This is a genomic window from Clostridium sp. LBM24168 (assembly GCF_052953915.1).
The window spans coordinates 2,018,501-2,076,171 of the sequence record NZ_CP196861.1 but is presented as its reverse complement, the minus strand read 5'-3'; the positions used below and the strand labels follow the sequence as shown (position 1 = coordinate 2,076,171).

The following is a 57,671-nucleotide window of genomic DNA, read 5'->3' as shown; positions in this document are numbered from 1 at the left end:
ATAAATTTGTGAATTGACCAGATTCTACAGTAATTTTTAGTGTTTTTAGTTTGTATTATATTGGTTTCCTTTTTATCGTTATTGTAAGTAAAAGTGTGCTCGTTATCCCATACTTTAATTTCCATTATAATTCTCCTCTCAATATTTAATATTATTATATATATATTATTGCATAATAAATTACATGTAAAGTTTATATGCATATAAAAATTTTATAAAATATTATATTTGTATTATAGCAGGTAGCTGATAATATTTACAGATATATTATAATATATCTGTAAATATTATGTTGGTTAAAATGCATGATTTGAGTGAAAATATGTTACTATAATAGTAACAATTTTTATATAGTATTATTAATACATCTATTTAAAAAATAAGTTATTTATTGTACAATATTGAGAGATATAATTGTAGAAAGGAAAATTTACGTATGAGGAGAAAAAAATCATCAATTAAAGTCAAAAAGCCTATATGGAAAACTATTTTAGTGTTTTTTGTCTTTGAATTCGTATTCACTGCAATTACAGCTCCATTTCTTGTATTCCATGGACCTTTTAAAAATGTTACAAGGACAGTAGTTGGTGCAGCTATGACTACATTGAGCCATCAATATATTGCAAGATTGTTTTTATCTGATGCGGAAATAAAGCAGATACTGGGTGGAAATGAAATAGATAGTACAAAACAGCAAAATATAGGTCTTTCTAAATTTACTAATAATCATGATAGCAGTATAGAAAGGGAAGATATAAGTGATGGTAAAAAATTCAAGGGATATATCCTTATAATTCATGATCCTACGAGAGTTAAGGTTGGATATAGTAAAAAGTTAGGTATATCAGGAGAGTTAACAAGTAATATCGGGAAGGATAAGAATGCTGTAGCAGCAATAAATGGTGGAGGATTTACAGACAGTTCGTCGGAAAACAGCGAATGGACAGGCACTGGGGGGAAGCCGATTGGGTTACTTATGAGTGGAGGAAAAATTATATATAATGATATAAGCAATTCTGATTCGAAACATGAAATCATGGGAATCACTGAAGAAGGACAACTTATAGTTGGATATCATAGTATGAATGATATTAAGAAGCTTAAAGTAATGGAGGCTATATCTTTTGGTCCGGCATTAGTTATAAATGGGAATGGGACGATAAAATCTGGTGATGGTAACTGGGGAATAGCTCCAAGAACTGCAATAGGACAAAGAAAAGATGGATCAATACTTCTTCTTGTTGTAGATGGGAGACAGAGTAAAAGTATAGGAGCTTCTCTTAAAGATATTCAGAATATAATGCTGCAATATGGTGCCATAAATGCTACGAACCTGGATGGGGGCTCTTCTTCTACTATGTATTATGAAGGTGAGGTCATTAATAATCCTTGTGATCCATTAGGGGAAAGATCAGTGCCTTCTGCTGTTTATGTGGAGCAATAGACAGTGGTATGAATAATTAAAGGGGAGTGTTAGATGAAAACTTTTAGAAGAATTATAATATGGGCTATTATATCGCTAACGATACAATTTGCAGGATTATTCTATATAGATAATTATTTTTTATCTTCCAAGACAGATATTAAAACAAAGAAAATCATAAGAAGTGAACCCAAAAAATCAGATATTTTAATAAACATACCTGATAATGCCCAAGACATAAGCTCGTCTTTTGATGGTAGATATATAGCTTATTATGATGGAAATATACTTGACATTGTAGATACAGGAACAGGTGATAAAAAACAGGTAAAATTTAAAGATGGAGTTAAAGTTTCGTTTTATAAATGGCTTCCAGATAGAAATAGGATGCTTATAGTGGAAAAAGAAAACTCTTATAATGGTACCAGTTTTAAATTAGAATATTTTGAGGTAGATAAAAATATAAAAGAAAATATTAAAACCTTGGAAGGATTCAATTCAAATACTGAAATTAACGATATAAAGGAGTCTCCGCTTACCAATGTAATATATATGAAGATACAAGGTGCTGGTAAAAGAACTAATATATATAGAGTTAATATAATGAGTGAGATGCAGAAAATTAAAACAAATTCTTATATGATAGGTGATATTAGAATATTATCGTTAAAGGACAAACTTGTATATGAAGACAGCATATATCATAAAATTTACATAACAGGAGAGGATGCACCTCTTGATATAGAAGGAGTTGAAAATCCTGTATTGGTTGGAGTGGATGCTAGTGACAGAATATATATAGGCAATTTGGAAAATGATAAGCTGTTAAATCTATATTATGGGAATGTAAATGAAGATTCAAGTAGCTATAAGAACATAAATTTAGGAACAGCTGTTGATAAAAAAGATATATACATATCAACTTCCGGAAATATATATGTCAATGATAATTTAAAAGGGGTAGTAAAAGACATTGTAAGTGGGAAAGAATATACATATCATGGAAAATTTATACAGATGTATGATAAAGGTATTATGTCTATAAGTGATGGAAAATTATTCAAAACTCTGATAGACTAGATAGTAGAAAAATATTTAAAAGAAAGAAGTGAATTATTTGAATACATACATACTAAACAAAATACTAATCATACCAGGAATATTAATAGGACTTACATTTCATGAATATGCCCATGCGCTTGTTGCAGATAGATTGGGTGATAAGACACCAAAATTTCAAGGAAGGCTAACCTTAAACCCCTTTGTGCATATAGATTTACTGGGTTTTATAATGATATTATTAGTAGGATTTGGATGGGCAAAGCCTGTTGAAATTAATCCAAATGCATATAAAAATAGAACTAGGGATGATTTAAAAGTTTCAGTGGCAGGACCTCTGGCAAATTTATTAGTGGCATTTATATTTGCAATATTCTATGTAATATTTTATAGATTTGCTTTTACAAATAGTTTGATGTCAACTTCAATGGCAAATATAATAGCAAAAATACTTTTACAGGCTGTCAGTATAAACTGTATGCTTTTTGTATTCAATTTGATACCAATACCAGGATTAGACGGATTTCACATATTGAGGGACTTGTTTCCTTCATTATATTATAAAGTATCAGATAAAATCTACAGATATCAGATCATAATACTTATTGCATTTGTTGCAACTCCAATAGCTAACTATGTTGTTGGTATTCCATCTTTACTTTTATATTATAAATTTATGAAAATAGCTTCTTCACTATTTGGCTAGTAAAGAAACTATTTTTCAAGTTCTTTAAATATACTTCTAACTCCATAACCCCAATTTTTGTCTTCTGCATATCGTTTCCCAATCCATAGAAAGGGATCTGCATTTTTAGGCATATCTTTGGAGAGGTTTATTATAGTCCTGGCTGCTATTTTGGAAGAATCATTTATATTTGTATTGTATTCCTGCCAGCTGTGAAATACATTAAATGGATTATTGGCAATTTTGTATGCATATTTTTCACTTTGAGGCACAAAATTTTGTTCCTGGCCTGTTATGGCGAAAAGCAAAAGAGGATTCAAATTGTATTCCCTGGCTGTATTCAATATAGTTGAAAAGTAAGGTTCCTTTATTAAGATAGAATTGCGGTCTATTAAAAATGCCTTTAATTTACTTGTCCTTATTGGTCTATATTTTATGTAATAGGGTAAATTTGAGTTTGGATATTTATTACTTGAATATTTTGATTGATATAGATCATTTAAATATATTCCGACTTTTTCAGCATAATATATTGGAGAGTCCGAGTTTTCGGCAGAATTGTTCTTTGGTAAAATTTGTCCGCTTGTATATGTGGTATATATAACAATAGAAAATACTAAAGCAGCTACTGCAACTGCTTTTCTTTTTTTACTAGTATAAGATTTTATGTCTCCGTCATTACGAGTATCTTCAGATGATGGTATAGTTTTGCTTAAGTTACGTGTAGCTTCAGGAAAATAATTATCAGATGGAATTAGTTCTTTGCTTTTTTTACTGCTTTTTATATATTCTTGTAAATGACTTTGTTGAACTTTATTCTTTACATTTGAATTTAACCAATTAAGAAGTTCTTCAATAAAATTTTGTTTGAAGCTTCCAAGTGAAATACATGAGGTAAAAATATCGTACATAAAGATTGAATCTTTATTTTTGAAAAGCGTGTTTTTCAAGGTATAAAACTTTATTCTACTTCTTTCTGACTCATTAAATTGACCAAGATTACTATCTAGAATGTGGTGTATTGTCTTAGAAAGCATGTCCGCTCTGTTTACTGGAGTATAATCTGGATATTTTTTGTCTATGTAATTTTTAAGTACTATTATATCATTTCTGTTGAGTATTTTCTTATCTTTTAATTCATTTATAAAATAACACATAATTCACAACCTATATTAAATATTCTAACATAACCTTATATTTATCGTTATTTTAATGGAAAACTTTAGTATGATTTGTCGATTGAAATATTATAAATCGAAATATGGGGAGCTGGACTAAATTTAGGGTATATGATAAAGTTATAAAGTGTTTTTATTATTTGTTATAGAGATAGAGGAGAAATCAACATGAGGCTGAGAAAAAAATGGTGGGCTAGACCAGAGATGGAGGCCAGTAATCTGGCCATAATAAATCCTGAGTATTATAAAGGGAATTGGCTCGAACAATTTAAAAATAAAAATCCAATATATCTTGAGCTTGGATGTGGAAAGGGCAAATTTTTGTGTACACAAGCTGAAAATAATGTTGGTATAAATTATATAGGAATTGATCTTAAGGATGAAGTTCTTGTATATGCACTTAGAAAAATTCAACAAAAAGAATTAAAAAATGTAAGAATAATATCTATGAATATAACTGGAATTGAATATATTTTTGGAGAAAATGAAATAAGTAGAATATACATAAATTTTTGTAACCCCTGGCCTAAAAAAAGACATAATAAGAGGAGGCTGACTCATACTAGATTTTTGACGATCTATAAAAAATTTTTGAGAAAGGGAAGTGAAATATGGTTTAAAACCGACGATATTGATCTTTTCAATGAATCACAGGTGTATTTTAGAGAAAATGGATTTACTATAGAGTATTTAACCTATGATCTACATAATAGCAACTTTTATGGAAATATAACTACAGAATACGAGGAAAAATTTACTTCACTTGGAATGGAAACTATGTTTTTAATATCAAAGCTGCTTTAAAATTATTGGTAAAATGTCTGCTATTTTATATAAACGTGTAAATCCTTATATTTGATTTTTTATATACAATTTCTCATGGATTATTTTTAAGAGTATTATATATATAATTATTATGCTCAATGTTAAAATGGCAGAATGATAGAAAAATTTTTGAGGTAGTATACTTATAACAGGATCAATTTTAGGATTAAATATCCAATAATCATTTCTAAAAAATACTTTGTGAAATAGGATAAAGGAATTATTAAAATTTACAATAAATGATGCTAAAAGAATTGCTATAAATATAGAAAGTACATAGTAAGTGTGTTTTATAAATGTAAAATTTCTGAACTTTGTGTTGCTACCTATACATATAGAGCTAACAATACCAGTAATAATCATGAGAATATCGACATAATTGAATATATTTTTTACCTCTTGGAAGTGAATTTGTCCGTATGTCGAATAGGATATTGAAGGAAGTTCAAATTCCTGCTGTTCTGGATTTACCATATAGTCAATTATATAATCGTAGTTTTCTATTATTTTATTCTTACTAAAACCTGATTGTTGTTCAATATCTAAGTTTTCAATTTCAAAATAGTATAAAGGCTTGAATGTTAAGGTTAATTTTATAGATGTGCAAATGATAAATAAGGCGAAAATTATAGAGGACAGTATTTGAATTGAACTGCAATTTTGCATATGCATTTGTTATACACCACCCATTATAAGAGTTTGTAATTACTTATTATTATAATATATATTCATAATATGTATTGTTAATATTTTGATAATTATATAAACTGAAAGGTATAAGTAGTTTGCTATAAGGGCTGCTTATGCCTTTGTGTAAAATAACGTGTATTTATGATAAAATGTATTGTATGATGGAATTATTTTATAATAAGTGTAATTGTGGGGAGAGAGGTATTGATGAAGAGATTGACACTTCAGGATTTAGAATCAAAACTTTGGTCCTGTGCTGATGTTTTAAGAGGAGAATTGTCTGCATCACAATATATGGATTATATATTTGGCATGTTGTTTTTAAAGAGGTTGAATGATGAATTTAATGCAGAAAAAGTTATGAGAAGAAATGAATTTAAAAGCCAAGGCATGACTGGAGAGGAAATAGAAGAACTTCTTGAAGATTCTTCTATATATGAAACTTTCTATGTCCCTAAAGATGCAAGATGGGATAAGCTAAAGAATTATAGCTTAAATATCGGATCGGAATTGGACAAAGCTTTAAAATCAATTGAAAATGAGCCAAAAAATATTGAGCTTACAGGTGTATTGACTACGGTAAATTATAATGACAAGGAAAGAGTCCCAGATAAAAAATTAAGTCAGTTAATGCTTATATTTAATAGTATGAATTTGTCAGATGACTGCCTTGAATCAGATGATGTACTTGGAGATGCTTATCAATACCTTATAGAAAAATTTGCTGACGAAGGTGGTAAAAAAGGTGGTGAATTCTATACTCCAGCAGAGGTAGTGAAGATGATGGTAAATTTGTTGAAGCCAGAAGAAGGCGATAGCATATATGATCCTACCTGTGGTTCGGGAGGAATGCTTATTCAAAGCATCAAATATATAAAAGGTCAGAATGAAAATTATAAAAATATATCCTTGTTTGGACAGGAGATAAATCTTTCTACCTGGGCTATATGTAAGATGAATATGCTCCTGCATGGTGTAAAGGGTGCAGATATTAAAAAAGGAGATACAATAAGAAATCCAGAACATATAGAGGGGGGGGCATTGAAGATTTACGATAAAGTACTTGCCAATCCTCCTTTCTCACTAAAAAATTGGGGGAGAGAAGAGGCTATTCAAGATAAATTCCATAGATTTTCATATGGGATACCGCCTAAATCCTATGGAGATCTAGCCTTTGTGTGCCATATGATAGCGAGTTTGAATAAAACAGGCAGAATGGCTTCTGTGGTACCACATGGTGTACTTTTCAGGGGCGGAACCGAAAAATCTATAAGAACAGGACTTTTAAAAGATGATTTAATAGAATCCGTAATAGGACTTCCACAAAATATATTTTATGGGACGAGCATTCCGGCAGCTATAATAGTAATAAATAAGAGTAAGTCTAAAGATAGAAAAAACAGAATTCTATTTATAGATAGTAGCAGTGGATTTATAAAAGATGGAAATAAAAATAGACTTAGGGATAAAGATATAAACAGGATAGTTGAAGTATTTGACAGGTACGAAAATGTTCAAAAATATTCTAGTGTAGTTGAAATGAAGACTATAGAGAAAAATGATTATAATCTGAATATAAGCAGGTATGTTGATACTACGGAATTAGAACCCGAAATAGATATTGATGCAGTTGTTGATGAAATAAGGGATCTGAAGATGGACATGGCTAATATGGAGAATAAACTAAATAGTTATCTGAAAGAGATGGGTTTTGGCACTATTTAGAATAAGCAGGTGATTGCAGTGGAGATGTCTAAAAGAGAGTATGAAGTGACACAACTGAAGGGAATACCTGAAAATTGGAACATATATAGACTGAAGGATTTGGGGAAGACATATCCGGGCCTTTCGGGAAAAAATAAAGATGATTTTGGAAAGGGTAAGCCGTATATACCATATAAAAATATATTTAATAACAGCAAAATAGATACAAACTACTTGGAATATGTAACTATTTCAGATAATGAAAAGCAATATTCAGCCAAATATGGCGATATTTTTTTCACAATATCTTCAGAGATTCCAGGTGAAGTTGGAATGAGTTCTGTACTTTTAGAGGATATAAAAAGAGAATTGTATTTGAATAGTTTTTGTTTTGGATACAGGTTAAATAATTTTAAAATACTTTGTCCGGAATATGCAGCATATTTGTTTAGAGGAAATAATGTAAGAGTGACAATAGGAAGACTTGCACAAGGTTCAACTAGATTTAATATATCCAAAAATGATATTTTGCAGTTGAAGGTAGCAGTACCTCCGCTGAAGGAGCAGAAAAAGATAATCTCAATTTTATCTTCTGTAGATGATGAGATTGAAATTGTTGACAAGATTATAGACAAAACAAAAGAGCTCAAAAAAGGGCTAGTGCAGAAACTTCTTTCCAGAGGAATAGGACATAAAAATTTTAAGATTACGGAGTTTGGAGAAATACCTGAAAATTGGGAAATTAGGAAATTAGGCGATATTTGCTATTTTAGACAGGGATTCCAAATTTCGCGGAAAGATCAAATAACCGAACAAAAAAAAGGCTATGTAAGATATTTATATATAACTGACTTTTTCTCAAATAGGAATAGACTGTATGTTAAAGACAATAAAAGATTTTATCATATTGCTTACGAGGATATTGTTGTGGCTAACACAGGAAATACCTGTGGAAAAGTTTTCAAAGGTGGAAATGGAGTTTTAAGCAATAATATGTTCAAAATATTCAACAATAGAGATATTCTGGATAGAAGTTATATGTGGCAGTATCTCAACAGTTTATTTTACTGGAGACAATTAAGTAAATATTTTAATAGTGCGGGTCAGCCCCATGTTGGACATAGAAACATGTCAGAGTTGAAAATAGCTTTGCCTAACAATGTGGAAGAGCAAAGAGAGATAGCTTCTATTTTATTTTCCGTGGATGAAGATATAAGTCGATATACAATAAAGAAGCAGAAATTCCAGCAGTTAAAAAAAGGACTCATGCAAAAACTTTTGACTGGAAAAATAAGAGTTAAAGAATAATATAATGTATTTATAGAAAGAAATGGAGTGTGGAAAATGACAAACTTGAAGTGTATTATGTTTGATTGTATGGAAACTTTGATAGATATGATAGAACTTCCAGACAAAGAAGATTATGCACGGTGGGCCTTTGATGGTTCAGGATGTGAAAAGTACTTTAAAGACTTTGATGAATTCTATAAATATTATAAAACTGCTGCGAAATGTATTTTGGATAGAATGCCCGACTATAGAGAGTACAGCTTTAAAGAACAATATGAGTATATCGTAAGAGAAAAAGGACTTGATTCTATAGAGCAGAAAGAAATAGTAGAGCTGCTTTTAAAAAATTATTGGCAAAATTATAAAAGAAGATGTTATGCTGATAAAATGGTCAAGGAAACTCTTGACTATTTAAGCGGTAAATATAAGTTGGGTGTAGTTTCAAATTTTAAGGTTAAAGGTGGCATAGGAGATTTGCTTGAATATACAGGAATAAGAAGTTATTTTAAATTTATAGTAAACTCTGCCGAAGAAGGATGGCGCAAACCACATCCCCAAATATATATGGATGCTGGAAAAATATCCGGTTTTATTTCTGATGAAATATTGTTTATAGGAGATGATTTTGTAAATGACTATTTGGGACCTCAAAAAGTTGGGATAGAAAGTATATTTTTTGACAGGAAAAAACGTATTTCTGAAGAGTGCAGAAGTATAAATGAATTTATAGAACTTAAAAATATACTATAGAGGGAGCATATATGGAAAACATATTATTTTATTTTGTCATCTATGCTTTTGCAGGATGGTGCCTAGAAGTTGTCTATGCAGCAGTAAATACGGGAACTTTTGTAAACAGAGGATTCTTAAACGGGCCTATTTGCCCCATATATGGTATTGGAGCAGTGCTTGTCATAGATTTTTTAATGCTTTTTAGAGATAATTTGATTTTATTGTTTTTTACTTCAGTAATTATTACGTCTTTTCTTGAATATGTTACTGGATTTGTTCTTGAGAAACTTTTTAATAACAGGTGGTGGGATTATTCAAGATATCCTTTTAATATAAAAGGTTATATATGTCTCAAATTTTCACTCGCCTGGGGTATTGGCTGTATTTTGATTATAAAGGTTATTCATCCTGTGGTTGTGGGCTTTATAGGATTTATTTCTGTGCCTTTAGGAAATATTATTCTATTATGTTTGGCAGTTATATTTATTATTGATATTATATCAACGGTTGATACTGTAATGAAGTTTAACTTAAGATTGAGGAAGATACATGAAATATCAGGAAAAATAAAAGAAAAATCAAATTTTCTTGGGGAGAGGATTTCCAATGAAACTATTGAGTTAAAGTCAAAATATGAATATCAGGTAGCGGATATCAGGAGAAGATATGTTGAATTGTCTGAAAATGCAGTTGAAATTAAAGAAAAATATGAAAATGAGCTGTCCGAGTTGAAAAGAAAGTATGAAAATAGACTATCTGAAATAAGAGAAATATATGGGAAAGAATTAATTGAACTTAAGGAAACATATAAAAGACTGACTGGAAGAAAAAATAATTACCATAGGAGAATTATAAAAGCATTTCCCGGCATTAAATCCAATAAGTATTCTGAAGCTTTAAATGAATTAAAAAAAAATGTAGCTAGAAAATAGAATATAGCCTAATTATTATTGATTTTACTTTTGTTTACAAATTGGCAATATATTTATTGTAATATTAATATAATTTTTAAAGTTTAAGGCGGCGTGAGTTATGAAAAAGACTATACTTATTATAGAAGATGAGGAAGATATAAGAAATATAATAACTCATTATATTAAAAAAGAAGGCTTTGCTAGTAAGGAAGCTTCTGATGGCAAATCCGGTATAAACATAATATCAAGTGAAAAAATTGATTTAGTAATATTGGATTTAATGCTTCCTGATTTAAGTGGATATGATATTTGTAAACAGATTTCAATGAATTACAGAGTACCTATTATAATGATTACAGCTAAAAATGATATAGTGGATAAAGTATTAGGTTTAGAGCTTGGAGCAGATGATTATATCACTAAGCCATTTGATATAAGAGAAGTTATTGCGAGAATAAAAGTGTGTCTGCGCAGAATGGATAATCTTGAAGAGAGCAATAGCATGTCTATAATAAATATTTCCAATGATATAAAGATAAATGAAAAAAGCAGAGAAGTTTTTAAGGGAGAGTATGCTATTAGTCTCAAACCCAAGGAATATGAGCTTCTTCTAGCATTTGCTAAAAACAGGAATATAGTAATGTCTAGAGATAAATTGCTGCAAAAGGTTTGGGGATATGACTTTGAAGGTGACAGTAGAACTGTGGATGTTCATGTTCAAAGGCTCAGAAAAAAATTGGGAGATATTGATGGCAAGTCAATAATTAAGACAATTTTTGGGATAGGATACAAAATGGTATGAAAGTCTCAATTAGATATAAATTTATAATAGGTTTTATGGTCATTTTTTGCTTTTTTTTCAATATAATGAGTTTGTTTATAAATAATATAATAATAAAAAATAATGAGAAAATAATAAGCGATGAACTGGAAAATTCTCAAAAAGACTTGAATATATATTTCCAACAGTTTTTAGTACTGAATAATATAAGGTTAAATTCAGGTAATTTTGAAAAATACGCGATAAATATAGGAGCAGCACTATCTTCGAAACTTAATTCTAAAATAAGGTTATATAAAAATGATGGTAAATTGCTTTTGAATATAGATTATAGCAATGTCAGTGATTATTCAGATGTTGAAAATTTTAGGAAAGATGATTTCAAGGATGTGCGTTTTGCTTCAAAAGGACAATCTGCTTACAGGATTGTTAGGATAAACAAAAAATATGAGGCTGTTTTTTCACAGCCATTATATGTAGGTAAAGCTAATATTGGAATACTACGGTATGCCAGAGATTATACAGAATTATTTCGTGCAGGAAATAATTTGCTTATAAACATAAAAGTATGTATGATTTTTATGTTTAGTGTGCTATTTCTATTTTTATTTTTCCTTTCTACTAAAATTACACTTCCAATTCTTAAATTAAACAATATCACAAAAAAAATGAGTAAGGGAGATTATAATATTGATATAACCGTAAATTCGAAGGATGAAATTGGTGAACTAGGACAAAGTTTCAACATGATGAGAAAAAAGATAAAGGAACAAATACGAACTATTAAGGAAGATATGAAGGACTTAATAAAAATGGAAAGACATAGGAAATCATTTTTTGACAATGTAACTCATGATATGAAAACTCCTTTGACTATAATAGACGGATATGCCCAGATGATTTTAGATGATGGAATATCAGATAAAAAATTGACTATAAAAGCTGCCTTGAAAATAAAAAAAGAATCAAGTAGGCTTCATAAAATGATTATTGATGTTCTCAATATATCCAAGGTTGAGTCACAGAGTAATAGGAAAATTAACGAAAAGTTGGACATGGCATGTATTCTAGAGAATATATGTGATGATATGTCGATTAGGGCTAAAAAATATGATATCGCTATAGAGAAAAAGTTGGAGCATGGTACTTATATATTTGCCAATAGTGATGATATACGCAAGATGATTGTAAATATAATAGATAATTCTATAAAATATTCTAGTACAAAATCTATAATAAATGTCAATATGTTTAAAACTAATGATAATTGTAATATAGTTGTTAAGGACAATGGAATAGGAATAAAAGGGAAAGCATTGGAAAGAATATTTGAACCTTTCTATAGAGACGAAAAAGACTCTATTAGTAGGATAGAAGGTAATGGACTTGGGCTTTCTATAGTTAAATCAATAGTTGATAATTATAAAGGAACAATACATATTGAAAGTAAAAGTAATGGAGGTACAAAAGTATATATAAAAATTCCTCTTTTTTACAATTTGGCAACAAGTTGAATGAGTGATGGAAATAATTTTATATTAGCATTGGATTATAAGGTTGAAGGGAGGGGAATAGAGATGAAAAATAGTAGAATATCTTTGTTTGTAAAGATTTCAGTTCCAGTATTGATAATAGGGGGAAGTCTAGGAATTGAAAAATTTATGAGCGCAAAATCAGAGAACTTACTAAACAAGACTATGATTGTAATGAAAAAAAGTCCACCTCAAATATCAGATAGTAAACTGTTGGAGATAGAAAATAAAAAATCTTATGGAAATATAAAAGGACTTTCAGAGAATTTTGGCTTTATAAATGATGATGAAATTCTTGTAGGTATTGGTATAGATATGGAAGAATTTAAAAGAAAGTATCCTCAAAAAATCAATGAAAGTAATTATAGTGCTGAGAATGATATTTCTGGTATTATGTATAAATTAAAACTTTCGAATTTAGAAAAGAAATCTCTTGAGATAGATACTAATAGCATAATTTCAAATATATCACCAAATTCGGATAAAGTTATTTATGTTAAAAATGGTAAAGAATTAGTATATGATTTAAATGGTAATTCAAAAGTGGACTATAGAAATGATGATGTAATCAATAAGGAAACTTGGTCTGAAGACGGCAATTATTTGATGAGTTATTATGACGGTTACATAAAATTATATAACGTAAATACCAAGAGTTCAAAAAAACTTAAAATTAAAGCTGGCAATTTGTGGATTGATATAATTCCAAGCTTCTATAGTAAAAATGGAAGAGTTGTCTATTTTATAGGTGGACAATTCAAGAATAAAAATAATTTAAAATATAAGAGGCAGGGGATATTCAAGATAGATACTGAACATGGCAATATTCAGGAGGTTTTTACATTGCCATATAATAATTCAAATGACAGTGACCACAGCAAATATAGCGGTATAGAATTAAATGATTATTGTGTATTAGATGATGGTAAAAAGATAATATTGAATGCTACTATAAATGGACAAGATGGAGTTTATATATATGATACGGATACTAAAAAATTTTACAATGTAGTTATGCATACAGTTAAATCAAAGGAAAGTTCCTATGCATCACCAATATGGGTATCACCGGATAGAACAAAGGTGGTTTATATGAATGTCGCACTTGAGAATGGAAAAGAACAGTGGAATTTATATGCTTCAAAAATTAATGGAAATAATTTGACGGGCAAAATATGTATATATAAAAACATCAATATTTCGGCTTCATTAAATAATTCACTTAAATGGAGTAAAGATAGCAAAAAGATACTATTTTTCACATACAATAAATTAATAAAAGAAAATGGATTTGAATTTAGTGATGAAAATCTAGTTAATATTATTACCTTTAAATAAATATATTTTATATAAGATATATGCTATAGAGTACAGATAACTGAAAAATTTGTAATCGAAAAGTGAAAAGTTAGCTGCCTAAATAGCGGAATCTGGAAGTTGATCTATAGAAAGATTGAAAATAGGTGGGATTATTTAGTTTCCACCTATTTCTTGAATTATTCTTTAATAGCATATACCATAAACATTGTTGAATCCGATCCATATTTTTTATTGCCTTTGAGGAGCTTAGGAATTTTTTGTGTATCAGTATATACCTGCTTGCTGATGTCCGTGTTAATAGTTATTTTATTGATACCATGTTTTATAAGTATGTCTACATCCCATTGTGGTCTTGTAAAATTACATATATAGAGTTTTGTTGCGAAATTATTGCGCTGACGAATTAACTCTTCACTTTGCAGTCTGCGATTGTATGAACTGCAACACCAGTTTTGCATTTCTATGTAATTTTCGCCAGATTTTTCTGCAAGCTTGAAATCATGTCCGTAATTGGCATCGAAGTTCATTATTTTACCTCCAGGAGAAAGAACACGGCACCATTCTTCATAAGCCCTTTTAGGATCTGGCAATGTCCATGTAACATTTCGTGATATTATAAAATCAAAACTCTCATCTTCAAATTGTAGATTTTGAGCATCCATTTCAATAAATTTTATATTTTTGTAACCAAGATTTTTTGAATTAGCTACTGCATTATTAATCATTTTTCGGGAATAATCTATTCCTGTTACTTCAAAGCCAAGATCACACAATAAAAATGAATAAAAACCAGCACCTGTTCCTACATCCAATGCACGAAGTCCACTACCATCTGAAATTGCTTCACTGATTATATCTGTCCAAATTTTATGTTGAAATCCTTCCAGATCTTTAATACGACATGAACTAAATTCATCGGCACGTTTTGACCAATAATCGTTGATTTCTTTTTGTAAATTCATATATTTCATCCCTTTATCAAAAATTTGTAGTTTACTCAGCAGGGGGTTCGTCGTTGATAATTTTGTTAGCTTCTTCATTTGAAAGATCATAATCGAAAAATGTCTTGTAAAAGTATCTGGTTTCTTTAATTATATCTATATTTGAAAACTTATCTGGATATAGAATTTTTGCAGCCCATTGTACTTGTAGTGCTTCCTCTGCACTGTATCTATCCCAGTAAAAAGCACCAAATGGATTAAAGTATATCCTTTTAGATTTTACCGCACTTGTTTTCTGCAGTACAGGATCCTTTAATAAATTGTCCATAACTTTTTTACCGCTGTTTACCTTCATTAAAGTATTAATACCTAATATAATGACATCAGGATTCCATTTTAATATTTGTTCCATAGATATTTTTTTATTATTCCCTTTTATGTCCTTAGCTGCATTCACTCCACCGGACACTTTTATCCAATTGTCAATTATTGTATCACTGCCATCTACAATAAGTGGTGATATTGAGGTTATGTGTAGAACTTTAGGCTTTTTGTCTTCTGGTAGTTTGGATGTTATACTGTTTATCATGTTAAGTTTGCTGTCCAAATATGAATTATATTTTTCTGCTCTCTTTTTTGCACTGTCACCTAGGACTTCTCCTGTAAGATCAACGCATTTTTTTAAACCGTTAAAATCAGTAAAATTTAATTGTACAGCTGGAATGCCCAATTGTGACATTTTATTTGCATTTTTTTCATTTACAGGTATAAATACAACATCGGGTTTTGTCTTCATAAGTGCTTCTGTATTTGGGGTGCTGTCTTTGTTAAATGTTGTTGTTGCATTATTCATTTGAGGATTTACCTTATATAGCCATGGTGCCATTTTTTGTGTTAGAACAGTTGCAACAATTTTATCTCCTCCTCCAAGCATTGCTACAATTGAATTATGAGCTTGCCAGGCATCCGCCACTCTTTTTACATTTACGGGTACTTCTACCTTTTTACCTGCAGTATCAGTAACAATTTTTGTCTGTATTTTTTTCTCTTCTGTTTTTTGTGAAGTCGAATTATTACTACATCCAGATAATAAGAAAATTGTTGCAAAAACGATAGCAATACTGCATTTTAAAAATTTTTTCATGGTCATGCATCTCCTTGTTTTTATATAATTTTGTAATATAAATGGCTATAAGTTATTAATATGTTACATAAAATCTATTTATATTAACGTTTTATATAGTTATGACTTATTTTATCAATAATATATCAAAAAATCAATACAATAATTGGCACTTTGGCATTTATTATAGACCTTGCAAAGTTACAAAATTGTAAGACGGCATTTTATTTTGTAAGGCAGCAGACATGGAGCTGCAGATGAAATTCGCCTATAATTTAGATAGATAGGAGGGAAAGTATAAAATGGAGATATTGAAGGTGGAAAACTTAACTAAGGTATATGGGAAAGGTGAAAACAAGGTAGAAGCATTGAAAAATATAAATTTATCCGTAAACAAAGGAGAATTTGCAGCAATTGTAGGTGCTTCAGGTTCAGGCAAGAGCACGCTTCTGCATCTTCTTGGAGGCCTTGATAGACCTACTGCAGGCAAAGTGATAATTGAAGGAGAAAATATCTATGATTACAAGGAGAACAGACTCGCTGTATTCAGACGGAGAAAAATAGGATTTGTGTTTCAATTCTTCAATCTGATACCTGTTCTGGATGTAGAAGAAAATATATCACTTCCGGCACTTCTTGACAATGACAGGATTGATGAAGAGTATTTGAACGAAATCATAAAGCTACTTGGACTTGAGGATAGAAAGAAACATCTTCCTTCAGAGCTATCAGGAGGACAACAGCAAAGGGTCTCCATTGGCAGAGCTCTTTTGAACAAACCATCCATAGTTCTTGCAGATGAACCTACAGGAAATCTTGATAGCCAAAACTCAAAAGAAGTAATTGAACTATTAAAATATACAGCTCAGAAATATAATCAGACTCTTGTACTGATTACCCACGATATAAATATAGCATCTATGGCAGATAGGATAATTACTATTGAAGATGGACGGATAGTTTCAGATAAATATATGCAAAACAATTAAACAAAAAGAGGTGGTGATTCAATATGATTACAAGTTACAAGAAGCTTACGGGAAAATACATTAGATCTAATAAAAAGAGAAGCATACTCACTGTTATAGGAATAGTATTATCTGCTGCACTTATAAGCACTATAGGGTTTTTCATTGTTAGCATGCAGAATGCGGAGATTGAAAGTGTAAAGGATAAGTATGGTTCCTGGCATGTTATGTATACGGCTCCGGATAAAGAGCTTGCTGCAAAAGTTACAGAAAACTCGAAGGTTTCACGCAGCGGTTTTTATCAGCAGGGTGAGAATATAAAGATAAATGAGGATTTAAGTATAAGTCCTGTTACAGCTTCGGATAGTGCCCTTGAACTTCTTCCCTATAGGATAAAGACAGGGAGATTTCCGCAAAATGATCGTGAGGCAGCTGTGGAAAACTGGGTGCTCAGGTATGTGAAAAAGGATGCAAAATTAGGTGATAAGATAAAGTTGGGCGGCAGGGAATACACCCTTGCTGGAATACTCCAGGACAACGTAGGCACCCAAGTTAATAAAACAGGTATCTTTTTATCAAAGAACAACAACATTGACAGACATAAATCAGTGCTGCTTGCGGAAATAAGCTCAAAGACGAATTTAAAAAAGGCAGTTTCAGAGCTGGATGGCCTGCCAAAAAGCAAAACAGTAAAGGTTGGCGGTAGAACTTCTGCTTCTGTTGTGAATAATTCTCCACTTATAGATATACAAGGGGGAGGAGACGGCAAGTCAGGATTGTCCGGACTGTATTCTACAGTGGCGATTATAATAGGAATAGTACTTGTCGCAGCAATTGCGGTGATATATAATTCTTTCCAGATAAGTGTAGTGGAGAGAATGAGGCAGTTCGGTCTCTTGAGGGCAATAGGCGCCACTCCGGCCCAGATCAGAAAAATAGTGCTTAGGGAGGCATCGGTACTTTCAATCATAGGTGTGCCTCTAGGACTTGTATGTGGTATTATAGCTATTTTTGCCATAAATTTTGCCTTCAAGATAATTGGGGGGGATATGATTTCCATCATAATGAAAGTATCCATATCACCTGAAGTCATGCTTATAAGTGCTGCAGTTTCAATAGCGGCCATATATATATCTGCGCTGCTGCCTGCACTGTTTGCTGGGAGAATTTCTCCGCTTACCGCCATAAGTGGAAGGACATCTATTGTAAAGGAAAAGATAAAAAGGAGAAAGAATATAATTGTGGGAAAATTGTTCAAGTTTGAAGGGAATATGGCCTACAAGAATATAAAGAGGAACAGGAAAAGATACAGAATAACTGTATTTTCTATAGCCATAAGCGTGGTGCTTTTTGTCACCTTCAAGTCCTTCATGGATATGGCTTTGAATTTATCAGATAGTGCCAATGAGTCCAAGAATATACATTTTTCACTTCAGTCAAATGGGAAAAATAGTTTTATAAAGGATCAGATCATAGAGGATATAAGTGATTTGAATTCAGTGAGTAAGATATACAAAATGTACAATGAATACAATTTTGTTGAATTTATAGATAAAAGTAAGGAAACAGAAGCAGTAAAGACTATAGATGGAATATACGGCAAGGAAACCGAAGTAGAAGGTGAAAAAAAAGTGCCAATGAATGGAATTGTCACTGTGTATGATGAAAATGCACTGGAGGCATCCAAGAAATACCTGCAGTCTGGAAATATAGACATTAATAAATTAAATGAAGAAAATGGTGTTGTTCTGGTAAATAAAAATTGGGTTTATAATAAAAAGGAAAAGAAAACCTACATGGGTCCGGTGGCAGACATAAAATCCGGTGATGAAATATTTCTGAAGTACAACAGTAAAACCAATACTACCTCAATAGACAATGGAGATATTAAAATTAGCGATAAAGAGGCAGCCCAAAGCAGCGTCGGTATTAAAAAAGTAAAGGTGCTGGCAGTTCTTAAAGATGAACCTTTTGATCTGTATGGACAAAATGGACCAAAACTTATAACTACCAGGGAAGTGGTGGAGAAACTTACGGGAATAAATAACATCAAACCAACAGGGCTCAATATTGCTATCAAGGATGTAAAAGAAGAAGATAGCGCAAAAAATCAGATAGGAGATATTGTAAAATCCGATTCCTCACTCAGTTTGATAAATCATCTTGATCAAAACAGAAATGCAAAATCAGTGATTTTAATGATTGAAATATTGGTATATGGATTTGTAGTGGTAGTGTCACTTATTGGAAGCGTGAATATCATAAATACTCTTACTACCAATATAATACTCAGGAGAAGGGAATTTGCCATTTTAAAGGCAATAGGTCTCACTCAGAAAGGACTTAAAAAAATGATAGTACTGGAAGGCTTTCTCTATGCAGTTATTGGAACTATATACGGTTCCATAATATCCTGCGGACTTTCTTATATGATGTATCAGGGAACGATGAAAGTAAGAGAATTCAGCTGGCAGATTCCCTGGAGCGGAATAGCCATTGCAGCTGCTGCAGCTGTGGCCATAGGATATCTTTCCGTGCTTTCACCTCTTTCCAGAATAAACAGGGAAAATCTGATTGATACAATAAGAGAAGACTATTAGTAATTTACAGTTGACAGTGTACAATTCACAATTCACAGTGGATTGTGCACTGTTTGTGTTTTTGTTGAAGTATTTTATGCTTCAAAATCGTTATATATAATGTGGGGTTAAAAAATTATATTGATTGGAGATGAAAATATTATGTTTATTACGGTTATTAAGGTTTTATCTTATGAGTACTTGTGTCTGATATTTTTTTGTGCCATATTTCAAATAATTATGGCTGCAGAAGAAAGTAAAAATGGACACAGGTATAGCTGGAAGCATTTTATATGGGTTTATATTTTTTTCATATACCTGATGCTTGTATTTATTTGTACTGGAGCCGGAAATATTCATGAGTTTACAAGGTATATCGAAATGCCAGTGACAAATGTTCGGCTGACTGAATTTAATTTAACACCTTTTAGTCCTGCTTCTGGAGGAATCATGACCCATGTGGCAAACAGCATAATGTTCATGCCTTTTGGTTTTCTTCTGCCATTTATCTGGAGACAATTCAGATCATGTTTGAAAGTGACATATACGGGGCTGCTTTTTTCGCTGGCAATTGAATTAAGTCAGCTTTTGAATATGCGTGCTACTGATATAGATGATTTGATAATGAATACTCTGGGGGCATTTTTGGGGTGGACGATTTTCTATTTATTCAAAAATGAGAATAGAAAATCAATCGATAGCTTCAATAAGACAAAGCTGTCTTTCCCAGCACGTCATGAAGTCTGTTTTTATCTTATACTTTCATTTACAGGTATGTTTTTGTTGTATAACCCATTCTTGTTTTGAGTTTGACGTTGATTTCAAATCAATAAATATATGATGACATCGTACTATTCAAGAGATACTACGATGTCTTTATGTTTGGCTTTAATATTGACAGTTTTTAAATCATTTTGATGTTTATAAACGTTATATAATATAGAAAAGGTTTTTGCAGGTCGTTTAGGAGGATACAGAATGATTCACAAGGGCAGGGTACTACAAAAAATTAAAAATGAAGATATGGCTTATATGGATGAATTAATTGCCCTTTATTATAAGGATATATTTCGATACTGTCTATGGCATACACCAAATCGACAGACAGCAGAGGACGCCGCCCAGGAAACATTTTTAAAAGTGGCACGTTATTTTAAAAAGTATGTACACAGTGGAAAATTTAAAGCTTATATCTATAAAATAGCTTCCAATGTATGCACAGATATCTGGAGAAAAAAGAGAACGGAACCTCTGCCACAAGACCTGTCCTATATGGAGAAGGGGTTTGCAGAGGCGGAGGCTGATCTGGACTTGAAGGATCTAGTGCAGAAACTTCCTGAAAAACATAGGGAAATTGTACTGCTGCGTTTTGCCCAGGATTTATCCTTGAGGGAAATTGCAGAGATAGAAAATATTCCACTTCGGACGGTACAGTCCCGACTGAGATCAGCACTGAAGAAAATTGAAAGAAATATCAAGAAAGGAGAAGGTGCTCATGAATAAAAGATTATGTCTGGATTTAAAAAAAGCTCTGAATATATCTGCTGTATATCATGAGGAACAGCTTGAGAAAACTATCAGCTTGGCAAATAGTGAATATCAAAAGCGCAGGTCAAGAGAGAGAATTGGCTATCTGGAATTTTTACTTCGTCAGCTCCCGTTTATTGGACGGAGAATTTGGCTATTTCAGGGATCAATATTGATTTTTATGTGTCTGCTGGTCACTACAATTTTTCAGGAGGACTTCAAGTATATTGCAACCCGCCATATGCCAGATCTGCTTTGTCTGTTTGCAATTTTCACAACTATGACCGGCCTTCCATTTTTATACAGATCTTATAAATACAAGATGCAGGAAGTGGAGGCAGCTGCATTTATGTCAATGCACGGATTATTGGCAGGAAGACTCATTGTGATTGGTCTTGGTGACGGTATTTTCCTTATGGCTGTTTCTCTTGTAACATTTAGTGAAGTAAATATTTCCACTGTTTTAGTAATTTTTTATCTGCTGCTGCCTTTTCTGGTGTCTTGCTGTGGATGCATTTTCATTCTCTGGAGTAGCTGCAGTCAGTATAATATGTTTGCCTGTGAAATTTTTTGCTTTTTTATATTACTGCTGCAGTCCCTGTTTCACACATTGTTACCCCAGGCTTATTACCAGGCAGCTTTAACCGGGTGGATTGTGCTCAGTGCCTTTTTTGCAGCAGTTCTTGCTTTTCAGATATATAAGTTAATAGTGAAATCCAATAGGATCTGTATTTGTTAAAATATACAAAATCAATCAAGGGAGTGATAAAAATAGAACTTGAAATATGTAATTTGACCAAGCAGTATAAAGATAAAACTGCTGTTGACAATGTGAGCTTGAATATATCACCTGGTGTATGGGGACTTCTTGGTGCAAATGGTGCAGGAAAGACCAGCCTGATAAAGATGCTGGTAGGCATTACCGCCCCGACTTCAGGAAAGATATTGTATGATGGAATTGAAATTGGAGTGCTAAAGGGAGCTTACCGTGACATTTTGGGCTATTTGCCCCAGGATTTTGGTTTCTACCCTGAATTTACAGTGATTGATTACCTGAAATATGTTGCAGCTCTGAAAGGTCTTACCAAAAACCATACAAAAACTAAAATAGATGAACTGCTCCAAGTTCTTACTCTCACTGAAGTGAGAAAAAAGAAAATCTCTAAACTCTCCGGAGGTATGAAAAGACGTGTAGGTATTGCACAGGCACTTTTAAATGATCCAGAGGTGATGATCCTGGATGAACCAACCAGCGGCCTTGATCCGGGAGAGCGTGTGAAATTCCGTAAATTTATTTCTGAATTTTCCAGAGATCGAATTGTACTTGTTTCTACCCATATTGTCTCCGATGTGGAATACATTGCAACCTGCAATGCCATCATGAAAGATGGAAAAATCATTTCAGAAGGAACTACTGATGAACTTGTGAAAACTGTTGAAGGCAGAGTATGGGAGAGCATAATACCACCTGAACAGCTCATCTGTTATGAGAGAACTGTCCGTATTGTAAATATATTAAACGAAAAAGATGGAAATCTTTCCATAAGGTACTTGTCGGATACTCCAGATATACCTGATTCAAAGCAGGCTGCACCAAGGCTGGAAGATCTGTATCTATGGCTGTTTCCACAACAGGAAATGGGAAAGGAGAAAATTTGACATGAATATTTTTTATTTGGAATTGAAGAGGGTATTGAAAACCCGTTCCACCTGGATTTTGCTGCTGGCGTCCATTCTAATTTCTGGAGCCTTGGCCTATTTTCCCATATCCTTTGTAAATTGCAGTTATGTAAATGAGAATGGAAACAGTGTCACGGTTTCAGGAATAAAAGCCGTACAGCTTATGAAGAAGATTACAGTTCAAGGGGATATTACACCGGATAAAATAAAAAAGGCAGTTAAAAATTATCAGGAGGTTGCAAAGAAGTACGGAAGTATTTATAAGTTCGATGTTCCCCAGGAAATTCATGATAAAAAAATACTTCCATTTCAACATATAATAAATAGCCTGGAAAGTGTCTATGCAGATCCACAGACCAAGGCACCTGCGGATTTAAGCAAGATTTCTCCCCGAGAAGCGGCACAGAATTTCTATAAAAAATACGCCTGGCAGATAAAAAATAGAGTTATTCAGCCTTCTTCACAGAAACAGGCTCTTGCCATCTATGAAAAAGTGGATAAGCCCTTCAAATTCACCTATGGTTTTGGCAGCAGCGATGCGGGGAGCTACCTCATCATCTTGATCTTCCTGCTGGTGTTCCTGTGTACATTTATCACTGCACCAATATTTTCCACGGAATATCAGACAGGATCGGATAATATACTCAGATGTACCAAATACGGCAGGACAAAGCTTGCTGTATTCAGGATAATTTCTGCTGTCCTTATCTGTGGCATAACCTTTGCAGTATGTATTTCCAGCTTCCTTTTGGTTGAAAACAGTGTATTCGGGTGGGACAGTTTAAAAACTTCAATTCAAAGTGTGGGAGCCATCTGCTTTCCTGCCATAAATGTAGGTCAATTTGAGATGATCACTGCAGCTGCAGGCCTTCTTACACTTATTGCCACTGTCAGCTTTACGCTGTTTCTGTCTGCAAACTGCAGAAACACAATGAATTCGATGATATTGGCTATTGTATTCTGCCTGTTGCCTCTCATAATTTCCTCCATTTCAGGAAGTAATGTAATGAACTGGCTGAGGGTTATTCTGCCTTCAGGAGGGACAGGAATGGGAAACAGTTTCGGGGTTAATTTGACAGAACTTAATTTTCTCAGCTTGGGATCCCACAGCTTCTGGTCACCCTATGTAATGATTACCGCATCGGCTGCTGCTGTTCCTTTGTTTCTAATTCTTACAGTTTTATCCTATTGCAGGCATGAATCCGTTTAAGCTGAGCAAAAGGTTCAGGTGGAGAAAGGCAGTCCTTATGAGTAACTCCATCTAAACTTAAGGATTATCTGATTTTTAATTATATCTGGTGGTATAATGTTAATTTCGTAGACTATAATTAAAACTAAGTTTTTTATACACCTTGAAATAAACCCATACTGCATTTATTAAAAGTAACGTACCTGTAATAATAAATACATATCTTATACCTAAATAAGCAGATATCTGTCCTCCTAAAATTGAACCTCCAAATACTCCTAAATATTGTGCTGAGATATTAAATCCAAAAATTCTACCTGTAAGAAAATCTGGAGTGATTTTTTTGATTAATACATTTACAGAAGGGTTAAGTCCACCCATTACCAGTCCCAATAAAAATCTGAGGCCCATAAGCTGCCATGGGCTTTTTACAATTGCTTGTGGTATAAAAATCAATCCTGCTGCTATAAGAGCTGTCAGTATAATTTTCTGAGTACCAATTTTATCTGAAAGTTTTCCCAGTTGTGGAGCTGCGATTATGTTTGCAAAACCTGAAGCTGAAAATGTTATCCCGGCAATCAATGCAACGTGATTTGAATTATGTAATAGTTGAGTGACATATACAGTTATAATTGGCTCGGCAGAGTATAATGCCATTGTTAACATGAAAGTTGTAATAAACATTACAATAGTCAAGTCTTTATCTGGTATACTGTTCCATACCTCTTTAATATTTAGTGCCTTCTTATTTTGATATGTGAAAGATTCTTTTACAAATAAGGCTGTTATGATAAATGCAATTAAGAGTAAAGCACCTGTTATGAAAAATACATTCTTCAATCCAAAATTTTCTTCTATAAAACCGCCAATTACCGGTCCGAGTAAAGAACCTGAAATACTTGAGGTTGAAAGTGTACCTAAAGCCCACCCAGCATGTTCGTTATCCGTTTGGGTTGCAATCAATGTAGTACAGGCGGTGCTATAGCCTGTTATAACACCCTGAAGCAATCTCAATCCTATCAGCTCATATACGTTATGTGCAAAGCCAATGCTTCCTATAACTATTGACATACCAAGACTTGCACGAAGAAGCATTGGTTTTCTCCCAAATTTATCAGCAGCATGACCCCAAATTGGTGAAAAAATAGCTGAAATTATAAATGTGGCACCAAATGCAATTCCTGAAAATTGTTCAATTAAAGAAGTCTCGGAGATACCCATGTGTCTTATATATAAAGGCAATACGGGAGCAATTTGACTCATTCCTATGCTTGTCACAAACATTCCAAACCAACAAACCATTAAATTCTTTTTCCATAATTTCATATAACTCTTGACCTTTCTTTATTGCTATTAAATATAATTATAAATTATAATTTATAATTTATCAAATAATAATATAGTTTAAAAGTTGATAAGCGTGAATTGTAATGTTAAACTATGTTTATAGATAAATGTAAGGAGAGATATATTCATGCAAAAAAGGAACCTGACTGCTGAAAAAATAATTAAGGCTGCTTTTACACTAGCTGAGGAAATTGGCCTTGATAAAGTTACCTTTCAGAAGATTGCAGACAGACTGTATATAAAATATCCGTCTTTATATAATTATTTTAATAACATGGATGCTCTTAAAACAGAGATGACAGTATATGTTATTCGTATATTAAATTTTAAATTGATGCAGGGACTTGTAGGTAAAAGTGGAGAGGACGCAATCAGGCAATTTGCTCGTATTTATCGAAATTTTGCTTTTGAAAACAGAGAGGCTTATAAACTTTTCATGAATATTCCCAGTACGAAAGATGAGAAAATAAATAGTATGGCACGAGAAACCATGAGCATTATTCGAAGTATTCTGAATTTTTATATAGATAATAAGGTGATTTTGGTTCATAAAAGCCGCGAATTGAGGAGCATTTTGCATGGATTTGTATCATTAACTTTTCTTGGATACTTTCAGCATAAACCTGATGTGGAGGATAGTTTTGAATTTATTATAGATGATTTTATTTTTTCCATTAAAAAAGGCAGATAATCAAATCTTAATTGATATCATCAGCCTGGAAATGGTAAAATTGTATTTATTATTGATAGTGAGGTAGAGTCCAATGTATAAATTGTTGTTGGTGGAAGATGACAGCGCCCTTGCAACCGGGATAGAATTTACTTTAAATGATGAGGGCTATAAAGTTTTTAAAGTGTCTACGGTTAAGGATACAAAGGAAATTATGAAAGATGAAGAATTTCATCTCGTAATTTTGGACATAAATCTGCCTGATGGAAGTGGATATGATCTGTGTAAATACATAAGAAGTAGAAGTGATGTCCCAATAGTGTTTTTAACCGCCCTTGATGAGGAGGTAAACATTGTGCTTGGTCTTGAAATAGGTGGAGATGACTACATAACTAAACCTTTTGGAGTGAGAGAACTTTTGTCCAGAATAAAGGCTATAATAAGGAGAAACTATAAGAAGGAATCTTCAGGTAGCAGATTTCAAAGCGGGAATATAACAGTTGATACTACAAATGCCATGGTTAAAAAAGGTGACAAAAAATTAGTGCTTACAGCACAAGAGTATAAGCTGCTTCTCATATTTTTAAATAGCCCTGGAATTCTCATGAAGAGGGATGAGATATTGAATAGGCTTATTGAGGGTGAAAAATCCTTTTTTGATGAAAATACACTGTCAGTTTATATAAGAAGAATGAGAGAAAAAATAGAAGATAATCCTAGAAACCCAGAGTATATAGTAACTCAGAGAGGATTCGGATATATGTGGAACAAAAGTGTCATTAAGGAGTAGATATATATGAAAAGATATTTTATTAATCCAGAGCTTAAAATGAGCTCTGTAGTTCTTTTATCTTTAAATGTTATATTCTTTATTGTTATGATTTTAACTATGAAAATGTATTATTATAACTTAAAAAGGGATTACATAAAGACTTTCGGGGCTGTTGTCACGAAAGTGGGCAAAAATGACCCCAAAATTATAAAAGAAATAATGCCGGCTATTACAACTAAAACAGATGATAAGGATGAAATATACGGAGAGCAGATACTGGGACAGTATGGTTTAACTGAAGATCTGGAAAATGGACTTTTCCCATATATTAATAAATCATATATAAAGTATAATTTTTTTGTATTTATAGAGATTTTTACTGTAACCGTTATATTGTTCATTCTAAATTATATTCAGCATGGATATTTTTATGAGAGAATAAGAAGACTGAATATTGGTGCAAGAAAAATAATAGATGGTGATTATGATATATCTATGGCAGAGGATAGAGAAGGAGATTTTTCAAAGCTTTCAATCTCATTTAATTCCATGAAAGAAATAATAAGAAACAATCTAAGTGAGCTTAAAAAGGAAAAGCAATTTTTGGTTGAACTGCTGTCAGATATATCCCATCAGCTAAAAACACCTCTTTCCTCCATGATAGTTTATAATGACATTCTTTTAAATAAACAGGTCTCAAAAGAACAATCGAATGTTTTTTTAATTAACAGCAGAAATCAATTGTATAGGATGAATTGGCTTATTAAAAGCATATTGAGACTTGCAAGACTTGATGCTAGGGCAATTCAATTTAATATGGAATCACAGAGCTTAAATGAAACTGTGATGTATTCACTTGAGGCACTTGATGAAAAAATAAAAAGTGCAAAAATAAAAATTAATTTAAGTCAGGAAAGTGAAATTGTATTTCCACATGACAGGGAATGGATTTGCGAAGCGTTTATCAATATTATTAAGAATTGTGTCGAACATGTAGCAGAGGGAGGAAATATAGATATAAATATTATTGAAAATCCAATATATAGACGAATTATAATATCAGATGACGGGGAAGGTATATCAACAGAAGATTTACCTAATATATTTAAGAGATTTTACAGAGCCAGGACCTCCAAAAATAAAGAATCAATAGGAATAGGTCTGGCACTGGCAAAATCCATAATAGAATCACATCATGGAATTATTAGTGCCAGCAGTAATCTAGGAGAGGGAAGTACATTCACCATTACATTTTTAAAATATTAGGTGTAAAATCTTTATATCAAATAACTAAACTTTTGATATAAAGATTTTTTTCTTTTCTTAGATCAAGGAATCCATTGCTGTCAAGTAACAGGGGATTTGTTAAATCATTGATATTGACTTGAATGACTTTATAGGATTGCTCGTTATTTAAGAGAACTTTTTCCCCAATATAATAGTCTATTATATGATTTAAGAATATAGTTGAATATTGACAATCCAATTTACCAAGGCTTTCATTCTGAATTACTTTCAATGCCTCAAAAGGACCGCTTATATTTTTATAATATCTATTTGAGTTTACTTCATCAAATAGATCAGCAATAGCTATTATTTTAGCAAATTTATGTATTTTATCATCTTTAATGCCAAGAGGATATCCAGAGAGCCATCCATTCTTTCATGATGCATCAATATTCCATAAGCTACGGAGTTGCTCAAGTATGGAATTTTTTTAACGAGATTGTATCCTATGGTTGTATGTTTTTTAAAGATGTCATACTCTTCAGAAGTAAGATTATATCCTTTTGACAGTATATGTTTATCCAATTTGATTTTACCAAAGTCATGCAATACTGCAGAATAGGTCAATAGATTTATCTCATTTTCATCGAGATCTATCCATTTGCCTAGTATACTGCTAATAGCAGCTACATTAATGCTGTGCCTGTAGATAGTATCATTCCCACTACCATAAAATACTATGTTTCTAATAACCATCCCGGTTGAATTGAATTCTTCCTGTATTTTTTTTGCAAATTGTCTTATTTCATCTATTTCAGGAACCTTAAGATTCGATATTGTGTAAAACATGTCTTCCAAGTTTATTGATAACTCATTGAATGTATCTTGAAGTTCCTGCACAGTTTCAATTTTGAGAATCAAAGGTTGGAAATCATCCTCAAGGTAAACTTCTACTTCATTTACAATATAGTTCTTTTTTAATCTATCTATTATGGATTTTGTGATTGAGATATCTTTAGCCAACAGCACCTTGTTTTGAAAGGTAATATTGGAAGCAGATACCATTCCCGGTTTCAATTCATTAATTCTTAATAATTTTTTCTTTAATGGCATATATTTCACCCCATGATAATTAAGTTAGCAATATATAACAACTAGTGTATTATCGTTGATTTTTTCTATATCTAAATACATTTTATATCAAAATTTTGTATTAAAAGGATAGAAATTAAAAAAACTGCAGTAAAATACACTGAATTTAACTGCAGTTTATAACAGGCTAATTTTTAAAACTATGAATTGGAGCGGGAATTATACCGCCTCTATCTATGAAAGCCTGACTGGAAAATTTACTTACAGGCATTATGGGAGCCTTACCGAGAAGTCCGCCAAAATTAGCTTCATCCCCAATGGATTTCCCATAAACAGGGATTACTCTTACGGCGGTTGTCTTGTTGTTTATCATTCCGATAGCCGCTTCATCGGCAATTATGGCAGATATAGTAGCTTCAGGTGTATCTCCTGGGATTCCTATCATATCAAGACCCACAGAACATACGCAGGTCATTGCCTCTAGTTTTTCAAGGTTCAATGAACCTGCATTTACAGCACTTATCATTCCCTCATCCTCGCTTACAGGTATAAAGGCACCACTTAAACCGCCAACCTGGGAAGCTGCCATTATACCTCCCTTTTTAACTGCATCATTTAAAAGGGCAAGTGCTGCAGTTGTTCCAGGACATCCACAGCTTTCTAAACCTAGTTCTTCCAGAACCCTTGCTACACTGTCACCTACAGCAGGTGTTGGTGCAAGGGACAGATCAACTATTCCAAAAGGTATATTCAACCTTTTGGAAGCTTCTCCAGCTACCAGCTGGCCCATTCTGGTTATTTTAAATGCCGTCTTTTTTATAGTTTCAGCAACTACATTGAAATTCTCACCTTTTATTTCTTCAAGTGCACATTTGACAACGCCAGGGCCACTTACCCCTACATTGATTATTGCCTCGGCCTCACCTACACCGTGAAAGGCACCTGCCATAAAAGGATTGTCTTCAACTGCATTTGCAAATATTACAAGCTTGGCACATCCTATACTTTCATTTTCCCTTGTGAGATAGGCAGCTTTTTTTACTATGGTTCCCATATGCTTTACTGCATCCATGTTTATCCCGGCTTTTGTACTTCCCACATTTACGGATGAACACACTTTTTCAGTAACAGCAAGGGCTTCAGGTATGGAATCTATAAGAATTTTGTCGCCTTTTGAATAGCCTTTATGTACAAGGGCTGAGAAACCTCCTATAAAATCAATACCAAGGGTTTTAGTAGCTTTATCAAGAGTTTTTGCAAATTCTACGTAATCAGAATCTGAACTTGCCTGGGCAATAAATGAAATAGGTGTAATGGAAACTCTTTTATGTATTATAGGTATTCCATATTCTGTTTCTATGTCATTGGCAGTCTTAACCAGATTTTCAGCATATTTGGTTATTTTGTCATATATTTTAGCTCTGCATTTTTTACCATCACTGTCTATACAGTCCAGTAAAGATATGCCCATAGTAATTGTTCGTATATCAAGATTTTCTTTTTCGATCATGTTTATTGTTTCAATTATATTTTTAGAATTAATCATTAAAACACCCTCTATATAATAATTTAATATTGTAGATGATACTTATATCTCATGCATGGATGTGAATATATCCTCCCGCTGTATTTTAATTGAAACTTTTATTTCATCAGCTTTCTGTGTAAGGATATCTTTTAATGAATTAAAGCTAACTTTCATCATGGATATGTCTACAAGCATTATCATTGTGAAGTAACCTTTTATCAGTGTCTGATTTATGTCCAGAATATTTATGTTGTTTTCAGATAATATTGAGGTTATTTCATGTATTATTCCAACTTTGTCCTTTCCAAGTACAGTTATAAAAGCCTTCATTTTTACCGCTCCCTTTTTATATTGATATATCATTTGAAGAAAAATAAAAGAGACTAAATGACTAGTCTCTGGAAAATCAACTTTGAATGGGAATCAAGATTCATCCCAATAAAATCCCTGTCCTTTTACCTGAGAGTTTCACCAGAATCAATTCCAGCTTTCCCCTTCGGCGCCCCAAATAGAGTCTCTCCAGAGGTACGTCAGATAATAGTCTTTATAAATTCAATTATCTTCATCCGATATTAAAATTATAGAAAGAATTATAACATATTGTTAAAATCAACGCAAATAAAAAACCTCTGCAAAAAATATATAATTGATAATAGTGAAATATTTAAAATTCAAAATAATTTAGTGTATAATAATACAAGAAAGTATTTATTATTAAATATAGGGAGTGTATTCTTAATTGGAGAATTTGTGCGGTAAAGTAGCAGTAGTGACAGGGGCATCGAAGGGTATAGGAAAATCTATAGCTGTTGAACTTGCTAGATGTGGCGCTAATATCGTTGTAAATTACAAGAATAGCAAAGCTGAAGCAGAGGATACTGTAAGTAGAATAAAGAATTATGGAGCTGCAGCTGTAGCAATTCAATGTGATGTCAGTATATATGAAAATGTAAAAAAGTTGATGGAGTATACGGTTAAATACATGGGAAAAATTGATATACTTGTAAACAATGCAGGGATATCATACATAGGGCTTTTTGTAGACATGCAGGAAGAACAGTGGAATAAAATGATAGATATTGATTTGAAAGGGGTATTTAATTGTACACATTGTGCATTAAAGTACATGATTCCAAGAAAAGATGGGAATATAGTAAACATATCATCTATATGGGGTAATGTAGGTGCTTCCTGTGAGACTGTATATTCAGCTGCCAAAGGGGCAGTAAATTCATTTACTAAATCCATTGCAAAGGAAATGGCTCCGTCAAATATAAGAATAAATGCAGTAGCACCGGGAGTCATTGATACACGCATGAATGACTGGCTCAGTAAAGAGGAAAAAGATGACCTGATGTGTGAGATACCGGTAGGTAGATTTGGGAAAACCGAAGATATAAGCAGAATTGTAGCTTTTCTATGCAGTGAATCTTCTAAATATGTAACAGGTCAGGTTATAACTGTGGATGGAGGAATGCTTTGATACATATAAAATTTATTTTTTATATGTATTAAAATGTGTATTAAAAATTAGGAAGATTGTTCGATAATTAACATATAGGTATTTACGACTACAAAAATTATTAATTAGGATGAATGGAATGATTATGGATAAAGTTATAATATTGGATGACATGGCGTATATGAGATACAGGGTTAAGGATACAGTTGAAAATATGGGGTTGGAAGTGTGTGAATCAAACAGCTCCTTTGATTTTTTTAATAAGCTTTCCGATAATAAGGAAGACATAAGTCTTATAATATTGGAAGTTGGCCTTAGCACTGAGGATGGATTTGAAATACTTAAAAAAATTAAAGCAAAAGAATTAAATATTCCTGTTATGATACTTACTAAATTAAATACGAGAAATGCATTTATAAAATGTATAAAGGAAGGTACTTCCGAGTATATTTTAAAGCCTTTCAATACTAAGATGTTGATTGAGAGAATAAGAAAGCTTGTTAAGTCCTATAAAAATGATAACGATTCTGGAGAAATAAAATATTTGAATTTTCAACAGTATATTAATAAACAGATAGAAAAGGCTAAAGTTGAAAATACTAAATTATCGGTTGCTATGTCAAGTTTAGTGAAACTGAACGTGAAAAAAACAGACGAAAAAATAGAAGTTAAGGACAGCTATCTAATTTTTATGGATATTCTCTATGAAAATTTAAGGCAATTTTTTAAAACTCCGGATTTATTTGAAAAATATGGACTTTCTACATTTATATCAGTTCTTCCAAAATGTAGTGCAAATATGGCGAAATATAGAATGAGTAAAATGGAGGCTTTATATAATAATATTAAAAGCCAGGATTCTAATTATTCACAATATCATCTTGTAAGTTCATCAGTTACTTTTCCGGAAGATGGTCTTGATAAAGATGAACTTTTGGATAAGCTGGCTGCTAAAATGAAAGATAAAATTAATGCATAAAAAAGACAAACATTAATGTTTGTCTTTTTTATGCATTAATTTTGTAATTTTATATAATCAGAATGAACATATCCACTAGTTGTTCCTACCGATACCTTATACCATAATCCGCTTGTACCTAATATAGTGACATTAGTTCCATTTGAAAGTGATGCAATTACACGTCCTGTCCATGGACTTAGCCTTAAATTTAATGATGAGGAAGGATTTTTTAAGATTACCCTACCCAATTTTTTGGAACTTGAACTGTTGCTCAAAGTTGTGTTTGACTGTGAAGTAGTTACATAACTCGATGAAACGTAACCAGTTTTTCCATTTACACTGACTTTATACCAGCTTCCGCTTGTTCCAATTATATTTAATTTAGTTGAGTTTGAAAGAGCTCCTATGATAGAACCATTAGGTGAATTTCTCAGATTCAATACTGAAGAAGCATCATTCAATTTTACATATCCAACTTTTAAGGATACTGTACTGCCGTCTCCAGAACCTTGTCCTATTGATGAGCTGAGTGCATTTCCACTTTTTATATAATCGGCATTTACATAACCATAAGTAGAATTTAACTTGATTTTATACCAATTACCAACTGTTCCAACGATTTGAACGGATTGACCGCTTCTCAAGCTGCCAATTACTCCAAAAGAAGTATTTGCCCCGCTTCTGATATTCAATGAACTTGAACTGGATACATTTACAATTCCAGACTTTACAGTTGTCTGTACAATTTGTGTGGAAGTATGTGGAGAAGATGAACTTCCTGACCCAACATATATGTATCCCTTTAAGAATATATTGCCTCTATTTTGCATCTGTGCTTTTGATAATGTTTTTACACTTCCATCATAAGCGCCTCTGATATTGAAATTGCCTTCATTTAAATATACAGTATTTCCATCTACCTGTTCTACAAAACCAACATGTCCATATCCTTTTGAGCCCCCGCTCCATACTGCAATTGAATTTGCCCTTGGCTCGGTTCCATAGGAATATATGCCATCCCTTGCATTAGCATACCACCAATCTATGGCGTTCCCGTAGAATTCTGAAGGTAGCGAAATGCCCAATTTTTCGAGAACTCTTCCATATGTAAACCAGGTACACTGCCCTGTATATCCGCATTTTGCAAAGATGTTTCCTTCACTGGTGTAAGCACTGCTGTGAGTGTTGGGTGTAATACCAGTAGCATGGACATTATCATACATGAGGGGATTGATACTCATGAGAGATGCCGAGATAAAAAAAGAAAATACCAACTTTTTAGATCTGTTCATGCTTTACCTCCTGCTATTAATAAAATTATTTTACAGATAACAACAGTATATTATCGTCGATATTAAAAAATAATTTAGTATAATTATACTAAATTTTTAAGTTATATATTTTTAAGTTATATTTTATATAAAGTGGAAATTAACATGAATTTATATAAAGATAAGATTTATAGGGGAAGAGGAATTGTATCCGTTAATACAGTAACAACTTACTGATTTATCAGTTTTGATTAAATATAGTAGGATACAATTCCGTATTATAGAAAAATTTATAATTTAGCTGAATTTAATTAAAGTTATATTCTATAATGATGCTATTTCTTTAGCACTTTCAGAATTTTTTTCCATTTTTCCCGCAATATAATTTACAAGATCTACGGTTCTACAAGAATAGGCCCATTCATTATCATACCAGGATACTATTTTTGCCATGTTGCCTGATACCATCGTTGAAAGCCCGTCTACTATAGAAGACCTATTATCTCCTTTATAATCTATTGATACTAATGGTTCATCGGAATATCCTAATATTCCTTCCATAGGTCCTTCTGCAGCTCTTTTAAAAGCTTTATTTATTTCATCTGCCGTAACGGATTTTGAAAGTTGACATACCAAATCAGTAACGGAAACTGTAGCTGTAGGTACTCTGAAGGCAAGTCCATTTAATTTTCCCTTTAAATTTGGAAGTACTTTTGCAACTGCTTTGGCTGCTCCTGTGGTAGTTGGAATTATAGATTGTCCAGCTGCCCTTGCCCTTCTTAAATCCTTATGGGTTTTATCAAGCAGTTTTTGATCATTAGTATATGAATGAACTGTGGTCATAAAGCCATTTACAATACCGAAGTTTTCATCCAAAACCTTTGCAAAAGGAGCTAGACAATTGGTTGTACAAGATGCATTTGAAATAATATTATGGGATTTTACATCAAACTCTTCTTCATTTACTCCCATAACTATACATATGTCTTCATCTTTGGCAGGAGCTGTAAGTATAACTTTTTTTGCTCCAGCTTTTATATGCTTATATAAACTTTCTCTGGTTTTAAATTTTCCTGTAGATTCTACAACTATGTCAACATTTAATTTGTCCCATGGTAAATTTTCAGGGTCACTTTCTCTAAAAATCTTTATTTCAGAATCGTTTACAAACATGGAATTTTCCCCTGCTCGTACATTTCCTTTAAACCTGCCATAACAGGAATCATATTTAAAAAGGTGCACAAGGGTTTCATTATCTGCTCTGGCATTGATTGCCACAATGTCAACAGTTTCCTTCATTCTCTCCTGGGCAATCCTTAAAACCAATCTCCCTATTCTTCCAAAACCATTAATTGCAACTTTTACAGACATTATTTTATTCCTCCCATAAAAATTTATCTATATTATCAAAATCTATCTGGTACATATATGTTACTTATATTAATAATTATAAGCTATATATGCTATAAATGCAACATATATGCTACATTATTTATATCAATAATACTCATATATGTCAAATTTATTTTTACACGGGAATACCATAGTGAACTGGTTTTTTTACCATGTATGTTCCATATTCCAGGTATTTAATCCAATTTGCTCACTTTTACAAGAAAATTATTGAATCTTATGCAATATAAAATCCCATCAGCTTTGGGAAGGTATTCCCATATGCCGATGGATATATAGGGGAAAAATCATAGGCCTGTAGGAGGGAACAACTAAATTTTAAATATCTTTACAGCATTTGATAATCCCTCTATCATTTGGTGAAGTTTCTCTATAGAATCAGCTAATTCATGCATAGCAGCAGATTGTTCTTCGGTAGAAGCAGATACCTCTTCAGATGATGCAGCTGTTTCTTCAGTAACTGCTGAAACATTTTGGATCTCATTGATAGCATCCTCTTTGCTGGAATTCATGTAGGATAGAGACTTGTTTACATTTTCAATTTTTGAAGCAATAGTCATTATGTTTGTTGATATATTTTTAAATATTGTACCAGTTTCATTAACAGCATCAGCTTGTTCTGCAACATGCTCTTTAACATTTGAAACAATTTGTACAGCATCATTTGTTTTATCCTGAATGTCAGTAATTATTTTTTCTATATTTTTTGCTGAATCTGAAGACTGTTCAGCAAGCTTTCTTACTTCTTCAGCAACTACTGCAAATCCTTTACCCGCTTCACCAGCTCTTGCAGCTTCTATAGCTGCATTTAATGCAAGTAGATTTGTCTGATCCGATATTCCGCTGATAGCTTCAGTAATAGTGCCTATGTTAGAAGAAAGCACTCTTAGCTTATCTATAATATCGTAAACTCTTTCAATAGCAGCATCATTTTGTTTAGTTTTATCTATCAGCTTTTCCATAGCTTTTTTTGAACTGATATTTACATTTACAATTTCATCGGAACTTGACTTCATATCCTTAGAATAAGAATTTAATTTGTTAATTTCATCTCCAAGTTTGGTAGTTTTTCCTACAACAACTTCGACGATTTCGGATTGATGTGACGCACCTTCTGCTATTTGTTGAACAGTTTTAGCTACGTCTTCAATCGAAAGGGATGTATTGTCTGTTGTTTCAACTATAGTGCTTACTGTGGAAGAAACTGTATCCATAGATGAATTTATATTTCCAATAAGCGATTTCATGTTTTCAGTCATTTTATTGAAACTGTTTGATAAATTGCCAAGTTCATCTTTTGAATTCAGATTTGATTTTACTGTTAAATCACCTTTTGAAGCATTTCCCATAATTTCAACCAATTCATTTATAGGTGTGGTTATCTTCCTTGAAATGGTTATTCCTATTATAATTGATAAAATAACCGCAATCAGTGTAATTATTAAAGTATTTCTCAGTAGGGCATTTACTGAAGCATTTAGTACAGATATCTTAGTGGTAGATGCAATAATCCAATTGGTACCAGGTACTACATCATAAGATTCAATCTTTGGTACACCTTTATATGTATAGTTACCTATACCTGGTGATACTTTTTCACCATTTTTTAGTTTCGAAACAACGGATTTAATTATAGAACTTTCAGATGGCTTTGCAATGGTGTTCTTTGCTGGATGTGCTAGGATCGTTCCAGTTGAATCTACAAGATACATATATTTAGAATCATCAGTTGTTGAACCATTTAAATATTTACTAAAATAATCTACATATACCGAATTAACCATTACTGAAATAACTTGTCCCTTTTCGTCTTTAACCGGAGCAGCAAATAGTACAAGTGCTCTACCATCAATTTTTGAAATTACGGTATCACTGATATTAGATTGTCCTGCAAGTGCTTTTTTGAAATAATCCCTATCTTTTACATTTACTCTTAAATTCTTCTTACTGTCTATAATATTTGTTCCATTTCTATCTGCAACAAATAAATGTTCATGAAGTTCCAATTTGTTGTACCTATCACCTACAAATTTGTTTGAAGCTTTAAGGCTTGTGTTTTTGTCAGAAAAGAAGTCATTATTAGGCTGCTTAAGCCTTAATTTGGATGTTTCAATTATTGATTTTTCAGATGACAAAAGTTCAGCCTCTTTTTGTTCACCGATTATTAAGGAATTGATTGTCTGTTTTTCCTTATTGACGTCATTAAGCAGCAGATCATTGTTTTGTGAATGTACTGTTTTAGAACTTATGAAATAGGATGTTAAATTGGTAGATAAAAGTGCGATGGATACTAAAATTGCAATAACTAAAGGTAGTTTTTTTCTTATAGACATAATCGTTCCCCCCAATTTTGATTGTTAAAACTTTTACATACGTTATTATCGAAAATTATAAAGTAACCTTTAATAGGAAATTGAGTGCTGACTTGAAAATGTATACAACACATGCCTAGAAATAGCTAAGGGTTGTGGAAAAGTATTTATATTTGGATTGATTTTAGCATATGATATAATAAAAAAGAGTATATATATATGGTAAAAGAGGTAATAATGATGAAAAAGATACTTGTTGTGGTGGATTATCAAAATGACTTTGTGAATGGGAGTCTTGGATTTGACAAAGCGGTTGAACTGGAGGATAGAATTGTAGAAAAGATTGAAAAATATAAGAAAAATGGATATGAAGTGGTTTTTACGCTTGATACTCATGATGAAGGTTATTTAAATACACAGGAGGGAAAAAATTTACCTGTAAAGCATTGTATAAAGAGTACAAAAGGTTGGAATTTATACGGAAAAGTTTATGATCTGTCTGATGATACCGTCAAAAGTTTTGAAAAGGTAACCTTTGGATCATTAGAACTAGCAGATTATTTAAGAGAAAATGAATTCCAAAGTGTTGAATTGGTAGGTGTGGTATCCAATATCTGTGTAATATCAAATGCTGTTTTGGCAAAGGCCGCACTTCCGGAAGCAGAGATCATAGTAGATACACTCTGCACTGCAAGCAATGATGAAAGTTTGAACGAAAAGGCCCTGGATGTCATGAGCGGAATGCAGATAAAAGTAATAAACAGGTAGAAAAACCGGAAATAAATAAATATTTCCGGTTTTTAAAATATGAATTTGTTTATTTCCCAGGGTTTATAAACATTTGAACCCAGTACGGAGTTCCATTTTTGTCTTTAGCAACTCCAACTCCAATTTCAGTGAAATTGGAATTCAATATATTTGCCCTGTGACCTGAGGAATTCATCCATGCATTCATTACTTCTGCAGGAGTTTTCTGGCCATAAGCGATATTTTCACCTGCAGCTGTATAGCTTATTCCAAATTTTTTCATCATGTCAAAAGGTGATCCATATGTAGGTGAAGTATGACTAAAATAGTTTTTGTCAATCATGTCTTGCGCTTTAACTGATGCTACCTTGGATAATTCAGCATTAGCTTTGAGAGGAGCAAGTCCATTTTTACTTCTTTCTGCATTAACCAATCTGATTACTTCATTTGCTTCTGCACTTATAGAAGGAGCTTGTCCACTATTTTCATTTGTCTTTGTATTGTTTCCAGGTGCTGTAGCAACCGGCGTTGTGTTGTTTTTAGACTTTGTAGGAGTGCTTGTTGTTGTATTTTTAGTAGTTGTATTTTTCAAATTAATGATTTTACAATTTTTTAATTGAGGATATTTATTTAGAATGTCTTTTAACAGAGTTTGCTGATTTACTGAAGTAGGACAAGTAGTTCCTGCGGCTTTTGCTGTATTAGGTGTAAAAGCTGGCAAAGTTCCTGCTATAACTAATGCTGCAATTATCAAATTGATTCGTTTACTCATACGAGAAACCTCCTAAAATTTTATTTGTTACAGAACAAATTTTGCTTTAATTGCAAAACTTATTTTAAAGTATAGATAATAAATATGAATATAATATCTCTATTTTGTTAATGAAATTAAAATATTTAACAGAATTTACAGAAAATTATAGAAATACAGGGTGATGCTTGTATTTAAACCTGAATTTATGCTTCAGATAAGGAAGTAATTGAACATATTAATAAAAACTGGATGCTGTAATTATATTAAATAGTTGAGCTGAATAATTAAGTCTTCATGAAATTTAACGATATAGATACTAAAATGGATTATAGAAAGTAAAGGGGATTTCAGAATGCGTATATCGAATGTAATACCTAGTGTGGCATTAAAATTGGATACGGTAATCAATAAAACTTCCGATAAAAATGCGGGTAAAGATTCCAGTAATGGTGGCATATCTATAAGTAATTCTGCAAAAAATACTTTTGGAGTACAATTTAAAAATGACAGTATACTTAATGCTCTGTTTGAACAAAAACAAAATATTATTGACAGCAAGAGCAATTTAATTGAGAGGGCTACTGAAAATGGAGGAAGTCTTGATTCAATTAGAGAACAGCTTAAAAATTTTGATGAACAGATAGAGAGCATTGATAAACAAATTGAAGAACATATGTTTAAAGAGCAGCAGAAGGCATTGGATACCTATAAAAAGAAATATAAAGTATATGATAACAATAAACCAGAGACAGATGAGGAAGTACAGAATCGACATCTCAACAATATTATTTCCACAAATACTGATATTTCCAAAATACGGGCGGTTTTATCCTTAAAAAGTAACATGAAAGGACAAATTAATATTTTAACAGAAGAAATAAAGTTTGACGAAGCACGTTCAATAACTGGGCAGAAAGCTTCATTAAAACGTGAGCAGTTATCAAAAATCAATGAAAAGATTTCTGAAATAGATGAAAAAATAGGGAAATCCTTGAAAGACATTCAAAGGAAGATAAAAGATAATAATGATCGTGAAGAATCAGAAAAAAAATCAGACAAAATTGCTTCCTATGAAGAAATTGAGAAAAGTCTAACGGAACCTTCAAAAAAATCAAGGCTAGAGACAATGGCGTAGATAGATTGTAAATTTGAAAATTGATGGTATTGATAAATGTTTTCTCAAAGTGTATTATTTAACTATATAAATTAATCACCAGAAGGGAAGGGATTATTATGGCCAGTAATAATTTTAATGCAGCTGAAATGCTTAAAGTTGCAATATTGATGGAAGATGAAGGATATAAATTTTATACCAATGGTGCAAAGTATACTACAGGTAAGACTAAACAATTTTTAATATCTGCAGCAGGTCAGGAATTTGTTCACAAGGAGAAATTTAAAAAGCTCTTTGATAAAGTATCAAGCAAAAAGGACGCTGATTCCGATTATCTTTTTGATGAAGAGGTAACTGCATATTTAAAAAATTTAATTGAGAACAAGGTATTTAATCAGAAAGAACAACCCGAGAATGCATTTGCAGATTTAAAAACTGCAGTAGAACATGCAGTCAAAACAGAAGAACTTACAATTGACGTTTATTCTCAGATGTATAAGGGAATTTCTAAAAAAGAAGTTAAGGACATGCTTTCTATTATAATAGAAGAAGAAAAAGCACATGCTGCTTATTTTTCAAAATTGCTTAAGGAAATAGTATAAATTTGATTAATTGTTTTAATATAATACCCAAATTATAATAATTTGATATTTTTTTATTGAATTTGATGACATATTATGATAAATTAACTTGTGAAGATTAAAATTATTTAGGGGGTATTGTATATGGTTAATCCAAAATATCATATTTTTGTCTGTACAAGCTGTAGAATTAATGGAAAGCAACAGGGAGTCTGTTATTCAAAAAATTCTGTGGATTTGGTAGGACAATTTATGGAGGAAATAGATGATAGAGATCTGGAGGGAGAAGTTTTAGTGACTAACACCGGGTGTTTTTCACTTTGTGATAGAGGCCCAATAGTAGTTGTATATCCAGATGGTGTATGGTATGGTGGAGTTACTTCGGATGACGTTGAAGAAATTATGGATAAACATATTGAAGGCGGAGAAATAGTAAAAAGACTTCAGATATAACGAAATAGTATATAAAAATGGCAGTGATAATAAAGTTATCCTGCTATTTTTTATGATACATTTGAAGATACTAGGTTGAAAAATATACAATATATTGGATATAATAAATTAATGATATTATTGGAGGTGTACTCGATGCAGAAGGCAGTTGAAATTGAAAATAAAGATGGATTGATGCTTAGAGGAATGCTGCATGTTCCTGATAAAATTGTAGGAAATGTTCCTATAGTCTGTATATTTCATGGTTTTACAGGAAATAAAATAGGATCCCATTTCATGTTTGTAAAATTGTCTAGAATGTTGGCTGACAGGGGAATAGCAAGTGCAAGATTCGATTTCAGTGGAAGTGGGGAAAGTGATGGAGATTTTATTGACATGACTGTTTCCGGGGAACTTGCTGATGCAAAAACTGTTCTTGAATATGTGAAATCATTGGATTTTATTGATAGAAGTAAAATAGGAGTTATAGGTCTTAGCTTGGGAGGGGCTGTTGCCGGCATGCTTGCAGGAGATTGCAGGGATGATGTCAGCTGTCTTTGTCTTTGGGCCCCGGCTGGGAATATAAAAGAAATTGTCATGGATGGAAAAAGGGAAAATGATATCAAGGAAATGCAGGAAAAAGGTTTTTGGGATGTAGAAGGTCTGACAGTTGGTACAGGCCTTTTAGAGGATCTTTGGAATATCAATATTTTAAAAAAATCATCTTTTTATAATAAAAATGTTATGATTATACATGGTGACAATGATGAGACGGTGCCATTTGAAACATCGGAAAAATACCTTGAAATTTACGGGGAAAAAGCTGTTTTGCATGATGTTAAAGGATCAGACCACACATTCAATAAAAAGGACTGGGAAGAGGAAGTGCTTGATTATACAATTGGTTTTTTAGAGGGAGAATTTAAATAAATTTAGGGGAGAAAATGATAATGTCGTATTTACTTGAACCGTTGAAATTAAATAAATTAGTTTTAAAAAATAGATTGATATTTCCACCTATGGCTACTTATAAATCCCAGCAAAATGGAATGGTAAGTGAAGAACTTTTAGATTATTATGATAAAAGATCAAAGGGTGGATATATATCCTTGATTATTATAGAACATAGTTTTATTTCGAAGCAAGGAAAAGCTAGAGAAAAACAGCTTTCTGCAGCAGACGACAATGCAGTTGAAGGCTTGAAAAAGCTTGCCGTAATTATACACAAAAATGGGAGTAAAGCAATAATGCAAATCAATCATGCGGGCAGTGCGGCGCATAAAGATATTATAGGCTGCACTCCAGTTGGACCTTCAGCTGTATCAAATCCATGCAAAGGTGATATACCAAGGGAACTTACCCATCCTGAAATTGAAAATATAGTTGAAGCATTTAAATTAGCTGCACTTCGTGTGAAAAAGGCTGGGTTTGATGGTGTAGAAATTCATTCTGCACATGGATATATTCTGAATCAATTTTTATCTCCTCTGACAAACAAGAGAACTGATGAATATGGTGGAGATATACTAGGCAGGATTAAAATTCATCTGGAAATAATTAAAGCAGTACGCCAGGTTGTAGGCGAGAATTTCCCTATATTTCTGCGCCTGGGAGCTTCTGATTATATGGAGGGTGGTACTACTATTGAGGACAGTAAAATTGCTGCTGGAGAATTTGAAAGAGCAGGTGTGGATATCCTTGATATTTCAGGTGGATTTTGCAGATATACCTTGCCAGGTGTTACTGAGCCTGGATATTTTTCGCCGCTTAGTGAAGCCATAAAGAGTGTTGTATCTATTCCAGTTATTTTAACTGGTGGTATTATAAGACCTGATGATGCCGAAAAATTGCTTTCTGAAAGAAAAGCTGATCTTATTGGTGTAGGGAGAGCCATATATAGAGATCCTAAGTGGGCTGAAAATGCTATTGAAAGTTTGAAATAATTTTAAATATATTATGTGAGGTGAAATTTAATGAAAAGTGATGTTTATTTTGCAAATTTAAGGGCAAGAAGCAAAAAACAAAACAAGGTGACTAAAATTAGAAAATTGTTCGACAGGGCAGGATTTAAAGATCTTTTAAAAAAGGGAGATCTAACTGCCATAAAAATTCATTTTGGGGAACTTGGGAGTGATGCGTATATAAACCCTATTTTTGTAAGACAGGTTGTGGATAAAATAAAGGAATCGAATGCAAAACCATTTTTAACTGATTCAAATACATTATACTCTGGAAGCAGATCAAATTCAGTCGATCATGCAAATACTGCTGCACTTCATGGGTTCAACCATTCAGTTGTAGATGCTCCTGTAATAGTAGCTGATGGATTGAAGGGCGAAAATGTAAAAGAAGTTTGGATAGACAAGAAACATTTTAAAAATACGAGAATTTCAGGTGCTATAGCAGAAGCAGACAGTATGATTGTAATGTCTCATTTTAAAGGTCATGAAATGGCGGGTTTTGGAGGTGCAATTAAGAATCTTGCCATGGGATGTGCAAATCCTGAAGGGAAAAAGGATCAGCATTCAATAAGACCAAGTGTAAATATAGAGAAGTGTGTAGGCTGTGGAAAATGTAGTGAGGTTTGTCCTAAAGAAGCTATTACCATTGAAGATAAAAAATCCTCTATAGATAAGATGAAATGTATAGGCTGTGGAGAATGTATGACAGTCTGTCCTGTAAAGGCAATTGAATCTGGAGGTGAAATGGAGTCAAGGATATTTACCGAAAAACTTACAGAATATGCCTATAGTGCTGTCAAGGGTAAGGGGGGTAAGGTTGGATATATTAATTTTGTTATAAATGTTACCCCAGATTGTGATTGTGTTCCCTGGAGTGATGCACCCATAGTGGCAGATATAGGTATACTGGCATCTAAGGATCCGGTTGCATTGGATACTGCTTGCTATGATCTTGTAAATAATGCTGTAGCGTTGAATAATACAATGCTTTGCGATAGTCATAATCATGAAGATTGCAGTGATAAATTTAAAAATCTAAGAGGTAATACTTATGGGTATGTCCAACTTAGCTATGGAGAGGAAATAGGACTTGGAACCAGGGATTACAACTTAATAGAAATTTAGCTTTGATGCAGGATATGGAGGAAAGGAATGGACTATACTTTAATTGCAACTTCAACGTTTGGACTGGAAGCGATAGTTGCAAGAGAACTTAGAGAGCTTGGATATGAAAATTTGAAAATTGAAAATGGAAGAGTCATTTTTCAAGGAGATGAAATGGACATAGTTACTTGTAACCTGTGGCTTAGGACTGCAGATAGAGTGCTAATAAGAATGGCGGAATTCAAGGCGGATAGTTTTGAGGAACTCTTCCAGGGTACACTTTCTGTGGATTGGGGGAAGTTAATGCCGGAAGATGCATTTATGCATGTAACCGGGAAATCCGTAAAGTCAAAATTACACAGTGTACCGGACTGCCAGTCCATAGTGAAAAAGGCTGTAGTTGAGTCAATGAAAAATAAATACAATCGTGAAACATTTGATGAAACTGGAGCGGAGTACAAAATAGAAGTTGGAATTTTAAAGGATATAGTTACTCTGACGGTTGATACTTCCGGTGAAGGACTTCATAAAAGAGGATATAGAAAGAATTCAGGGGAGGCACCCATCAAGGAAACACTGGCAGCAGCTCTTGTATTGTTAAGTGAGTGGGAACCATCCATAATGCTTGCAGATCCTATGTGCGGCTCAGGAACAATTGCAATTGAGGCTGCCTTGATAGGGAAAAATATTGCCCCGGGATTAAACAGAAATTTCGTTTCAGAACAATGGGATATAATCCCCAGTGATTTATGGGAGGACTTGAGAAAGTATGCCGTAAATTCCATAAATAAGAGAGAATTTAGAATTCTTGCCTCTGATATAGATGGGAGAGTGATAAGAACTGCAATGAATAATGCTGAAAAAGCAGGGGTCAAGGACTACGTAGCATTTCAGAAAATACCGGTACAGAACTTCAGCTCAAAGAAAAGGTACGGATTTATAATAAGCAATCCATCATATGGAGAAAGGCTCGGTGAACTTGAGGAAGTTGAAAAACTATATGGGGATATGGGTAGGATTTTTTCGAGGCTTGAAGGGTGGAGTTATTTTATAATAACGGCTCATGATAAATTTGAAAAATATTTTGGTAAAAAATCTAATAAAAACAGAAAACTTTATAATGGCAGATTAAAGTGCTATTATTATCAGTATTTTAACAAATGAATAAAGTTTTAATATGTTTTGTATAGGAGAGTTTTAATATGGAAATAAATAATGGAGAGTATGTATTTACTGATGATATTAGCAGGATCAACCTTAAGGATGTATGCAGGTTGTTAAGGCAATCACATTGGGCAAATGACCGCTCGGAAGAACTAATAGAAAGAACAATTGAGGGCAGTATTTGTTTTGCAGTTTATCATAATGGAGTTCAGATTGGATTTGCAAGATTTATAAGTGATTATGCAGTTTATACCCTGATTATGGATGTAATTGTTGATGAAAAATACAGGGGCAGAGGAATTGGAAAGGGATTGATTGATTTTATAATAAATTATCCAGCTATAAAGAATACAAGTAAATTTCTTTGGACAACATATGCCGGAGGATTTTATTCTAAATGTGGCTTTAAGGAAGAGAAACAATATAGTTATCTATTCAACAGACCCTATAAATAATATTGAAAGAGGTAATACATTTGGACTTATATATTTCGGATTTGGATGGAACACTGCTGAATTCAAAGCAGGTTGTAAGTGAAAGGTCAGCTGGAATAATAAATAAATTAATAGAATCCGGATTGAATTTTACAATTGCTACGGCAAGATCCTATGAAGCTTCTAAAAATATACTCGAGCCACTTCGCTTGAAAGTGCCTATAATTTTAAATAATGGCGCCTTTATTTATAACCCATTTTCAGGTGAAAATATTGTTGAGAACTATCTTTTACGTGAAGATGTGAAGCTTATCCTGAACACTTATTTTTCTAAAAATATTTCTCCCTTTATATCTGCAGTGGATTCAGGTGGAAATAAAAAAATATTTTATAGTGGTGTGTTTAACAAAGGACAGGACATATATATAAATTCAAGAAAGAAAAATAAAGACAGGAGGCTTCAAAAAGTAACTGACTTCTCGATAATCAAAAACTTCAATATTATAAATATCTTTGCAATAGAAGAGGGCGGTAAATTGAATTATGAATATAAATTATTTAAAGAGAAGCTTCAGGTAAGCTGTCACTATACCGAGGAAATATATTCAAAGGGATTTTTCTGGCTTGAGACTACAAATATCAATGCAAACAAAAGCTGTGCGGCAATATATTTGAAAAAATATTTGAAGGCCGACAGACTTATTTGTTTTGGAGACAATCTAAATGATGAACCCCTTTTTATGGTTGCAGATAAAAAGTATGCAGTTAAAAATGCATATGCACGGCTGAAGAAGTTGGCAACTGAAATTATAGATTCAAACGATGAGGATGGAGTAGCAAAATTTTTAAAACTGAATTCAAATAAAATTTAGAACCCTTTTCTACTTCTGTGCCTTCTCTGCCCTTATTTTTCTGCCTTTTATGGTTTTATCTCCAAGTCCATCAAGAACTATACTGCCCTTTCCAGAGAGTATATCTACGTAAGAAAAATTATCATTTATATCTATTATGCCAATATCGTCAGGATTTACTCCATCTATGCTGGATATGGTTCCAGCTATGTCTCCAGGTCCTATTTTTTTCTTTTTACCAGCACTTATATATATTTTCGTAACATCTTTGTCTATATATTTGGATCTGTCTTTTTTTATTTTTGGAGTAGATTTCAATTTTTCACTAAATAATTTTTTACCTGATTCAACTTCCTCCCTTGTTGGATTTTTACCTTTTTCTATGTTCAAATTAAATGTTTCTGCTATTTGTTCCAGAAATCTGAATTCTTTAGGAGTAATAAAAGTTAAAGCAGTACCATTACCACCTGCACGGCCTGTTCTTCCAATTCTATGTATATAGGTTTCTTTCTCCATGGGAATATCGTAGTTTATTATATGGGTCACGTTCTCAATATCTATGCCACGTGCTGCTATATCCGTACATATTAGAAAGATGAATTTACCGCTCTTGAATTGTTTTATTGTATCAATTCGCTCATTCTGAAGAAATCCCCCGTGAAGGGCATTGCAGGGGAAGCCATTATCTTTCATTTCATGAAATAAATCCTCAACATTTTTCTTTGTCCTGCAAAATATCATGGCACTGTCGGGTCTTTCAATATATATTAATTTGGTTAACAGGTCGAATTTTTTATATGCGTCAACTTCATAGTATGTTTGTTTGATTCTTTCCAGAACAGAATTTCTGGATTTGATATTTATACTTATTGGATTAACCATGTAACTGCTGCATAGTTTTAGTATTTCTGAAGATATAGTTGCAGAAAAAAGAAGAGTTGATCTATTTTTTGGAAGTTTGCTTATTATTGATCGAACCTGATCGATAAATCCCATATTCAGCATTTCATCTGCCTCGTCTATGACTAGATATCTTATATTTTTAACATTTAAAGTTTTCCTTTTTATATGGTCAAGTATTCTTCCAGGTGTCCCAACTACAACATGAACTCTCTGCCTGAGTTTTCTCGTCTGGACTGTTATAGGTTCTTTGCCAAAGACAGCAATGCAATTTATTCTTTTGAATTTTCCTATATTTGAGAACTCCTCTTTTATCTGAATGGCAAGTTCCCTTGTTGGAGAGATTACAAGTACCTGCGGTAAATTTTCTTCTAGATATATTTCGTTGCAAATCGGTATGGAAAAAGCGGCAGTTTTTCCGCTCCCAGTCTGGGATTTTACTATAATGTCATTCTTTTTGAGAATGAGAGGTATAACTTTTTCCTGAACTTCAGATGGATCCTTATATCCAAGTATTTTTATGGATTTAAGTATATCCATTTTTAACCCAAAATTATTAAAGCTTAAATTATTCATAATATTTGACCTCACATGTTTTTAATATCATTATAATACTATTATATATTTTTATAAATTGAAGTATTTTTTATTTTTAAATCGTTATATTTAATGTGGGGATAAAAGGGCGGTGATGATTATTCAAAGGGACCAATTTGAGAATTACATAAATCAATATGAACGTCTAGTCATTACTATCTGTCTATCATTTACGAAAAATTATTTTGATGCAGAAGATATGGCACAGCAAACTTTTTTAACAGCCTATGAAAATTTAAATAAATTTGATGGAAGAAACTTTAAGGCATGGATTACAAAAATTGCTGTAAATAAATGTAAAGATTATATTAAAAGCCCTGCTAGAAATGTATATAATTTGTCTTGTGAAGATTATGAGTATCTGGAAGACGGGGGGTCTTCGCCTGAAGATATTGTTGTAAATAATTATACAGATCAGAAGATATACAATTTGTGCAGTAGATTGAAGGAGCCCTATAAAACCGTAGCAATAAATTATTTTTGCAGAAATATAAAGCTTTCAGATATGGCGAAGGATACAGGTGAAAAATTAAGAACACTTCAAACTCGCCTGTATAGATCGAAAAAATTACTCGGAATTTTATGGAAGGAGGAATCCATTTGAGTAGCAATCTATTTGATCACGATGGGCATTTGACTGCCTTATCCATAGAAAAATTTAAAAATGGGCAGCTGGACGATGAAGAACTCATTAGTATGTCTGAACATGTTGAAAAGTGTGAAAAATGTGCTGAGCTTCTTGTAGAAAGTTTTGATGATAGCGAACTTTCGGAAGTACCTTTTGGATTTGAGGAAGAGGTGAAAAGTAAAATACATGGAGAAGTCAAAAACAGCACTCAATTCTTCCTATATTCACTTAGAGTTTCAATTGCCGTATGCTTGTCTCTCATGTTTGTATTTTCGAATATGTTGAATTTTATGGCAAACAATAGGATAAAGAATATGCAGATTAATGCACCGAGTTTTAAAGTTTTAAATTCAATTAATATGGAACTTGGAAATTTTACTGATAAAATAATTGATATGGAGGTATTCAATAATGAAAATGAAAAAAGGTAATTTCTTAACCGTTGTTTTCTCGTTTTTACCGGGAGCAGGACATATGTATATGGGATTTATGAAGATGGGTTTGTCTTTTATGTCATTATTTTTCTTTATAATATTTCTTTCTTCATGGCTTCATATAGGACCGCTTCTATTTGTATTACCCCTTGTGTGGTTCTATTCTTTCTTTGACTGTATAAACAAGCAATATATGCCAGATGAAAAATTCAATATGCTTCAGGACAATTATATGTTTTCCATGGACAGAATATTAAAATTTGATGGGAATTTATTTAAAAAGAGAAGGCTACTTTTTGGAGTGCTTTTAATCTTGCTTGGAATATATCTAATATGGGATAATTTGAAATATATACTGGAACCATATATAGACAGCAGAATATATGATTTCATCTGCAGTCTGGGAACAATAGCCCCACAGTTGATTGTCGGGATAGCTATAATTGTGATCGGAGTAAGACTTATCATAGGAAAGAAAAAGGAGAGTAGTGTAAGATGAGTGGAGGAAGAAAGGTTGGGACACTTACTGCAGGTATAGTACTTGTTGTATTTGGATTTATGTTTTTGATGAGTACCATTTTTAAGAATATAGGCTATAATATAATACTTTCATTATGGCCAATCATCTTTATTTTACTTGGAATTGAAGTTATTACAGCTTATGTGATCAATAAAGAAGAAAAAATAAAGTATGATACTGGAGCCATATTTCTTGTAATAATTTTAACGTTATTTGCAATAGGTATGGCAGGACTTCAAATTGTAATTGAAAATTATCAGCAATTTAAAATTATATTTTAGGTTGTTGATTGTGATAATTCTTAGGAGAAAGTCCGAACATCTTTTTAAATGCTCTTACAAAGGAAGAGTATTCCTGAAAACCGGATTTAATACAGGCATTTGTTATACTTTCTCCATTTTCTATAAGTGAATTTGACATGATAAGTCTTTTCTGAAGTATATAGTTATGAATTGTATATCCTGTTTGTTCTTTAAATTTATGCATAAGGTAATATTTACTCAGATAAAATTTTGAAGCTAGAAGATCTATAGAAAGACTTTTATCCAAATTGTCATTTATATAATTTAGAATATTGTTTATATTTTTATCGTATACTATTCCATTTAGTCCGGTAAGGTTTTTTTGATCTGCAAATAATCTGTTGATATACACGATCAATTGTAAAAATAGAGAAGTTCTAAGTACCTCATAGCCAAATTGGATATTTGAAGATGTATCTTCTATGTTAAAGATAAGTCTTTTTATATTTGAAAGCTGGCTGCTGTTCAATCTGAGCAAATTGAATTTTTGTCTTGAAGCTAGTTTAAAACAGCTGAGCAAGTCGCAATTATTGTTGTGCTGTATTAAGAAATTTGGATTTATCCATAATATTATACGCTCGTAGGTTTTATATGGATCTATTACAGCCCTGTGTATATCATTTTTACTTACAAGAAGTATGTCCCATGGCCTGAGTTTGTAAGATTTGCCCTCTATAAGGTAAGTTACGTTTCCAGAGATGAATACTACTATTTTGCTAAAATTGTGATAGTGAAATTCAAAATTAATATTTTTTTTATCTTTTAAATGAAATATCTCAAAATCTTTATTGAGATATCCTCTTTCTATCCTCAAAATTTTATTTTTCATAATCTCGATTTACTCCAAATTTAATATAATTATATGCTAAAGCATTTTTTGCAATATTTCAAGCATTTTTAACGATAAAACTAGTTAAAAATTGGTATATAATATTATATGAACTAATAATCAATAATGGTATTTGGGGGTTATTGCAATGAAAAATTTTTTTAAGAATTACAAATTTTCTGTTATACTGTTAGGATCAATAATTGTAGGTGCAATTATTGGTATTTTTTTTGGCAGTAGGGCCAGTGTACTAAAACCTTTTGGAGATTTATTTCTAAATTTGATGTTTATGATAATAACTCCGCTTGTCTTTTTTAGTATTGCTTCTGCAATAGCTAGTATGAAAGGCATGAAAAGGCTTGGAAGAATAATGCTTGGCACACTTGCTATATTTTTATTTACCGCATTTATAGCTTCAGTAATTGGGGTTATAGGAGCCGTTATAGTAGATCCTGCAAGAGGAATAGATTATCTGACTTTGAAAAAAATTATACCAGGTGATAATGCTGCAGAAAAAGTTGAGCATTTAGGTGTTCTTCAGCAGATTGTAAACACTGTAACTGTGTCGGACTTTTCACTGCTGTTTTCTAAGAGTAATATGCTGCAACTTATTGTATTTTCAGTATTTTTCGGTATATCAGCAGCACTTCTTGGAGAAAAAGCTGCACCGGTAACTAGATTCATGGAGGCAGCATCAGATATAATGATGAAAATGGTGAAAATAATTATGTATTATGCTCCTATAGGCCTTGGATGTTATTTCGCTGCAGTAATAGGAGAACTTGGACCTCAGATATTGCATGGATATTTGAGAGTATTTGTACTTTATATAATTGTAGCTGTTATATACTATTTTGCATTCTTTACTTTTTATGCTTTTCTATCAGATGGTAAAAAAGGTGTTTCAGTATTTTGGAAGAATGCAGTGACACCTACAATAACAGCCCTTGCTACATGTTCAAGTGCGGCAAGTATTCCAATAAATCTTCAATTTACTAAAAAGATGGGAGTGCCAAAGGATATACTTGAAACTGTAATCCCACTTGGAGCAAATATCCATAAAGATGGTTCAGTAATAGGTGGAGTGATGAAGATCACTTTCTTGTTTGGGCTGTTTGGAAGGGATATGACAAGTATTTCATCACTTATTTCTATTGTTTTAGTATCATTCTTAGTTGGTGCTGTAATGGCTGCTATACCGAGCGGTGGGATGATTGGCGAGATGCTAATATTAAGCGTGTATGGATTTCCATCCGAACTTCTTCCCATAATTGCAGTTATAAGTGTTATAATAGATGCACCGGCAACTGTATTGAATTCTACCGGTAATACGGTATCTGCCATGTTGATATCAAGAGTTGTAGAGGGAAAACAATGGATGTGTAAAAAGATACTAAATTAGGAACAGATATTTTTAATAATTTTGGTGCTGCATTTTTAACTTTATGTGAGGAGCGATATTATGAAGTTTGTAGTCTTTATGCATGACGGTGGAAAAAAGCTTGGAATTTATGATAGAACAATGTCGAAAATAATTGACTTTGACGGTATCAATTTAAAAGAGCAATATAGAGACATGAATGAGCTTATAAAGAATTTAAGTATGGAAGATTTAAAAAAGCTGGAAGGAATATATATAAACTCAAATTATTCTGAAGATGTTGTCCATAATGTATCTGAGGTTACAATATGTCCTCCTATAGAGAAAACTGAAAATGATATTATATGCCTCGGACTTAATTACAGGGATCATGTAAGGGAAACTGCCGAGAGCTTTAAGGATGATTCTATAGATATACCTAGGTATCCTGTATATTTTTCAAAAAGGGCAGTTGGTCCCATAGGTCCTGGAGATTTTATAGACAGCCATCCGGAAGTTACTGATGAACTGGATTATGAAGTTGAGCTGGCAATTATAATAGGTAAAGAGGGAATAAATATACCCAAAGAGAAGGCAGAAGAATATATATTTGGATATACAATTATGAATGACATCAGTGCCAGAGACGTGCAGCAAAGACATGTACAATGGTATAGGGGAAAGAGCTTAGATACATTTACGTCTTTTGGACCTTGTGTAGTATATAAAGATGAAATCAAGTTTCCTGTGGAGTTGAATCTCTGCAGCAGGGTAAATGGTGAGCTCAGACAAAATTCAAATACAAGAAATTTTATATTTGACATCTCTACAATAATTCATGAGCTCTCTTCGGGAATGACACTTAAAGCAGGAGACATCATAGCGACAGGAACTCCTTCAGGAGTGGGTATGGGATTTAATCCTCCAAGATTCTTAAAAAAAGGGGATATTGTAGAGTGTGAAGTTGAAAATATAGGTATACTGAAAAACAAAGTAATATAATATTGCTTAGGGGAGAATGTAAAAAGGAGATAGATAATAAAATAATGAAATATAAATATGTACTATTTGATTTAGATGGAACATTGACTGATTCTAAAGAAGGTATAACTAAATCTGTGCAATATGCATTAAAAAAGTTTGGCATTACCGTAGAAAATTTGGATTTCCTTGAAAAGTTCATAGGTCCACCCCTTAAGGAGTCTTTTATGATTTATTATAATTTTAGTGAAGCCTGTGCGCTAAAGGCAATTGAGTATTATAGAGAATATTTTAGGAATAAGGGAATATTTCAAAATAAAGTGTATGAAGATGTGTATGAAATGCTTGGCATATTAAAAGATAAGGGAATCCAAATCATATTGGCAACATCTAAACCTACCATATTTGCAAAGATGATACTTGAATATTTTAATTTGAATAAATATTTCCAGGATGTTATTGGAAGCAATCTTGATGGAACAAGAAGTAAGAAGGCTGAAGTTATTACATATATAATAGATAAATGTAATATAAATGATCTGGAAAAAGCAATTATGGTAGGAGATAGAGAACATGATATAATTGGAGCACGTGAAAATACTATAGATTGTATAGCCGTTTCCTATGGATATGGTACCCTAAGAGAGATAAAAAATGCAAAACCTACTTATATAGCTGACAACGTAATGGATATACCTGATAAAATAATATAAATGGAGAGAAATGTTATGACATATAGGGTTTTGATTACTGAAGACATAGATGAGGAAGGAAAAGAATATCTTAAAAAAAATGGATATGAAATAAAGATAGCATCTGGAATATCGGAGGATATTCTGACAGAAGAGGTTAAGGAATGTGATGCTATCTTAGTTCGTATGGCATGTATTACAAAGAAGATTATGAGAGCTGGAACAAAATTAAAAGTAATATCAAAGTTCGGCGTTGGTATGGACAATATAAATGTTCATGAAGCATTGAGACTTGGAATACAGCTTACCAATTCACCTGAATCGAATAAGAATACTGTAGCAGAATATACTATGGGTCTTATCATAGCATTGGCGAAGAATCTGTTCATTTATGATAGGGAACTCAGAGAAGGAAACTTTAAGATAAGAAATAATTTTGGAATTGATATTAAGGATAAGGTTCTTGGAATTGTTGGGATGGGTGCAATAGGAAAACTTGTTGCTGAAAAGGCTATAAATGGATTCCAAATGAAGGTTATAGGACTTAAACATCATGTTTCTTTAGAAGGAATTGAAAATGTTGAACTTACGGATAATTTGGATTATTTACTTAAAAATTCAGATTTCGTGAGTTTGCATTTACCGCTTAATGACAGCACGAAAAAACTTATAGGTAGGAGAGAATTATCTATTATGAAATCAAATGCATTTCTTATAAATACAGCTCGAGGAGGAGTGGTGGACAATGATGCACTTGTATATGCTCTTGTAAATAATAAAATAGCTGGGGCAGCAGTGGATGTTTTTGAGGGAGAAGTACCTTCAAAGGACAATCCTCTTCTCAGACTGAATAATATAATTGTAACACCTCATACGGCAGCCCACACTGTTGAAGCTTTGAAGAGAATGTCACTTCATTCTGCAATTGGAATACACCAGGTATTGAGTGGCAAAAAACCTTCCTGGCCTGTAGAAGAAAAGTGAAGCAGTATTTACTGAGGCTTGTTCAGTCTAATACTGCAATCAGGCTTTTATAAAAAATTAACTATCTTCCAATAAAGAATTGTAGTATATTTTATTGTTTTCATCACAGCAGACATGTGTATTTCTGCCTTTTATTTTGGTATTTAGCTTCACAGGTTTTCCCCATAAATTGAATATTTGTTTTAATGTAGCCTCTGTATATGAGAGGCTTAGATCTCTTCCATCATAGATATGTTTCAATATCAAACTTCCGTCCTTTTTTGAAATATCTTCCACTATAATGTTTGGTATTGTACCCATACCACAATTGCTACATAGTGTATTCCTGATTTTAATCCAGCCCGTATCATCTGAAATATCCTCTACTATATAATTGCTGCCATCTTTTGAATACTGAAATAAATTCAGCTTGTGGCACAAATCTTTTGTAAGATATCTTCTAATAAAGGATTCATCTCTCTCCAGCATTCTGATTTCGAATATTTTATCTATTCCACATCTTGTTTCAATATCTTCAAACATCTTGAATCCAAGATGATAGGGATTGATTGACCCCATGATAGGGGTAATGACATCATTATGTCTTTTGATAAATTCAATATAAAGTGAATCTGGAAGATCAAGAAGATGAAGTATTTTGTAATGCCAGTAACTGGCCCAGCCCTCGTTCATGATTTTTGTTTCAACCTGTGGTATGAAATAAGCGGTTTCTTTACGTACCACATTGAGAATATTTCTCTGCCACTCTTCCAGATCTCCATTATTCATTATAAACTTTACAAGGTCATCTTTTGAATCATCATCCTTTGAATGTTTTATTCCTATAGATCTATTGGTCTGGAATCTTATGGAATGGGCTGCATCCAGGATCTTTTCCACTTCCTTATATCCAATACTTGGATCATTTACATATTCCCTTATCATATTCGCATCATTTTTAAACATTTCTATGGTATAGGAAGCTCTAGTACCTTCCCGGAACAATCGGTTGTTCTTAAAAAAGTCATTATGTCCGTATACGTGGGCCATGGTAAGAATCTGAAGAAGCAGTGTATTGTCCTTCATTAAATAGGCAAGGCATGGATTAGAATTTATGACCATTTCATAGGGAAGCCCAGTAAGGTTGTACTTGTAAAGTGACTCTGAACGGTCATAGGCCTTGCCAAAACTCCAGTGAGGATACCTTGAGGGCATACCAAGATATGCCTCATAGCCAATCATATCTTTGTAACTGACAATTTCAAATTCCTGTGGATAAAAATCAAGTCCTGATTTTTTTACGGTGTCTTCTATGATTTTACACCATTTCTCTAAATCTGAAGTTGAATACTCCAAGGAGATCACCCCGTTTCAAATTCTTTTTTTAGTATTTTTTTCAGGGATTCCCATAAATCTTGTTTTTTATTTATAGTAACGGCGGCAAAATTGTTTTTGTTGATTCCCCTGTGGAATAGGTCCTTTATATTACTGCCATAAGAGCTCGGGATAATTTCGGCATAGCTGAACAGATTACAGATTTCACTTAATTTTTTGCCGTATTTTAATGCAAGTTCATTGTCCTCGCTCCAGTTGTCTCCATCACTCACACAAAAAGCATATAAATTCCAGTAGGTGGGATTATAATTTTCTTCAATTACTTCAAGAGCTTTTTTCAACCCACTGGAAATATAAGTTCCACCGGATTCCACCTTGTGGAAAAATTCCCCTTCTGTAACTAGTTTTGCAGTAGTAGAATGGGCGATGAATTTAACTTCTACATTATTGTATTTCATTCGTACGAATTCGTACAATATGAAAAAAAATGACCTGGCTAAAAATTTTTTTGTACTGTCCATAGAGCCCGATGTATCCATGATACATATGACGGCTGCATTCAGTTCACGTTTTGGCCTTTTTTTCACTCTGAAATATCTCAAGTCATCCTGCCTGAAAGGGAAACGTGAATCTTCAATATCAGCATTTCCATCTGCTTCATGAAGATCTCTCTTTAAAGATTGCTGCCTTTTTAATTTCTCAATTACAGTCCTCTTTTTAGCAAGTCTCGGGTTTATCCCATTTTTCTGGTATCCTATCTTCTTCAAAGAGTTTTTAGACACGATTTCGGAGA

General features: G+C 32.5%; 59 protein-coding genes, 1 pseudogene and 1 riboswitch (2 of these 61 running past the window's edge). Of the genes and pseudogenes, 41 read left to right on the top strand and 19 right to left on the bottom strand.

The genetic code is table 11. The features are described 5' to 3' along the window. Positions 1-125, bottom strand: the beginning of a protein-coding gene (locus ACSVC9_RS10200; protein WP_446897386.1) for a hypothetical protein. Its footprint begins 172 nt before the window's first position; 125 of the gene's 297 nt are visible here — the first part of the coding sequence; the start codon lies at positions 123-125; its stop codon lies off the left edge, out of view. Between the two features lie 311 nt (positions 126-436). Between ACSVC9_RS10200 and ACSVC9_RS10195 the strand changes: the two genes are divergently transcribed. The 3 genes from ACSVC9_RS10195 to ACSVC9_RS10185 are packed head-to-tail and all read left to right on the top strand — an operon-like array spanning position 437 to position 3,188. Beyond that, positions 437-1,444: a phosphodiester glycosidase family protein gene (locus tag ACSVC9_RS10195; RefSeq protein WP_446897385.1), complete on the top strand. Its 1,008-nt coding sequence runs from the start codon at positions 437-439 to the stop codon at positions 1,442-1,444. Positions 1,445-1,477: 33 nt separating this feature from the next. Beyond that, complete coding sequence (locus ACSVC9_RS10190; RefSeq protein ID WP_446897384.1) at positions 1,478-2,503, top strand: hypothetical protein; 1,026 nt, start codon at positions 1,478-1,480, stop codon at positions 2,501-2,503. Between the two features lie 37 nt (positions 2,504-2,540). After that, the gene (locus ACSVC9_RS10185; RefSeq protein WP_446897383.1) at positions 2,541-3,188 is read left to right on the top strand and encodes a site-2 protease family protein; all 648 of its coding nucleotides are present in this window, start codon (positions 2,541-2,543) and stop codon (positions 3,186-3,188) included. A gap of 8 nt (positions 3,189-3,196) precedes the next feature. On the opposite strand, the gene ACSVC9_RS10180 is transcribed toward ACSVC9_RS10185, so the two are convergent. Beyond that, positions 3,197-4,324, bottom strand: a complete 1,128-nt coding sequence (locus ACSVC9_RS10180) for a hypothetical protein (RefSeq protein WP_446897382.1) — start codon at positions 4,322-4,324, stop codon at positions 3,197-3,199. Between the two features lie 189 nt (positions 4,325-4,513). On the opposite strand from ACSVC9_RS10180, the gene trmB reads away from it, so the two are divergent. Then, positions 4,514-5,149, top strand: coding sequence for a tRNA (guanosine(46)-N7)-methyltransferase TrmB (gene trmB / locus ACSVC9_RS10175; RefSeq protein WP_446897381.1), 636 nt, complete (start codon positions 4,514-4,516; stop codon positions 5,147-5,149). Between the two features lie 45 nt (positions 5,150-5,194). On the opposite strand, the gene ACSVC9_RS10170 is transcribed toward trmB, so the two are convergent. Beyond that, positions 5,195-5,842 carry a TIGR01906 family membrane protein gene (locus ACSVC9_RS10170; protein WP_446897380.1) on the bottom strand — a complete coding sequence of 216 codons (648 nt, stop codon included), beginning with the start codon at positions 5,840-5,842 and terminating at the stop codon, positions 5,195-5,197. A 225-nt stretch (positions 5,843-6,067) separates the two neighbouring features. On the opposite strand from ACSVC9_RS10170, the gene ACSVC9_RS10165 reads away from it, so the two are divergent. From ACSVC9_RS10165 to ACSVC9_RS10135, 7 genes are all read left to right on the top strand, one after another. Beyond that, a complete protein-coding gene (locus tag ACSVC9_RS10165) occupies positions 6,068-7,585 on the top strand; it encodes a type I restriction-modification system subunit M (protein ID WP_446897379.1) in 1,518 nt (505 codons plus the stop codon). A 24-nt stretch (positions 7,586-7,609) separates the two neighbouring features. Next, positions 7,610-8,872, top strand: coding sequence for a restriction endonuclease subunit S (locus ACSVC9_RS10160; RefSeq protein WP_446897378.1), 1,263 nt, complete (start codon positions 7,610-7,612; stop codon positions 8,870-8,872). Between the two features lie 36 nt (positions 8,873-8,908). Beyond that, positions 8,909-9,604 carry an HAD family hydrolase gene (locus tag ACSVC9_RS10155; RefSeq protein WP_446897377.1) on the top strand — a complete coding sequence of 232 codons (696 nt, stop codon included), beginning with the start codon at positions 8,909-8,911 and terminating at the stop codon, positions 9,602-9,604. Positions 9,605-9,615: 11 nt separating this feature from the next. After that, entirely contained in the window at positions 9,616-10,518 is a 903-nt protein-coding gene (locus ACSVC9_RS10150; protein ID WP_446897376.1) for a putative ABC transporter permease, read from the top strand. A 100-nt stretch (positions 10,519-10,618) separates the two neighbouring features. Then, on the top strand, positions 10,619-11,302 hold the full coding sequence (locus ACSVC9_RS10145; protein ID WP_446897375.1) for a response regulator transcription factor: 684 nt from the start codon (positions 10,619-10,621) through the stop codon (positions 11,300-11,302). Beyond that, positions 11,299-12,795: an ATP-binding protein gene (locus tag ACSVC9_RS10140; RefSeq protein WP_446897374.1), complete on the top strand. Its 1,497-nt coding sequence runs from the start codon at positions 11,299-11,301 to the stop codon at positions 12,793-12,795. Before ACSVC9_RS10145 ends, ACSVC9_RS10140 begins: the two co-directional genes overlap by 4 nt. A 63-nt stretch (positions 12,796-12,858) precedes the next feature. Then, positions 12,859-14,151 (top strand): TolB family protein, encoded by a 1,293-nt coding sequence (locus ACSVC9_RS10135; protein ID WP_446897373.1) that lies wholly within the window; start codon positions 12,859-12,861, stop codon positions 14,149-14,151. Between the two features lie 158 nt (positions 14,152-14,309). On the opposite strand, the gene ACSVC9_RS10130 is transcribed toward ACSVC9_RS10135, so the two are convergent. Continuing rightward, positions 14,310-15,095, bottom strand: coding sequence for a class I SAM-dependent methyltransferase (locus tag ACSVC9_RS10130; protein WP_446897372.1), 786 nt, complete (start codon positions 15,093-15,095; stop codon positions 14,310-14,312). A gap of 31 nt (positions 15,096-15,126) precedes the next feature. Further along, positions 15,127-16,218, bottom strand: a complete 1,092-nt coding sequence (locus tag ACSVC9_RS10125) for an ABC transporter substrate-binding protein (protein ID WP_446897371.1) — start codon at positions 16,216-16,218, stop codon at positions 15,127-15,129. Between the two features lie 281 nt (positions 16,219-16,499). On the opposite strand from ACSVC9_RS10125, the gene ACSVC9_RS10120 reads away from it, so the two are divergent. From ACSVC9_RS10120 to ACSVC9_RS10090, 7 genes are all read left to right on the top strand, one after another. Further along, a complete protein-coding gene (locus ACSVC9_RS10120) occupies positions 16,500-17,186 on the top strand; it encodes an ABC transporter ATP-binding protein (protein WP_446897370.1) in 687 nt (228 codons plus the stop codon). Between the two features lie 23 nt (positions 17,187-17,209). Beyond that, a complete protein-coding gene (locus ACSVC9_RS10115) occupies positions 17,210-19,765 on the top strand; it encodes an FtsX-like permease family protein (protein WP_446897369.1) in 2,556 nt (851 codons plus the stop codon). A gap of 141 nt (positions 19,766-19,906) precedes the next feature. Further along, positions 19,907-20,551, top strand: a complete 645-nt coding sequence (locus ACSVC9_RS10110; protein ID WP_446897368.1) for a VanZ family protein — start codon at positions 19,907-19,909, stop codon at positions 20,549-20,551. Between the two features lie 171 nt (positions 20,552-20,722). Next, a complete protein-coding gene (locus tag ACSVC9_RS10105; protein ID WP_446897367.1) occupies positions 20,723-21,247 on the top strand; it encodes an RNA polymerase sigma factor in 525 nt (174 codons plus the stop codon). After that, positions 21,240-22,010, top strand: coding sequence for a hypothetical protein (locus ACSVC9_RS10100; protein ID WP_446897366.1), 771 nt, complete (start codon positions 21,240-21,242; stop codon positions 22,008-22,010). The genes ACSVC9_RS10105 and ACSVC9_RS10100 overlap by 8 nt, the downstream gene beginning before the upstream one ends. Before the next feature lie 32 nt (positions 22,011-22,042). Then, complete coding sequence (locus tag ACSVC9_RS10095) at positions 22,043-22,930, top strand: ABC transporter ATP-binding protein (RefSeq protein ID WP_446899842.1); 888 nt, start codon at positions 22,043-22,045, stop codon at positions 22,928-22,930. A gap of 1 nt (position 22,931) precedes the next feature. Beyond that, entirely contained in the window at positions 22,932-24,161 is a 1,230-nt protein-coding gene (locus ACSVC9_RS10090) for an ABC transporter permease subunit (protein WP_446897365.1), read from the top strand. 99 nt (positions 24,162-24,260) lie between these two features. Here the strand turns inward: ACSVC9_RS10090 and ACSVC9_RS10085 are convergent, their stop codons facing one another. Then, entirely contained in the window at positions 24,261-25,466 is a 1,206-nt protein-coding gene (locus tag ACSVC9_RS10085) for a multidrug efflux MFS transporter (RefSeq protein ID WP_446897364.1), read from the bottom strand. Positions 25,467-25,614: 148 nt separating this feature from the next. Here ACSVC9_RS10085 and ACSVC9_RS10080 point away from each other — a divergent pair, with 148 nt between their 5' ends. The 3 genes from ACSVC9_RS10080 to ACSVC9_RS10070 all read left to right on the top strand — a co-directional run bounded on the left by ACSVC9_RS10080 (position 25,615) and on the right by ACSVC9_RS10070 (position 28,195). Continuing rightward, positions 25,615-26,178, top strand: a complete 564-nt coding sequence (locus tag ACSVC9_RS10080) for a TetR/AcrR family transcriptional regulator (protein WP_446897363.1) — start codon at positions 25,615-25,617, stop codon at positions 26,176-26,178. A gap of 73 nt (positions 26,179-26,251) precedes the next feature. Continuing rightward, complete coding sequence (locus ACSVC9_RS10075; RefSeq protein WP_446897362.1) at positions 26,252-26,947, top strand: response regulator transcription factor; 696 nt, start codon at positions 26,252-26,254, stop codon at positions 26,945-26,947. Between the two features lie 6 nt (positions 26,948-26,953). After that, positions 26,954-28,195 carry an ATP-binding protein gene (locus ACSVC9_RS10070; RefSeq protein WP_446897361.1) on the top strand — a complete coding sequence of 414 codons (1,242 nt, stop codon included), beginning with the start codon at positions 26,954-26,956 and terminating at the stop codon, positions 28,193-28,195. Between the two features lie 16 nt (positions 28,196-28,211). Here the strand turns inward: ACSVC9_RS10070 and ACSVC9_RS10065 are convergent, their stop codons facing one another. The 5 genes and pseudogenes from ACSVC9_RS10065 to ACSVC9_RS10045 all read right to left on the bottom strand — a co-directional run bounded on the left by ACSVC9_RS10065 (position 28,212) and on the right by ACSVC9_RS10045 (position 31,106). Further along, on the bottom strand, positions 28,212-28,448 hold the full coding sequence (locus ACSVC9_RS10065; RefSeq protein ID WP_446897360.1) for a hypothetical protein: 237 nt from the start codon (positions 28,446-28,448) through the stop codon (positions 28,212-28,214). 21 nt (positions 28,449-28,469) lie between these two features. Next, a pseudogene (locus tag ACSVC9_RS10060) lies at positions 28,470-28,517 on the bottom strand (hypothetical protein); the annotation flags it as partial. A gap of 5 nt (positions 28,518-28,522) precedes the next feature. Further along, positions 28,523-29,269, bottom strand: a complete 747-nt coding sequence (locus ACSVC9_RS10055) for an HD-GYP domain-containing protein (RefSeq protein ID WP_446897359.1) — start codon at positions 29,267-29,269, stop codon at positions 28,523-28,525. Positions 29,270-29,435: 166 nt separating this feature from the next. Next, complete coding sequence (locus tag ACSVC9_RS10050) at positions 29,436-30,794, bottom strand: DUF711 family protein (protein ID WP_446897358.1); 1,359 nt, start codon at positions 30,792-30,794, stop codon at positions 29,436-29,438. 42 nt (positions 30,795-30,836) lie between these two features. Next, positions 30,837-31,106 carry an ACT domain-containing protein gene (locus tag ACSVC9_RS10045; RefSeq protein ID WP_446897357.1) on the bottom strand — a complete coding sequence of 90 codons (270 nt, stop codon included), beginning with the start codon at positions 31,104-31,106 and terminating at the stop codon, positions 30,837-30,839. Between the two features lie 107 nt (positions 31,107-31,213). Further along, positions 31,214-31,309, bottom strand: a riboswitch (glycine riboswitch). 206 nt (positions 31,310-31,515) lie between these two features. On the opposite strand from ACSVC9_RS10045, the gene ymfI reads away from it, so the two are divergent. Then, a complete protein-coding gene (gene ymfI / locus ACSVC9_RS10040) occupies positions 31,516-32,259 on the top strand; it encodes an elongation factor P 5-aminopentanone reductase (protein ID WP_446897356.1) in 744 nt (247 codons plus the stop codon). 118 nt (positions 32,260-32,377) lie between these two features. After that, the gene (locus ACSVC9_RS10035; RefSeq protein WP_446897355.1) at positions 32,378-33,217 is read left to right on the top strand and encodes a response regulator; all 840 of its coding nucleotides are present in this window, start codon (positions 32,378-32,380) and stop codon (positions 33,215-33,217) included. Positions 33,218-33,252: 35 nt separating this feature from the next. Here ACSVC9_RS10035 and ACSVC9_RS10030 read toward each other — a convergent pair whose 3' ends face one another. The 3 genes from ACSVC9_RS10030 to ACSVC9_RS10020 all read right to left on the bottom strand — a co-directional run bounded on the left by ACSVC9_RS10030 (position 33,253) and on the right by ACSVC9_RS10020 (position 38,216). After that, positions 33,253-34,491 carry an SH3 domain-containing protein gene (locus ACSVC9_RS10030; RefSeq protein ID WP_446897354.1) on the bottom strand — a complete coding sequence of 413 codons (1,239 nt, stop codon included), beginning with the start codon at positions 34,489-34,491 and terminating at the stop codon, positions 33,253-33,255. A 303-nt stretch (positions 34,492-34,794) separates the two neighbouring features. After that, positions 34,795-35,841, bottom strand: coding sequence for a type I glyceraldehyde-3-phosphate dehydrogenase (gene gap, locus ACSVC9_RS10025; RefSeq protein ID WP_446897353.1), 1,047 nt, complete (start codon positions 35,839-35,841; stop codon positions 34,795-34,797). A 353-nt stretch (positions 35,842-36,194) separates the two neighbouring features. Continuing rightward, entirely contained in the window at positions 36,195-38,216 is a 2,022-nt protein-coding gene (locus ACSVC9_RS10020) for a methyl-accepting chemotaxis protein (protein ID WP_446897352.1), read from the bottom strand. Positions 38,217-38,435: 219 nt separating this feature from the next. On the opposite strand from ACSVC9_RS10020, the gene ACSVC9_RS10015 reads away from it, so the two are divergent. Beyond that, positions 38,436-38,963: a cysteine hydrolase family protein gene (locus ACSVC9_RS10015; protein ID WP_446897351.1), complete on the top strand. Its 528-nt coding sequence runs from the start codon at positions 38,436-38,438 to the stop codon at positions 38,961-38,963. Positions 38,964-39,012: 49 nt separating this feature from the next. Here the strand turns inward: ACSVC9_RS10015 and ACSVC9_RS10010 are convergent, their stop codons facing one another. Then, on the bottom strand, positions 39,013-39,714 hold the full coding sequence (locus ACSVC9_RS10010) for a CAP domain-containing protein (protein WP_446897350.1): 702 nt from the start codon (positions 39,712-39,714) through the stop codon (positions 39,013-39,015). Positions 39,715-40,048: 334 nt separating this feature from the next. Between ACSVC9_RS10010 and ACSVC9_RS10005 the strand changes: the two genes are divergently transcribed. The 9 genes from ACSVC9_RS10005 to ACSVC9_RS09965 all read left to right on the top strand — a co-directional run bounded on the left by ACSVC9_RS10005 (position 40,049) and on the right by ACSVC9_RS09965 (position 47,358). Then, the gene (locus tag ACSVC9_RS10005; protein WP_446897349.1) at positions 40,049-40,831 is read left to right on the top strand and encodes a hypothetical protein; all 783 of its coding nucleotides are present in this window, start codon (positions 40,049-40,051) and stop codon (positions 40,829-40,831) included. 98 nt (positions 40,832-40,929) lie between these two features. Then, positions 40,930-41,412 carry a ferritin family protein gene (locus tag ACSVC9_RS10000; RefSeq protein WP_446897348.1) on the top strand — a complete coding sequence of 161 codons (483 nt, stop codon included), beginning with the start codon at positions 40,930-40,932 and terminating at the stop codon, positions 41,410-41,412. Between the two features lie 123 nt (positions 41,413-41,535). Beyond that, positions 41,536-41,844: a 2Fe-2S ferredoxin gene (locus ACSVC9_RS09995; protein WP_446897347.1), complete on the top strand. Its 309-nt coding sequence runs from the start codon at positions 41,536-41,538 to the stop codon at positions 41,842-41,844. Positions 41,845-41,979: 135 nt separating this feature from the next. Further along, positions 41,980-42,753: an alpha/beta hydrolase gene (locus ACSVC9_RS09990; protein WP_446897346.1), complete on the top strand. Its 774-nt coding sequence runs from the start codon at positions 41,980-41,982 to the stop codon at positions 42,751-42,753. Positions 42,754-42,773: 20 nt separating this feature from the next. Further along, complete coding sequence (locus ACSVC9_RS09985; protein WP_446897345.1) at positions 42,774-43,766, top strand: NADH:flavin oxidoreductase; 993 nt, start codon at positions 42,774-42,776, stop codon at positions 43,764-43,766. 30 nt (positions 43,767-43,796) lie between these two features. Then, positions 43,797-44,909, top strand: coding sequence for a DUF362 domain-containing protein (locus ACSVC9_RS09980; protein WP_446897344.1), 1,113 nt, complete (start codon positions 43,797-43,799; stop codon positions 44,907-44,909). A gap of 27 nt (positions 44,910-44,936) precedes the next feature. Then, a complete protein-coding gene (locus ACSVC9_RS09975; RefSeq protein WP_446897343.1) occupies positions 44,937-46,052 on the top strand; it encodes a THUMP domain-containing class I SAM-dependent RNA methyltransferase in 1,116 nt (371 codons plus the stop codon). A gap of 38 nt (positions 46,053-46,090) precedes the next feature. After that, positions 46,091-46,507 carry a GNAT family N-acetyltransferase gene (locus tag ACSVC9_RS09970; protein WP_446897342.1) on the top strand — a complete coding sequence of 139 codons (417 nt, stop codon included), beginning with the start codon at positions 46,091-46,093 and terminating at the stop codon, positions 46,505-46,507. 20 nt (positions 46,508-46,527) lie between these two features. Further along, positions 46,528-47,358: an HAD-IIB family hydrolase gene (locus ACSVC9_RS09965; RefSeq protein WP_446897341.1), complete on the top strand. Its 831-nt coding sequence runs from the start codon at positions 46,528-46,530 to the stop codon at positions 47,356-47,358. A 9-nt stretch (positions 47,359-47,367) separates the two neighbouring features. Here the strand turns inward: ACSVC9_RS09965 and ACSVC9_RS09960 are convergent, their stop codons facing one another. Continuing rightward, positions 47,368-48,813 (bottom strand): DEAD/DEAH box helicase, encoded by a 1,446-nt coding sequence (locus ACSVC9_RS09960; protein ID WP_446897340.1) that lies wholly within the window; start codon positions 48,811-48,813, stop codon positions 47,368-47,370. Between the two features lie 112 nt (positions 48,814-48,925). Here ACSVC9_RS09960 and ACSVC9_RS09955 point away from each other — a divergent pair, with 112 nt between their 5' ends. Genes ACSVC9_RS09955 through ACSVC9_RS09940 form a run of 4 tightly spaced genes read left to right on the top strand, consistent with a single transcriptional unit; the run spans position 48,926 to position 50,697 of the window. After that, a complete protein-coding gene (locus ACSVC9_RS09955; RefSeq protein ID WP_446897339.1) occupies positions 48,926-49,438 on the top strand; it encodes an RNA polymerase sigma factor in 513 nt (170 codons plus the stop codon). Then, positions 49,435-49,893 (top strand): hypothetical protein, encoded by a 459-nt coding sequence (locus tag ACSVC9_RS09950; protein WP_446897338.1) that lies wholly within the window; start codon positions 49,435-49,437, stop codon positions 49,891-49,893. The genes ACSVC9_RS09955 and ACSVC9_RS09950 overlap by 4 nt, the downstream gene beginning before the upstream one ends. Beyond that, positions 49,874-50,395, top strand: coding sequence for a hypothetical protein (locus ACSVC9_RS09945; RefSeq protein ID WP_446897337.1), 522 nt, complete (start codon positions 49,874-49,876; stop codon positions 50,393-50,395). The genes ACSVC9_RS09950 and ACSVC9_RS09945 overlap by 20 nt, the downstream gene beginning before the upstream one ends. Then, the gene (locus ACSVC9_RS09940; protein WP_446897336.1) at positions 50,392-50,697 is read left to right on the top strand and encodes a LiaI-LiaF-like domain-containing protein; all 306 of its coding nucleotides are present in this window, start codon (positions 50,392-50,394) and stop codon (positions 50,695-50,697) included. The genes ACSVC9_RS09945 and ACSVC9_RS09940 overlap by 4 nt, the downstream gene beginning before the upstream one ends. Here ACSVC9_RS09940 and ACSVC9_RS09935 read toward each other — a convergent pair. After that, a complete protein-coding gene (locus ACSVC9_RS09935) occupies positions 50,687-51,547 on the bottom strand; it encodes an AraC family transcriptional regulator (RefSeq protein ID WP_446897335.1) in 861 nt (286 codons plus the stop codon). The two genes, ACSVC9_RS09940 and ACSVC9_RS09935, sit on opposite strands and share 11 nt — an antisense overlap. A gap of 148 nt (positions 51,548-51,695) precedes the next feature. Between ACSVC9_RS09935 and ACSVC9_RS09930 the strand changes: the two genes are divergently transcribed. Genes ACSVC9_RS09930 through ACSVC9_RS09915 form a run of 4 tightly spaced genes read left to right on the top strand, consistent with a single transcriptional unit; the run spans position 51,696 to position 55,564 of the window. Then, complete coding sequence (locus ACSVC9_RS09930; RefSeq protein WP_446897334.1) at positions 51,696-52,949, top strand: dicarboxylate/amino acid:cation symporter; 1,254 nt, start codon at positions 51,696-51,698, stop codon at positions 52,947-52,949. A gap of 60 nt (positions 52,950-53,009) precedes the next feature. Further along, positions 53,010-53,909: a fumarylacetoacetate hydrolase family protein gene (locus tag ACSVC9_RS09925; RefSeq protein ID WP_446897333.1), complete on the top strand. Its 900-nt coding sequence runs from the start codon at positions 53,010-53,012 to the stop codon at positions 53,907-53,909. Between the two features lie 44 nt (positions 53,910-53,953). Next, positions 53,954-54,601, top strand: coding sequence for an HAD family hydrolase (locus ACSVC9_RS09920; RefSeq protein WP_446897332.1), 648 nt, complete (start codon positions 53,954-53,956; stop codon positions 54,599-54,601). Positions 54,602-54,616: 15 nt separating this feature from the next. Further along, a complete protein-coding gene (locus tag ACSVC9_RS09915; protein WP_446899841.1) occupies positions 54,617-55,564 on the top strand; it encodes a hydroxyacid dehydrogenase in 948 nt (315 codons plus the stop codon). 57 nt (positions 55,565-55,621) lie between these two features. On the opposite strand, the gene ACSVC9_RS09910 is transcribed toward ACSVC9_RS09915, so the two are convergent. Together ACSVC9_RS09910 and yhbH are read right to left on the bottom strand one after the other, a co-directional pair. Beyond that, the gene (locus ACSVC9_RS09910; RefSeq protein WP_446897331.1) at positions 55,622-56,899 is read right to left on the bottom strand and encodes a SpoVR family protein; all 1,278 of its coding nucleotides are present in this window, start codon (positions 56,897-56,899) and stop codon (positions 55,622-55,624) included. A gap of 5 nt (positions 56,900-56,904) precedes the next feature. After that, on the bottom strand, positions 56,905-57,671 hold the 3' portion of the coding sequence (gene yhbH / locus ACSVC9_RS09905) for a sporulation protein YhbH (protein WP_446897330.1). It continues 412 nt past the right edge of the window; only the last 767 of its 1,179 coding nucleotides appear in the window; its start codon lies beyond the right edge, outside the window; it ends in the stop codon at positions 56,905-56,907.

What these genes read in the sequence shown, in the direction of transcription:
- ACSVC9_RS09960 (WP_446897340.1), bottom strand. Translation starts at nt 48,813, where the DNA reads ATGAATAATTTAAGCTTTAATAATTTTGGGTTAAAAATGGATATACTT.
- ACSVC9_RS09945 (WP_446897337.1), top strand. Translation starts at nt 49,874, where the DNA reads ATGAAAATGAAAAAAGGTAATTTCTTAACCGTTGTTTTCTCGTTTTTA.
- ACSVC9_RS09915 (WP_446899841.1), top strand. Translation starts at nt 54,617, where the DNA reads ATGACATATAGGGTTTTGATTACTGAAGACATAGATGAGGAAGGAAAA.
- ACSVC9_RS09920 (WP_446897332.1), top strand. Translation starts at nt 53,954, where the DNA reads ATGAAATATAAATATGTACTATTTGATTTAGATGGAACATTGACTGAT.
- ACSVC9_RS09985 (WP_446897345.1), top strand. Translation starts at nt 42,774, where the DNA reads ATGTCGTATTTACTTGAACCGTTGAAATTAAATAAATTAGTTTTAAAA.
- ACSVC9_RS10045 (WP_446897357.1), bottom strand. Translation starts at nt 31,106, where the DNA reads ATGAAGGCTTTTATAACTGTACTTGGAAAGGACAAAGTTGGAATAATA.
- ACSVC9_RS10155 (WP_446897377.1), top strand. Translation starts at nt 8,909, where the DNA reads ATGACAAACTTGAAGTGTATTATGTTTGATTGTATGGAAACTTTGATA.
- ACSVC9_RS10010 (WP_446897350.1), bottom strand. Translation starts at nt 39,714, where the DNA reads ATGAGTAAACGAATCAATTTGATAATTGCAGCATTAGTTATAGCAGGA.
- ACSVC9_RS10035 (WP_446897355.1), top strand. Translation starts at nt 32,378, where the DNA reads ATGATTATGGATAAAGTTATAATATTGGATGACATGGCGTATATGAGA.
- ACSVC9_RS09970 (WP_446897342.1), top strand. Translation starts at nt 46,091, where the DNA reads ATGGAAATAAATAATGGAGAGTATGTATTTACTGATGATATTAGCAGG.
- ACSVC9_RS10180 (WP_446897382.1), bottom strand. Translation starts at nt 4,324, where the DNA reads ATGTGTTATTTTATAAATGAATTAAAAGATAAGAAAATACTCAACAGA.
- ACSVC9_RS10160 (WP_446897378.1), top strand. Translation starts at nt 7,610, where the DNA reads ATGTCTAAAAGAGAGTATGAAGTGACACAACTGAAGGGAATACCTGAA.
- ACSVC9_RS10090 (WP_446897365.1), top strand. Translation starts at nt 22,932, where the DNA reads ATGAATATTTTTTATTTGGAATTGAAGAGGGTATTGAAAACCCGTTCC.
- ACSVC9_RS10110 (WP_446897368.1), top strand. Translation starts at nt 19,907, where the DNA reads ATGTTTATTACGGTTATTAAGGTTTTATCTTATGAGTACTTGTGTCTG.
- ACSVC9_RS10100 (WP_446897366.1), top strand. Translation starts at nt 21,240, where the DNA reads ATGAATAAAAGATTATGTCTGGATTTAAAAAAAGCTCTGAATATATCT.
- ACSVC9_RS10130 (WP_446897372.1), bottom strand. Translation starts at nt 15,095, where the DNA reads ATGAATTTACAAAAAGAAATCAACGATTATTGGTCAAAACGTGCCGAT.
- ACSVC9_RS10020 (WP_446897352.1), bottom strand. Translation starts at nt 38,216, where the DNA reads ATGTCTATAAGAAAAAAACTACCTTTAGTTATTGCAATTTTAGTATCC.
- ACSVC9_RS10005 (WP_446897349.1), top strand. Translation starts at nt 40,049, where the DNA reads ATGCGTATATCGAATGTAATACCTAGTGTGGCATTAAAATTGGATACG.
- trmB (WP_446897381.1), top strand. Translation starts at nt 4,514, where the DNA reads ATGAGGCTGAGAAAAAAATGGTGGGCTAGACCAGAGATGGAGGCCAGT.
- ACSVC9_RS10050 (WP_446897358.1), bottom strand. Translation starts at nt 30,794, where the DNA reads ATGATTAATTCTAAAAATATAATTGAAACAATAAACATGATCGAAAAA.
- ACSVC9_RS10135 (WP_446897373.1), top strand. Translation starts at nt 12,859, where the DNA reads ATGAAAAATAGTAGAATATCTTTGTTTGTAAAGATTTCAGTTCCAGTA.
- ACSVC9_RS09940 (WP_446897336.1), top strand. Translation starts at nt 50,392, where the DNA reads ATGAGTGGAGGAAGAAAGGTTGGGACACTTACTGCAGGTATAGTACTT.
- ACSVC9_RS09995 (WP_446897347.1), top strand. Translation starts at nt 41,536, where the DNA reads ATGGTTAATCCAAAATATCATATTTTTGTCTGTACAAGCTGTAGAATT.
- ACSVC9_RS10140 (WP_446897374.1), top strand. Translation starts at nt 11,299, where the DNA reads ATGAAAGTCTCAATTAGATATAAATTTATAATAGGTTTTATGGTCATT.
- ACSVC9_RS10000 (WP_446897348.1), top strand. Translation starts at nt 40,930, where the DNA reads ATGGCCAGTAATAATTTTAATGCAGCTGAAATGCTTAAAGTTGCAATA.
- ACSVC9_RS09980 (WP_446897344.1), top strand. Translation starts at nt 43,797, where the DNA reads ATGAAAAGTGATGTTTATTTTGCAAATTTAAGGGCAAGAAGCAAAAAA.
- ACSVC9_RS10150 (WP_446897376.1), top strand. Translation starts at nt 9,616, where the DNA reads ATGGAAAACATATTATTTTATTTTGTCATCTATGCTTTTGCAGGATGG.
- ACSVC9_RS10165 (WP_446897379.1), top strand. Translation starts at nt 6,068, where the DNA reads ATGAAGAGATTGACACTTCAGGATTTAGAATCAAAACTTTGGTCCTGT.
- ACSVC9_RS09935 (WP_446897335.1), bottom strand. Translation starts at nt 51,547, where the DNA reads ATGAAAAATAAAATTTTGAGGATAGAAAGAGGATATCTCAATAAAGAT.
- ACSVC9_RS10170 (WP_446897380.1), bottom strand. Translation starts at nt 5,842, where the DNA reads ATGCATATGCAAAATTGCAGTTCAATTCAAATACTGTCCTCTATAATT.
- ACSVC9_RS10075 (WP_446897362.1), top strand. Translation starts at nt 26,252, where the DNA reads ATGTATAAATTGTTGTTGGTGGAAGATGACAGCGCCCTTGCAACCGGG.
- ACSVC9_RS10125 (WP_446897371.1), bottom strand. Translation starts at nt 16,218, where the DNA reads ATGAAAAAATTTTTAAAATGCAGTATTGCTATCGTTTTTGCAACAATT.
- gap (WP_446897353.1), bottom strand. Translation starts at nt 35,841, where the DNA reads ATGTCTGTAAAAGTTGCAATTAATGGTTTTGGAAGAATAGGGAGATTG.
- ACSVC9_RS10190 (WP_446897384.1), top strand. Translation starts at nt 1,478, where the DNA reads ATGAAAACTTTTAGAAGAATTATAATATGGGCTATTATATCGCTAACG.
- ACSVC9_RS10115 (WP_446897369.1), top strand. Translation starts at nt 17,210, where the DNA reads ATGATTACAAGTTACAAGAAGCTTACGGGAAAATACATTAGATCTAAT.
- ACSVC9_RS10080 (WP_446897363.1), top strand. Translation starts at nt 25,615, where the DNA reads ATGCAAAAAAGGAACCTGACTGCTGAAAAAATAATTAAGGCTGCTTTT.
- ACSVC9_RS10055 (WP_446897359.1), bottom strand. Translation starts at nt 29,269, where the DNA reads ATGCCATTAAAGAAAAAATTATTAAGAATTAATGAATTGAAACCGGGA.
- ACSVC9_RS10030 (WP_446897354.1), bottom strand. Translation starts at nt 34,491, where the DNA reads ATGAACAGATCTAAAAAGTTGGTATTTTCTTTTTTTATCTCGGCATCT.
- ACSVC9_RS09975 (WP_446897343.1), top strand. Translation starts at nt 44,937, where the DNA reads ATGGACTATACTTTAATTGCAACTTCAACGTTTGGACTGGAAGCGATA.
- ACSVC9_RS10085 (WP_446897364.1), bottom strand. Translation starts at nt 25,466, where the DNA reads ATGAAATTATGGAAAAAGAATTTAATGGTTTGTTGGTTTGGAATGTTT.
- ACSVC9_RS09930 (WP_446897334.1), top strand. Translation starts at nt 51,696, where the DNA reads ATGAAAAATTTTTTTAAGAATTACAAATTTTCTGTTATACTGTTAGGA.
- ACSVC9_RS09925 (WP_446897333.1), top strand. Translation starts at nt 53,010, where the DNA reads ATGAAGTTTGTAGTCTTTATGCATGACGGTGGAAAAAAGCTTGGAATT.
- ACSVC9_RS10070 (WP_446897361.1), top strand. Translation starts at nt 26,954, where the DNA reads ATGAAAAGATATTTTATTAATCCAGAGCTTAAAATGAGCTCTGTAGTT.
- ACSVC9_RS10195 (WP_446897385.1), top strand. Translation starts at nt 437, where the DNA reads ATGAGGAGAAAAAAATCATCAATTAAAGTCAAAAAGCCTATATGGAAA.
- ACSVC9_RS10120 (WP_446897370.1), top strand. Translation starts at nt 16,500, where the DNA reads ATGGAGATATTGAAGGTGGAAAACTTAACTAAGGTATATGGGAAAGGT.
- ACSVC9_RS09990 (WP_446897346.1), top strand. Translation starts at nt 41,980, where the DNA reads ATGCAGAAGGCAGTTGAAATTGAAAATAAAGATGGATTGATGCTTAGA.
- ACSVC9_RS10105 (WP_446897367.1), top strand. Translation starts at nt 20,723, where the DNA reads ATGATTCACAAGGGCAGGGTACTACAAAAAATTAAAAATGAAGATATG.
- ACSVC9_RS10145 (WP_446897375.1), top strand. Translation starts at nt 10,619, where the DNA reads ATGAAAAAGACTATACTTATTATAGAAGATGAGGAAGATATAAGAAAT.
- ACSVC9_RS10015 (WP_446897351.1), top strand. Translation starts at nt 38,436, where the DNA reads ATGAAAAAGATACTTGTTGTGGTGGATTATCAAAATGACTTTGTGAAT.